Source organism: Streptomyces sp. NPDC053076, from assembly GCF_044546845.1.
Classification (GTDB): domain Bacteria; phylum Actinomycetota; class Actinomycetes; order Streptomycetales; family Streptomycetaceae; genus Streptomyces.
This window is the reverse complement of sequence record NZ_JBITZL010000009.1, coordinates 112,055-168,790: the sequence shown is the minus strand read 5'-3', so window position 1 is coordinate 168,790 and position 56,736 is coordinate 112,055. Positions and strand designations below refer to the sequence as shown.

The following is a 56,736-nucleotide window of genomic DNA, read 5'->3' as shown; positions in this document are numbered from 1 at the left end:
TCCAGTTCGGCGAAGGGCGCGATGGCCCGCCGGCAGTCGTCGGCCCGCTCGTGGTCGACTTCCAGGAGCAGGGTCTTGTCGGACTGGACGATCAGTGGACCATTCACGCGCGGCACACCCTTTCCACAAGGCCAAACGTCCAGTGTGCCTCATCGAGACGAACTGTCCGGGGCTCAGGTGGCCGCACGCCCACGACCTGCGGGAACGTGCGCTCAGTCATCCGCGAGTTCCGCGACCCCCGTGACCCGGTGCAGCGGGTACGTCCGCACCTCGTCCGCCGTGTGGTCGTACGCCGTCACGAAACCGCCCTCCACCCGGATCGGGGCGATGACCCGCTGACTGGCGGCGCCCTCGGCGTTGACGTAGCCGATCCACACGGAGTCACCGGTCAGCACGGCGGCCTGCATGGTGGCGAGGGTCTCGGCGGACGAGGTCCGCGGCAGCTCGCCGCCGGCGAGCGGCTCGCCGGCGGGCTTGCGCGGGGCGGTGGCGGCCACGTCACCGGCCCGGATCGCGCGGATCGCCGCCCCGAGCAGCGTGGCGTCGGGCGGTGGCGGCCCCTCCGGCACCGGCTCGGGCGCGGTGCGCGGCGGAGTGCGACGGGCGTGGGCTCGGCTGATCAGGACATCACCCTCCGCGGACTCGGCGGCGGGCGCGTACCCCATCGCGCGCAGCCCGTCCAGCAGCGTCGCCGGATCGGTCGGGGCGGCCAGTACGGTCGGCGCCAGCCGGCGCAGCCGCAGGGCGGCGGCCCGCTTGTCGGCGAGGATCTCGTTGAGCAGGGCGTCGTCGTCGCAGCGCACGTACGCCGAGGCCGCGCCGATCCGCAGATGGCCGTGTCTGCGGGCCACGTCGTCGATCAGATAGGCGAGCGGCTGCGGCACCGGGGTGCGGGAGTGCTCGGTGAGGAAGGCGTGCAGGTCGGCGGCGGTCCGTCCGGCGTCCAGGGCACGCCGGACGGACCCGGGCGTGAACCGGTACACGGTCGCGCCGCCCTTGGACTCCACGTCCGCCAGCACGTCCAGCATGTCCGCCAGCGGGCGTCGCAGCGGGCCGGGGGCGACCGCCGTCAGGTCGGCCTGGAGCAGGACGTGGTCCAGCGGCTCGGGCAGCAGCGGGGCGAGCAGCCGGGCCGCGGCGGCGGTGGCGACGGCCTGCTCGGCGGCGGAGAGGGGCGCGAGCCGGTCGGGCGTGCGGTGGTGGTGCACCGGGAGCTTGTCGCCGGGCCCGGCGGAGGCCGGGGCGCCGGTCCCCGCCGTGGCGGACCCCGCGGAGTCGGATCCGGCAGCGGCGGCCGGCGCCCCGAGCAGCGCGCGTCCCTGCGCCGCCAGCGCCCCCCGCCCGGTCACGCCCAGCAGTTCCGCCTCCGACAGGGTCCAGCGGGCCAGCCGGGAGCGCAGATCGTCCTCGCCGTCTCGCTGGATCCCCCGCAGCGGCCGTTCCCAGCGCAGCCGGGCCAGCACCGACTCGGCGTCCGGGGCCGCGCCCCGCGGCAGCCCGGCCAGCAGGGCCAGCACCCGGTGCCGGACCTCGGGCGCGGCGGACCGGTCGAGCCCCGGGCCGAGCGCCGACAGGGCCCGGTCCTTGGCGTCCCGGCCGCCCACCAGCCCCGGAGTACGGGTGGCGGTCAGCCAGGTGTGGGCGAGCCGGGCCCAGCGCTCGGCCGGTGGCTGCTCCAGCCACTCGTCGTAGGCGGGCGTCGCCGCGTACCGCTCGTCGACCTCCCCGTCGGAGGCGATCAGGCCGGCGGCGTACGTCAGTTCGGCCCAGAAGGCGGCGACCGGCTCGGACACGTCCAGTGCCACGGCGGTCCGCTTCAGGTCGCGCACGCTCAGTCCGCCCGCCCGCAGCACGGCCGGCCCGCCCTCGTCCCAGTCCTTCAGCAGCTCCTCCACGGTGGCCAGCGCGGTGTACGCCTGCCCCGCCGCGGTGGCGTCCACCACCTGCGGACTGTGGGCCGCGGCCGGCACCACGGCGGGCGGCTGCGGTTCGGGCGTGCGATGGGCGCGGCCCGCGCGCAGGTGCAGGGCGACCTCGCGGGGCAGCACGACCGTGCCGGGGGCGGTCGGCAGCAGCAGGCCGCGGTCCAGCAGCCAGCGCAGATGTGCCGCCGGTTCGGCGGTGACCTGCCCGTACGGCGGCCCCCACACCAGCCGGGACAGCACCTCCCGGGCGGGTTCCGGGGCCCCGGCGAGCAGCTTCGCCATCTTCTTCCGGTGCGTGAACAGCCCGGTCAGCGCGGTCACGGCGGACACCGAGTCGTGCGTCGACGGCAGCCCGGCCGTCGACACGATCTCCTGGATCCGCCCGGGCGACATGCCCGAGGTGGCTTCCTGCACGGTCGGCCCGAGCCCGGTCGGGGACGGATGCTGCGGTGAGGGCGCGAGCAGTTCGCGGGCGGTCCGCACCAGCCGCAGCCGGTCGTCGTCACCCCACACCAGCGCCTGCTCGCGCAGGGTGCCGACGGCCCTCGGCAGTGCGTCGGCCACCGTCTCGTCGCCGGCGTCCCCGGCCATCAGCCCGAGCAGGGTGTCGTACGACGCCGGGTCCGGGGCCACGGCCAGCGCCTCCGCGGTCTGCAGCGCGAACCGGTCCAGCCGCTCCAGCGCGCGCAGCACCGAGGCGCGCGTGCCGGCGCGCGTGGCGAGCTGGGTGAGATCGGTGGGTACGGGGGTGATGAGGTCCGGGCGGCTGCGCAGCAGCCCGGCCAGGGAGGCGTCGTCCCGCGCGCGGAGCGCCTCCGCGAGGGACCGAGGGGCTGAGTGGGCCTCAGGGCTCATCCGGCCAACGTTAGCGGACATCCCGCCCGCACCGGAGAGACCGGCCCCGCCCAGCCCGCCCGGCAGCCGGGGTGAGAGCCGGAAAGACACAGCCTGTCCGGCGCTCGGGTGGGGGTCGCAGGGGCACACGGCGCGTCCGGTGTTCGGGTGGAGGTCGGAGGGGTACACGGCGCGTCCGGTGTTCGGGTGGAGGTCGGAGGGGTACACGGCGCGTCCGGTACTCAGGGTGGGGGGCGCAGGGGCACACCGCGTCCGGAGTTCGGGTGGAGGTCGGAGGGGTACACGGCGCGTCCGGTACTCAGGGTGGGGGTCGCCGGGGCACACGGTGCGTCCGGTGCTCGGGAGGGGGCGGGAGGGAAGGAACACTGTCCGGTGCTCGGGTGGGGGTCGCAGCGGCACACGGCCCGTTCGGTGCTCGGGAGGGGGTCGGAGGGCGAGGCGGGGTCTTGGGGGTGGTGGGCCCGGGACGGTCGGCCCGACCCGGGCAACCGGGGAGAAGCGGTACCGTCCTCACCGGGGTTTCAGTCGGCGCACCCCGGAGGGGTTCCGTGGGGATCGAGAGCGATCAGGTCGTCTACGAGTATCTGAGTCGCGTCGGAGACATCGCCCAGCAGCGTCAGCTGCCGTCGGCGACGCGGATGCGGCTCGTGTCGGAGCTGCGGAACGAGATCGACCGGTGCCGGGCGAAGACGACGGTGGACTCACCCGCCGCCGTCCGCCGCATCCTGGACGGTCTCGGCACTCCGGACGAGGTGGTCGCGGTGGCCGGCGGCACCGGCGGTCTCCCGCAGCCGCCCCCCGCCGCCGTACCGGAACAGCCTTCCCCGGGGAAGCGGGCGCCGGAACCGGTGGAGCGGGAGCGGCCGAAGGGACTGCGCCGGGTCGTACCGCGCCCGCGGCCCGCCGAGCCCGAGCCGCCGATGCGGCGGGGCACCGCGGCCCCACCGCATCTCGCCCCCGCGCATGAACTCGGGGACAGCGTGGCAGCGCCCGACTGGTGGCGCGTGAGCACCGGTGGCGTCCTGGGGGACACCGACCCGGTGCCGGGATTCGTCGGCGGTGTGGAGATCCCGGATCTGCTCAGACGGCCCCCCACGGACGCTCCCACAGGGGCTTCCGCGAAGGTCCCCCCAGGGGCTCCCACCGACGAGGCGGCCCAGCTCACGGCCGGCCCCGCCGAGACCGCGCCCGAACCCGCCCCGCGCCGCCGCCGTTTCCTCCCCGGGCCCGCCGCCGGCTGGTCCAACCCCCTGCTGCTGCTGGCCGCAGCCGCGCTCGTCGCCGGAACCGTGCTCGGCAACTGGTTCGCGCTGCTCCTGGGCTGGGCGATCGCCTACGGCTCCCGGCGGCTGACGGCCGCGGAGACCAAGTGGGCGGTGATGGTGCTGCCGGGCACGGCGGTCACGGCCGGGCTGGTGTGGCTGTGGGGGCGCAACGACGGCCGCTGGGGGGAGCCGATCGCCCAGGGCCACATGAACGACGCCGTCGGTGAGACCTGGCCGTGGGTGGTGCGGGGCGCGGCGGTGGCGTCGGCCGTGTATCTGGTGTGGCGCTCGCAGCGGAAGAGGTAGTGGGCCGCGGTGACGGGTCGGCGCCGGGTGTATGACCGGCCGTCAGCCGTCAGCCGTCAGCCGTCAGCCGTCAGCCGTCAGCCGTCAGCCGTCAGCCGTCAGCCGTGAGCCGTGAGCCGTGAGCCGTGAGCCGTGAGCCGTGAGCCGTCAGCCGTGGGCCGTGGGCCGTGAGCCGTCGGCCCACCGCGGGTGCGCAGGGCAGGGCGGGAAGACGTCCGGTCGCCGTCCGCGATGAAGCGGCAGGGCCGTGACCGGCTGGTCGCGTGGTTCCCCGCGCCCCTTCAGGGCGCTTGCGGTGCGCCGGTGTCTGTCGAGCAGGCCCGCCCGCACCCCCCCGACGGCGGCACCCGGCACAATGTGCCCCATGGCCTCCACCCTCACCGTCGGCTTCGACCTCGACATGACCCTCATCGACTCACGGCCGGGCATCCGTGCCTGTTACCTGGCCCTGGCCGAGCGGACCGGGACGTTCATCGACGCCGATCTGGCGGTGACCCGGCTCGGACCGCCGCTCGTGGAGGAGTTGATCCAGTGGTTCCCGGCCGAGCGGGTGCCGGAGATGGCCGATCTGTACCGGGAGATGTACCCCTCCATAGCCATCGCCGCGACGCCCGCCATGGACGGCGCCCGGGAGGCGATCGACGCGGTACGCACGGCCGGCGGGCGGACGATGGTGGTGACGGCGAAGTACGAGCCGAACGCCAAGCTGCACCTGGCCCACCTCGGCATCGAGCCGGACGTGGTCGTCGGTGACCTGTGGGCCGAGCAGAAGGCGGCGGCACTGCGCGAGTACGGCGCCGGCGTGTACGTCGGCGATCACGTCGGCGACGTGCGCGGGGCCCGTGCGGCAGGTGCGTTTTCGGTCGCCGTCGCGACCGGCCCGTGCCCGGCCGAGGAGCTGAGGGCGGCCGGTGCGGACGTCGTCCTGGCCGGTCTCTCCGCCTTCCCCGCGTGGCTCTCCGGCTACCGCGAGGCGCCCGGGGCCGCACCCCGCGCCTGACGCCGGCCGGCGGTGACCGACCGCAGGACACCGGCACCGGCGAGGAGGAATCCGACGGCCATGAGCATGCTCAGACCGAACATGTAGGTCGGAAAAGGCTTCGCTCCGAAGAACAGCGGGGCCACCGTGACGAGGGTGGCCACGGCCCCGAGGAAGAAGACGACGGCACCGGCGCGGATCAGTCGGTCACCGGGCACGGCGGAATTCGCTTGGGTTTTGTCACGCACCGGACCAGGGTAGTTCCCTGCGCGAGAGAACAACCGGGGGACGTCTTGTCACCCGCCCGAAGACCATTAGCCTTGGTAGCGCTCGGTATCGGCGGGTCATGGTCGACCCGCCCCAGTGCTATCAAGAGCCGTTTCCGAAGTAGTTTTCCAACGAGTACGAGGACGAGGACAGACGTGCCTACCGGCAAGGTCAAGTGGTTCAACAGCGAGAAGGGCTTCGGCTTTCTCTCCCGCGACGACGGCGGTGACGTCTTCGTCCATTCCTCGGTTCTCCCCGCCGGAGTCGATGCGCTCAAGCCGGGACAGCGCGTGGAGTTCGGCGTCGTCGCCGGTCAGCGTGGTGACCAGGCGTTGTCGGTGACCGTGCTCGACCCGACGCCGTCGGTCGCCGCCGCCCAGCGCAAGAAGCCGGACGAGCTGGCGTCGATCGTGCAGGATTTGACGACCCTTCTCGAGAACATCACGCCGATGCTGGAGAAGGGCCGTTACCCGGAGAAGACTTCCGGCAAGAAGATCGCCGGTCTGCTCCGCGCGGTCGCCGACCAACTGGACGTCTGAGCCTCCTGCCCGGGCCCCCGGAATCGGGGAATCCGTCAGGGAAACACGAGCGCATCCGGGCCGAGGGGCGGTACGAGCCCCTCGGCCGCCGCACGTGTGAGCAGGCCGCGGATCGCCGCGTGGCCGTCCTCGCCGAGGTCGGCGGTGAACTCGTTGACGTACAGCCCGATGTGCTGGTCGGCGACGGCCGGGTCCATCTCCTGGGCGTGCGCCATGACGTACGGCCGGGAGACCTCCGGGTCGTCCCAGGCGGCCCGCACGGAAGCGCGGATCGAGTCGGCGAGCCGGCCGAGCGTCTCGGCGCCCAGCGAGCGCTTGGCGATGATCGCGCCCAGCGGGATCGGCAGCCCGGTCGTCCGCTCCCAGTGCTCGCCCATGTCGGCGAGCTTGTGCAGCCCGTAGTCCCGGTAGGTGAACCGGGCCTCGTGGATCACCAGGCCCGCGTCCACCTTGCCGTCCCGCACGGCCGGCATGATCTCGTGGAACGGCATGACCACGATCTTGCCGACCCCGTCCGGCAGGGTGTCCGCGGCCCACAGCCGGAACAGCAGGTAGGCGGTCGACCTCTCGCTCGGCACGGCGACCGTACGGCCCGTCAGGTCGGCCCCGGCCTCCCGCGTGAGCACCAGCGGCCCGCAGCCCCGCCCCAGCGCGCCCCCGCACGGCAGCAGCGCGTACTCGTCGAGCACGTACGGCAGGACGGCGTACGACACCTTCAGCACGTCGAACTCGCCGCGCTCCGCCATGCCGTTGGTGATGTCGATGTCGGCGAAGGTCACGTCCAGCGCGGGGGCGCCGGGGACGCGGCCGTGGGCGAGCGCGTCGAAGACGAAGGTGTCGTTCGGACAGGGGGAGTACGCGATCTGCAGCGGCTCATGCGTCATGTGCGTTCCAACTCTCCAGTGCGGGGGCGAGCTTCCCGAAACCCTCGGTGAGGGCGGCGAGGGCGTCGCCGATGCGCCAGGCGGCCCGGTCGCGGGGGCCGACCGGGTTGGAGACCGCGCGGATCTCCAGGACGGGCACACCGTGCGCGGCGGCGGCCTCCGCCACCCCGAAGCCCTCCATGCCCTCGGCGAGCGCGCCGGGGTGCCGGGCGCGCAGGGCGGCGGCGCGGCCGGCGGTGCCGGTCACCGTGGAGACGGTCAGGATCGTGCCGGTACGGGCGCCGGTGGCCTCGGACACGACTCGTACGAGTGATTCCGGCGGGCGGTGGGTGATGGTTCCGAAGCCGAGTTCGGTGACCGGCAGGAAGCCGTCGGCGGTCTCCGCACCCAGGTCGGCCACGGTGATGGCGTCGGCGACGACGAGCGAGCCGACGGGCGCCCCGGGGGGGAAGCCGCCGCCGATCCCGGCCGAGACGGCCAGGGCGTAGGGACGGCCGGCCAGCGCGGCGGCGGTGAGGGCGCCCGCGGTGCGGGCGGCGGCGAGCGCCGGACCCACGCCGGCGGCGAGCAGGTCCCAGCCCGCGGCCGTACGCCACAGGGTCGCGCCCGGCAGCCGTACCTCCTGGGCCGCCGCGGGCAATGCCCGGGCCACCGCGTCCCGCTCGGCGGGGACGGCGGTGGCGATCAGGACCGGGGCGGAAGACGTGATCAGGACTTCTTCAGCTTGAAGGACCAGTAGCCCTTCTTCGTCTTCTCACCCATCTGGATCGCGAGCGTGTTGGTGTCGCCCTGGGTGCCGTACTGGAGGTTGAAGAACGCGCTGCTCGGGATCGTGCGGTACGTCTCCTTGCTGGAGTCCGTGAACTGGCGGCCGTTGACCAGCACGATCCAGCCCGCGTCCGCGATCTTCGTGTCGACGCCGATGCGGACGGTCTCGTCCTGACCGACCTTGATCGACTTGGCGTCGCCGGCGTTCTTGACGCAGTCCTTCACCGAGTCGGCGTCCAGCGCCTTGCCGTCGTTGTAGCAGAGGGCCTCGGAGTTGACCGAGTCCCGGCCGACGGTGATCGTCGCCACGGGCGACGGCTTGTCGCAGGCCGACAGGACGAGCAGTCCGGCGGAAACGGCACCGGCGACAGCGACGGCGCGGCGGCGTCGCACAACGGATTGCAGCGTGGTCATGGCCGAAGGCTATCGGGCGGCCGGAGCCGTCCGCCCACGTGGGGTCCGGCGTGCCCGGTTCGTTACGCCACGCGTGCCCGCGACCGCGCCGGGAGCGGGAAAGCCGTGCCCGGATCGTTACGCCGGTCGGTGTCGTACGGCGTACGCGACCCTGTGCCGTGGCCGGTCGGCGTCCCCTGCGGCGTCACGCCCCTGGGCCGTGGCCGGTCGGCGCGCGGTGTCACGCCACCCTGTGCCGTGGCCGGTCCGCGCGCGGTGTCACGCCACCCTGGGCTGTGGCCGGCCGCTGTGCCGGGCCGAGGCGACCAGCCCCCGCATGGTGCTCAGCCAGCCGGCGGCCACGAAAGCGGCGCCGACCAGCAGCCCCACCGTGCCGTTGAGCGGCATCACGATGCCGACGGCACCGCCGAACACCCACGCCATCTGGAGCAGCGTCTCCGAGCGGGCGAACGCCGAGGTCCGCACCAGCTCCGGCACGTCCCGCTGGATCAGCGCGTCCAGCGCCAGCTTGGCCAGCGCCTGCCCGAACCCGGCCACCGCCGCCAGGCAGGCCACCAGGAACGCCCCGAAGAACAGGCCGGCGACGACCGAGGCGCCGAGCACCACCGCGACGACGGTGACGATGATGATCTCCGGAGCGCGTGACCGGAGCCATGCCCCCACGGCCGTCCCCAGGGCGTTGCCCGCGCCCGCCGCGACCCCCACTATCCCCAGCGACACCGCCGCGTTCTGCCCGGTCAGCGGATGCTCGCGCAGCAGGAAGGCGAGGAAGAAGATCAGGAAGCCGGACAGACAGCGCAGGGCGGCGTTGGCGCCGAGCGCGTGCGTGACGGCGGGCCCGACCGTGCGCAGCCCCGGCCGCTTGGCCAGCCGGCGGCACGGCCCGTGCAGATGCTGTTCGTCGGCCGCGAGCAGCGCCACGTCCTCGCCCTTGGCCGAGTCCACCGTGGGCGGCAGGGAGAACGACAGAAACGTCCCGCCGACGAAGATCAGAAAGGCGCCGTAGAGCGGCCACGGATCGCCGAGCGCGTGCAGCCCCGCCCCGACCGGCGCGGCGGCACCGGTGGCCAGCAGCCCCGCGAGCGTGACCCGGGAGTTGGCCTTCACGAGCGAGAACCGCGGCGGCAGCAGCCGCGGCACGACGGCACTGCGGACCACGCCGTACGCCTTGGACGCCACCAGCACGCCCAGCGCCGCCGGATACAGCTCGAGACCGCCGGTCGCCACCGCCCCCGAGATGACCAGCGCGAGCAGTGCCCGCGCCAGCATCGCCCCGGCCATCGCGGCCCGCCGCCCGTGCGGCAGCCGGTCCAGCAGCGGACCGATGACCGGGGCGAGGACCGTGAACGGCGCCATGGTGATGGCGAGATAGAGAGCGACCCGCCCGCGCGCCTCGTCGGTGGGCACGGAGAAGAACACGGTGGAGGCCAGCGCCACGGTGACCATGACGTCCCCCGCGCCGTTCACCGCGTGCAGCTCGATCAGCTTGCCCAGGCCCGACTCGCCGGCGCCATGCGCGTGCGTGGCCCTGCGGATACCCCGCGCCGTGCCGGTGAACGGAAAGTGCAGGGCACGGCCCATCGCGCGGACGGCACCACCCACCCGGCCCGAACCGCCGCCCCGATCACTCACCTTGTCCGCGGCTGCCACGACGTTCATAGTGCCCCGAGATGCGGCCGGATAGTGCGGTACGGCACGGATGGCGGCGTACGACTCCGCACGGCCGCGCCCTCCGGTCCGGTCCGGCGGGCACAGGTGGGCGGGTGGGAATATCCACGAATCCCGCCCGGTGTAGCGTGCCTATCTCAGCCATAACGCAGAATGGATGGCAGAGGTGCGCCCGGGCGCGCGGATGCAGACGTCGATGCGGTCCCCAGGTCCGCTCCGTAGGCGAAACCGCCGGAGGCAGCCGCACTCGACGAGACGGCGTAGGAGAGAAGCGATACCTGTGAGCGCGACAACGCGAAGCCGCACCCCCGACCGCCTGTGCGCCGAGGCCGTCGACCTCGCCCGCGCCGCCGCCGAGGAGGCCGCCGCACCCGGCGTGGTCGGCGAGCACACCGGCCTGGTGGCCGAGGGTGACCGTGTTGTCACGCACTTCTTCGAGTGCAAGGAGCCGGGCTACCGCGGCTGGCGCTGGGCCGCGACGGTGGCCCGCGCCTCCCGCGCCAAGCTGGTGACCCTGGACGAGGTCGTCCTCCTGCCCGGCCCCGACGCCCTCCTCGCCCCCGAGTGGGTCCCGTGGAGCGAGCGCCTGCGCCCCGGCGACCTCGGCCCCGGCGACCTGCTCCCCACCGACCAGGACGACCTGCGCCTGGAACCCGGTTACGTGGGCGAGGAGGAGCCCCCGCCGGACTCGCCCGTCTCCGAGGAGATGCGGGAACTGGCGGAGGCCGAGGACGCCGACGTCACCCCCGGCGCCCCCGCCGTCCAGCCGACGGTCCCCTCCCGCGGCTCGATCGCCTCGGTGGCCGAGGAACTCGGCATGCGGCGCGCGCGGGTGCTGTCCCGCTACGGCCTGCACAGCGCCGCCGACCGCTGGGAAGACGCCTTCGGCCCCCAGACGCCGATGGCGCAGGCGGCCCCGGCCACCTGTGTGAGCTGCGGCTTCCTTACCCCGATCGGCGGCTCCCTCGGCCAGGCGTTCGGCGTGTGCGCCAACGAGTTCTCGCCGGCGGACGGCCGTGTGGTCTCCCTCGCCTACGGCTGCGGCGGCCACTCGGAGGCCGCGGTCATGCCGAAGCCCCCGCAGCCGGCCCAGCCGGTCATCGACGAGACCCGGGTCGACCCCTTCCCGCTCCGCCCGGCCCGCGACTCGGGCTCGGTCCCCGAGACGAGCGACGAGGAGACGGCGGAACTCGGCCACTCCTGAACCCCGGCGGCGATGGACTACCCGGCGGTCAGCCCGGTCTCGTGGACGGTGTGCAGCGTCTGGTCCGTGTGCGTGCGTTCCAGGCGCAGGCGGGCCGAACGGCCTTGCAGGGTCAGGGTCATGAGCTGGTTGCCGAACCACGGCCCGCCCTGTTTGCGCCATCGCACCGGCGGCCGGGCGCAGCGTCCGTGCCGGGCCAGGAGCCGCCCCAGCAGACGGGCCGGGGCGCTCCAGCCGAAGCGGAAGCCGATCCGCATCATCAGCGGCACGGAGTTGTGCACGGGTGAGCAGGTGAGCTGGACGACGGGGACGGCGGGGCCGCCGGACGGCCAGGAGGCGCGCGCGATGTAGCCGTGGTGCACGTCCCCGGACAGGACGCACACGCTCGCCGGGGCGTCCGCCCTGGACCCTGCCTCGGCGATGAGACCGGCGAGGTCGGCGAAGGAGCGGGGGAAGGCCGCCCAGTGCTCCAGATCGGCCCCGCGCCGCAGGTACTCGCCGAAGCGGGCCCAGCGGTCCCCGCGTGCTCCGGCGCACAGGGCCGCGTCCCACGCCTCGGTGTCGTGCACCAGGTGCGGCAGCAGCCAGGGCAGCGAAGTGCCTATCAGAAGGTGGTCGTAGGAGCCCTGCTCGGGCAGCACCTGCTCGCGCAGCCAGGCGGCCTCGCCCGGGTCGAGCATGGCGCGGCGGTCCTCGTCCAGGACGCGTGCGGCCCGGGAGTCCACCATCACCACCCGGACCCGGCCGAAGTCGCGCCGGTAGCTGAAGCGGACCGAGGCGGGGTCGGCGTCGGCCCGTTCGGCGAGGGCGCGCAACGCGTCCGTGCCGTCCGGCGTGGCGTGGACGGCGGCCCAGGTCGGGTCGGCGGCCAGTTCGGCGGGGGAGAGGTTGCCCAGGTGCTGGTGGACCCAGTAGGACATCAGGCCGCTCAGCAGCCGCTTCTGCCACCAGTCGGTGGCGCGCATGTCGGTGAGCCAGGAGGCGGAGGTGTTCCAGTCGTCCACGATGTCGTGGTCGTCGAAGATCATGAAGCTGGGCACGGTGGACAGCAGCCAGCGGACCTCGGGGTCGAGCCAGGATTCGTAGTAGAGGTGGCAGTACTCCTCGTAGTCGGTGACCTGGGCGCCGGGCGGCTCGTCGAGGTCACGGCGCCCGGCCAGCCAGCGCCGGGTCTCCTCGGAGGTCTCGTCCGCGTAGACCTGGTCGCCCAGCAGGAGCAGGACGTCGGGGCGGTCGGCGTCGGGATCGGCCGCCAGCCGGACGGCGAGGGTGTCGAGGGCGTCCGGGCCGACCGGGTCCTTGCCGTCGGCCGGGGGCGCGGCCCAGCGGCACGATCCGAAGGTGACCCGGACGGCGTCGCCGGCGCCGGGTGCCCGGATGACGCTGGGCGGGAAGCGGGAGTCGGGCAGCGGCCACACGGGGGTGTCGTCCAGGAACACCTCGTACGACGGTGCGGTGCCCGGTGCCAGTCCGGTCACCGTGACGAGCGCGTAGTGGTGCCCGGCCACCTGGAAGGTGGGGGCCGTTCCGCTCGCGCCGTCGGAGCAGCGCACCCGTGCCGTGCAGGGCCGGCTCGTCTCCACCCACACGGTGGCGCACGAGCCGTCGGTGTACCTCAGCAGCGGTCCCAGACGCAGTTCGGCCACGTGATCGCCTTCCTGTCTCGCATCGTACGGAAAGGAACGGCCGTGGAGACCGTACCGGGCGGGCGGCCGGCGGTCGCCCGCCGGTCATGTGACGCGTCTGCCTCCGTCCGGCGCGGGCATGCGGGAGAGGACAGCGCCGGGATCCGGAAGCGGGCGCCGCACGTGGGCGGATCGGTCCGCGGGTCGTCGGTCGTGGCGGGCGAGGGGAGACGGGGACGATGGGGACGGTGGTGCACGTCCCGCAGACGCGGGACATGATCGGGGACGAACTCTCCGGCGACGAGGCGTTCACCGCGCTGCGGCGCTACGGAGGGGTGCGGCTGCTGCTCGACGCCTTCTCCCGGTTCCGCTACGCCGACGGTTTCACCAACGCGCGCGCCCTCGGTTTCCAGATCGTGCTGGGCATGATGCCGTTCACCATCGCGCTGGTCGGGCTCGCGACGGCCGCGCACACGGAGAGCGTGGGACGGGTCATCGAGCTGACCTTGGGCAGGATCGTGCCGGGTACGGGCTCGGACGTGATCCAGGACGCCCTGCGCGGCACCCGCCGCACCGCCGGGTCCGATACGTGGAGCACGCTCGCGCTGTGCCTCGGACTGCTCTTCTCCGTCCTCAACCTGGCGTCGGCCATGGGCCAGGTCGAGCGGGGCGCCAACCGCATCTACGGCATCGAACGGGACCGGCCGTTCCCGCGGAAGTACGGCCGGGCGGTGCTCCTCGCGTTCGCCGCCGGGGTGCCGATGGTGCTGGGTTTCCTGGTCCTGGTCGCGGGTGAGGCCGTCGGTGCCGCGACGACCGAGGCCCTGGGCCGGCCCGGGCCCCCGGCGTGGTGGGGTGTCCTGGACGTCCCCGTGGGGACGGCCCTCGCCTGGATCGCCTCCGCCGTCATCTTCCGCTGGTCGCCGCGCCGCAGCCAGCCCGGCTACACGTGGCTGGCGTTCGGTTCCGCCGTCCACCTGGTGCTGTGGGTCGCCGCGACCTGGCTGCTGACGCTCTACGTCTCCCGCAGCGGCTCCTTCGGCAGCGTGTACGGGCCTCTCACGGCCTTCGTGGCGCTGCTGCTGTGGGCCAACCTGACGGGTGTCGCGCTGTTCCTGGGCATCGCGTTCGCCGCGCAGCTGGAGGCGGCGCGCGCCGGCCTGGGCCGGGCCGTGCAACCGGACCCGGGCCCGGGCGCCTGAGACACCGGCGCGCGGCGCCGACCGCCGCGCGCCGGGGCGGGTCAGGAGCCGACGATCCGGCGCACGTTGTCGACCGAGCCGCAGCCGGCCTTCAGCTGACGCTCCCGCTCCTCCAGGAACGCCACGCCCAGCTCCTCGCGCCGTTCCATCGCCACGTTCTCGCGCGCGCCGTTGAGGATGGTGCGTTCCTCCTCGTCGGTGTGGTGGGCGATGGCCTCCACCAGCTCCTCCAGCTTCGAGTCCCATTCCTCGGAGCCGACCTCCTCGACCTCCATGAGGTCCAGGAGGGCCTTGTTGCCCTCGTCGTGCTCGTGCTCGCCGTGCTCGACCTCTTCGTCCTCGATGTTCTTGTACCGCTTCAGGGCCGGATAGACCTTGGCCTCCTCGGCCAGGGCGTGTGCGATCAGCAGGTCCGCGAACTCCTCCAGGGCCGTCGCGCGGTCGGCTTCGACGCTGCGCATCCGGCGGAAGAGTTCCTCCATGCGCCGGTGGTCCTGAAGGATGAGCTCGACGACGTCATGTGTCTGGGCCATGGGACGGACACCACTTTCGTGCGAACGGACGGGTTTCCACCGCATACCCCCACCGTGCGCGTTGATTGCCTCCCGGCTCCGTGGCCACCACGTCCCTTCGGCCTCCGGCCCGCCCGCGCTGTACCTTCGTCCTCACGCGGATGAGGAGAGTGAACGTGAGCAAGTTCGTGCGGCCGGCGGCCGAGGGTGCCGATCCCTTCGGGACGGCCCGTCTGCGTCGCGGCGTCCTCGACGCCTGGGTGACCAGCCCCGCCCGGTTCCGGGAGGACGCCAACGCCGAGGAGGACCTCGTCCTGGGCGGCTACCGGGACCGGCTCGTCGTCGAGCTGGCCCAGAACGCCGCCGACGCCGCCGCGCGGGCCGGGGCGCCCGGCCGGTTGCGGCTCACCCTGCGTGACGGTGTGCTCGTGGCCGCGAACACCGGTGCCCCGCTGGACGCGGCCGGTGTCGAGTCGCTGGCCACGCTGCGAGCCTCCGCGAAGCGGGACGCCGAGACCACGCACGGTGCCGTCGGCCGGTTCGGGGTCGGTTTCGCCGCCGTGCTCGCCGTGACCGACGAACCGGCGATCGTGGGGCGGCACGGCGGGGTGCGCTGGTCCCTCGCCGAGGCCCGGGAGCTGGCCGCCGGGACCGCCCGGCACAGTCCGGGGCTGGGCGACGAGGTGCGGCGCCGGGACGGTCATGTGCCCCTGCTGCGGCTGCCTTTCGCCGCCGAGGGCACCGCTCCGGAGCCGTACGACACCGCCGTCATCCTGCCCCTGCGGGACGCTGCCGCCGCCGATCTCGCCGAGCGGCTGCTCGCCGGTGTCGACGAGGCCCTGCTGCTGGCCCTGCCGGGGCTGGAGGAGGTCGTCGTGGAGGTCGGCGACGAGGCGCCGCGCACTCTCAGCCGCCGTACCGACGGTCCCTTCACGGTCGTGGAGGACTCCCGGGACGGCGTCACCAACTGGCGTTCGGCCTCCGCGCACGGACCGCTCACCCCCGACCTGCTCGCCGACCGGCCGGTGGAGGAGCGGCTGCGCCCCCACTGGTCGGTGACCTGGGCCGTGCCCGTCGACGCCTACGGCGCTCCGGCCCGGCCCCGCACGAGTCCGGTCCTGCATGCTCCGACGCCCAGTGACGAGCCGCTGGGCGTGCCCGCGCTGCTCATCGCCTCCTTCCCGCTGGACACCACCCGGCGGCACGCGGCCCCGGGCCCCCTCACCGACTTCCTGGTGCAGCGCGCGGCCGACGTCTACGCCGACCTTCTCGCCGGGTGGCGGCCGGTGGGTGCGGGGATCATCGACCTGGTTCCCGGGCCGCTCGGGAAGGGCGAGCTGGACGGGGCGCTGCGGCAGGCCGTGCTGGAGCGGCTGCCGCGCGCCGCTTTCCTGCCGCCGGCCGTCGAGGCCAAGGCCGACGACGAGCTGCCGGAGGCGCTGCGGCCCCGGGACGCCGAGATCGTGGAGGGCGCCGGGGCCGACACCGTGCGGGTGCTGGCCGAGGTGCTGCCGACCCTGCTCCCGGCGGGGCTGGAGCGGCGCGTCGAGCTGCGGACCCTCGGGGTCGCCCGGCTGCCGCTCGCCGACGCCGTCGACCGGCTCGCCGGGCTGGAGAAGGAACCGGAGTGGTGGTGGCGGCTGTACGACAGCCTCGCCGGGGTGGATCCCGAGCGGCTGTCCGGGCTTCCCGTGCCGCTCGCCGGGGGCGCCTCCCAGGCTGTGGGCACCGGGGGAGGGCGGACCACCATCGGGCCCCGGCAGGTGCTGCTGCCCACCGCGGACGCGGCCCGGATCGACGCGGACGTCCTGGGGCGGCTCGGGCTGAAGGTCGTCCACAGCGATGCCGCGCACCCGCTGCTGGAGAAGCTGGGCGCGCTGCCCGCCACGCCGCGTGCGGTGCTGACCACCCCGCAGGTGCGGGCCGCCGTTGCCAACTCCCTGGAGGAGGACGGCGGTCCGATGTGGGAGGAGGACGCGCTGGACGCCGAGGAGCTGGCCGAGACCGTGCTCGCCCTGGTCCGGGACGCGGGTCTCGAACCGGGGGACGAGCCCTGGCTGGGCGCTCTCGCGCTGCCCGACGAGGACGGGGAACTGGCGCCCGCCGGAGAGCTGGTGTTCCCCGGCAGTGCCTTCGCCCGGGTGATCCGCGAGGGTGAACTGGCCGCCGTGGACGAGGAGCTGGCCGAGAAGTGGGGGGAGCAGCCGCTGGCGGCGTGCGGGGTGCTCGCCGACTTCGCGCTGGTCCGCGCCACCGACGTCGTCCTGGACCCGGACGAACTGGAGCCCCGCGAGGGCGACTTCGCCGAGCCGGACGACGTGGGGCTGCTGGACGCCGTGGACGTGTGGTGCGAGGACATCCTCGACCGGTTCCCGGACAGTCCGGTGCCGCCCGTGGCCACCGAGCTGGTCGCCGTGCGCGACCTGGACCTGGTGGACGACGACCACTGGCCCGAGGCGCTCGCCCTGCTGGCCCGGCCGCCGCTGCGGGACGCGCTGACCCAGTCCGTGCGCGTCCTGCTGCCCGACGGCACCCACGAGGTCGTACGGCCGTACACGGCCTGGTGGCTGCGCGGGCACCCGGTGCTCGACGGGCGGCGCCCGGCCGGTCTGCTCGCGGCGGGCGGGGACCCGCTGCTGCACGGGCTGTACGACGAGGCCGACGCCACCGGGTTCGAGGACGAGCAGGTGCTGCGGGCGCTCGGGGTGCGCACCTCCGTCGGCGCGCTGCTGGACGAGCCCGGCGGCGGCGCCGAGCTGCTGGACCGGCTCGCCGATCCGGATCGGCCGGTCACGTCCGGCCAACTGCACGGGCTGTACGGCGCGCTGGCGGAGCTGGATCCCGAGCGGGTGACCCTTCCGGAGGAGCTGCGGGCCGTCGTGGACGGGCGGGTGGAGGTCGTGGAGGCCGGTGCGGCCGTCGTGGTCGACTCGCCGGACCTGCTGCCGTTCACCTCCGGAGTGCCACTGCTGCCGGTCCGGCCCGCGCGCGCCGCCGAGCTGGCCGAACTGTTCCAGGTGCGCCGGCTCAGCGAGTCCGTCACCGGTGAGGTGCACTCCGAGGGGACCGAGCACGACGTACCGGACCCGGTGCGGGTGCTGCTCGGGCCGCGGACGCAGCGGACGTACGTCGAGCACGACGAACTGGTCGTGGACGGCGTGGAGATCGACTGGCGGCTGACCGGCGACGGCGTGCTGCACGCGGCGACTCTGGAGGGGGTCGCGGCGGGGCTGGCGTGGGCGGCGGGGCAGTGGCCGCGGCGCTTCGAGGTGGCCGCGCTGCTGGAGGACCCGTCACGCACGCAGGAGCTGGCACGGGACCGCTGGTTCGACTGAACCCGGCCCCTCCTTCCTCTCCCGGCAACTCCTCCACGGAATTCTCACCGGTCGTACAACCTTTCACTTTGTCCTCGCGTCACATCTGCGGAGTCATCCGGCTCCCCAGATCTCAACGTGGGGACAACTCATGCGCATCCGTGCCTCTGTCGCCGTCGTCGGCGGCGCCCTGGCCCTCTCCGCGCTCGCCGTTCCGGCCGCGCAGGCCGACGGCAGTCAGGGCGACACCAAGATCACCAAGGTGGTCGTGGACGGCGACGGCAAGGTGTCCATCGGCACCTCCGCAGCGGTGACCGTCAAGGTCAGCGTGACCGCCACGGACAACTCGGGTATCAAGGGCGCCGACGAGTTCGACCTCTACGGCCCCGACAACGGGTACGCGACGACCGGCAAGCCCACCTGCACCAAGGTCAACGCCACCACCTCCACCTGCACCGCCTCGGTGAAGATCGACCCGAAGACGGACTACCTCACCAACAAGAGCGCCGGTACCTGGTACGTGGACGCGTGGATCGACGCCGACGACGGCGACTACCTCTGGAAGGAGAAGGCCGGTTCCTTCTCCTTCCAGCGCACCTCCAAGCTCACCGCCAACGCGGCCCCGGAGCCGGTGAAGAAGGGCAGGACCATCACCGTCACGGGCGCCCTCAGCCGCGCCAACTGGGAGACGCTGAAGTTCGGCGGCTACGGCTCGCAGTCCGTGCAGCTCCAGTTCCGCAAGAAGAGCGCGAGCGCCTACACCACGCTGAAGACCGTCAAGGCGGACTCCAAGGGCAACCTGAAGACCACCACCACGGCGTCGGTGGACGGCTACTACCGCTTCTCCTTCGCGGGCAACTCCAGCGCCTCCGCGGTCAGCGCCGCCGGTGACCTCGTCGACGTGCAGTAAGCGGCCGGAACCCCAGCGCCACACCACTCAGGGACAACACATGCGCATTCGTGTCACCGTGGCCGCCGTCTCCGGCGCCCTGGCCCTCTCCGCGCTCGCGCTGCCGGCCGCGTACGCGGCGGACGGCGGCTCGTCGTACCGGGCGGACGTCGCCGCGGCCCTCGCCCAGCACACCGCGGGCAGGACGGGCCTGACCGCCACCGCCGCGCCCATCGGCGACCTGGACGTGTCCTTCTCCGACTTCCGGATCACCAAGGTGATCAAGGTCGGTACGACCGTCACGGCGTCCCCCGTGGTCACCTACAAGCTGACCCACGGCGCCGACGTCGACGTCACCGACGACATGTTCGCCACCGGACCGCTGATCTACCGGGGTCCCGCCGAGGACCCGGAGAACGTCCAGGGCGGCGACGAACCGGCCACCTGTGTGGAGACCTCGGCCACCACGGCCACCTGCAAGGGGCCGATCGACATCGACCCGCGCGAGACCGACCGCGACCTGAAGCTGTTCAACTTGCAGGCCGGCACCTGGCACGGTGCCGCCGTCGCCCTGGACTTCGGCAGCGAGAAGACGGCCGTGCAGTTCGGTCTGGGCTCCACCCTGGTCCAGCGCAACGCCCGGCTCACGGTCGACGCGGCCCCGGAGCCGGTGAGGAAGGGCAAGACCCTCACCGTCACCGGCAAGCTCGCCCGGGCCGACTGGGAGGACCACAAGTACCACGGCTACACCGGCCAGTCCGTGAAGCTCCAGTTCCGCAAGAAGGGCTCCAGCACCTACACCACGCTGAAGACCGTCAGGACGAACTCCACGGGCAGCCTGCGGACGGCGGCCAAGGCCACGGCCGACGGCTACTACCGCTTCTCCTTCGGGGGTACCAGGACCACCCCGGCGGTCAACGCCGCGGGTGACTTCGTCGACGTGAAGTGAGCGGCACCGTTCCGGTCCGGGAGGGCGTGCCTCTCCCGGACCGGAACGTTTCCTCTCAGTTGTGTCATGCGCTGGTAATCCCCGATCCAAATCTGGCCGAGAAGCGCTCTTGCCGTACAACCAGGTCGGTGCCTCGCGTATCTGATCGCGTGAGTCGACCGACTCCACGATCACTTCTCCCTCCTAGGGAACGCACATGCGCATTCGTGTCACCGTGGCCGCCGTCTCCGGCGCCCTGGCCCTCTCCGCCTTCGCCGCGCCCGCCGCCCACGCGGTCGCCGCGGCGCCGAACGTCACCTTCTCCGACATGAAGATCAACGGCGGTAAGGCGATCAGCATCGGCGCCACCTCCACGGTCAGGGTCACGGCGACCTACACCGTCACGCACCCCACCACGGTCTCCATGGCGAACGTCCTCACCGGCCCGCTGCTGTACCGCGGTACCTCGGCGAAGGACGCCGACACCCTCGTCGGCAGCGACGACCCGGGCACCTGCACCACCGTGGACTCCACCACCGTGAACTGCTCGGCCACGATCACCATCCCCGCCGACGAGCTGTACAACTCGGACGCGGGCACCTGGAAGCAGGGCGGGGTCGCGGTCGACAAGAACACCCAGGCCCAGAAGTGGCAGGACGGCCTCGGCACCCTCCCGGTCCGCCGCGCCACCAAGCTCACCACCGACGCCGCCCCCGAGCCGGTGAAGAAGGGCAGCACCCTCACCGTCACCGGCAAGCTGACCCGTGCCGACTGGGAGCACGGCACGTACGGGGTCTTCAGCAGCCAGTCCGTCAGCCTCCAGTTCCGCAAGGCGGGCAGCACCACCTACACCACCGTCAAGACCGTCACCTCGTCCTCCACGGGCACCCTGAAGACGACGGTCACGGCCGGCTACGACGGCTACTACCGCTTCAGCTACGCCGGCTCGACCACCGCGTCGGGCATCAGCGCCGCGGGTGACTACGTCGACGTGCAGTAGCACCCGGGGTCCTTCGTGTGGACCAGGCCCGCGAGCCCGGCATGATCCGAACGAGAGGCCCTAGTCCGGGAAGCGGCGGTCGACCCATCTCCACGAGCACTCCAGGACGACCGCCGCCACCACGGCCACGCCGACCGCTGTCCACGGCATCATCAGGCCGACCAGTCTCAGCGCGAAGAAGTCCTGCAGGGCGGGGACGGCGAGGACCAGCAGGAAGGCCACGCCCATCGCGGCCACCAGGGCCATCCGCCACCAGGTGTAGGGGCGGGCGATGATCGCCAGCACCCACATGGAGATCAGGAACAGGGTCAGGGTGGCGGCGCTGGTCTCCGCGTCGAGGGCGCCGGCGCCGGAGTAGTGGTGCCGGGCGAGCAGATACGTCACGAAGGTCGCCGCTGCGGCCATCACCCCGCCGGGGACCGCGTACCGCATCACCCGGCGCACGAAGTGGGGTCTGGCGCGCTCCGTGTTGGGGGCGAGCGCCAGGAAGAAGGCCGGGACGCCGATGGTGAGCGTGGACAGCAGGGTCAGGTGCCGGGGCAGGAAGGGGTACTCCACCTGCCAGCACACCACCAGCACCGCGAGCAGCACCGAGTAGACCGTCTTCACCAGGAACAGCGTCGCCACGCGCGTGATGTTGCCGATCACCCGGCGGCCCTCGCCGACCACCGAGGGCAGGCTCGCGAAGCTGTTGTCCAGCAGCACGATCTGGGCCACCGCCCGCGTGGCCTCCGAACCGGAGCCCATGGCGACCCCGATGTCCGCGTCCTTCAGGGCCAGCACGTCGTTCACGCCGTCCCCGGTCATCGCGACCGTGTGGCCGTTCGACTGGAGCGCGCCGACCATGTCCCGCTTCTGCTGCGGGGAGACCCGCCCGAAGACGGTGGCCGAGTCCAGTGCCTGCGCCATCGCCGGCCCCTCGGCGGGCAGCCGCCGCGCGTCCACCGCCGCACCCGCCAGGCCCAGCTTGGTGGCGACCGCGCCGACCGACACCGCGTTGTCCCCGGAGATGACCTTGGCGCGGACGTCCTGCTCGGCGAAGTAGCGCAGGGTGTCGGAGGCGTCGGGCCGCAGCCGCTGTTCCAGCACGACCAGCGCGGTGGGGCGGGCACCCCGGGCCGGCTCGGTGTCGTCCAGGTCGCGGCGCGCGCGGGCCAGCAGCAGCACCCGCAGGCCCTGCTCGTTGAGCCGCTCGGTCTCGGCCAGAGCCGGGTCGTCGGCGCCGAGGAGGACGTCCGGGGCGCCCAGCAGCCAGGTGCTGGTCTCGCCGTCGCCCTCGCTGAACGCGGCCCCGCTGTACTTGCGGGCGGAGGAGAAGGGGAGCGACTCGACACAGCGCCAGTCCACGCTGTCCGGATAGGCGTCGATGATCGCCTGGAGGGAGGCGTTCGGGCGGGGGTCCGACTCGCCGAGCGCGCCGAGCACCTTGCGGACGTACCCCTCGTCCGCCCCGTCCAGCGGCCGTAGCCCGGTGACGTCCATACCGCCCTCGGTGAGGGTGCCGGTCTTGTCCAGGCAGACGGTGTCGACGCGGGCCAGCCCCTCGATGGCCGGCAGCTCCTGCACCAGGCACTGCTTGCGCCCCAGCCGGATGACCCCGATCGCGAAGGCCACGGAGGTGAGCAGCACCAGCCCCTCGGGGACCATCGGCACGATCCCGCCGACCGTGCGGGCCACGGCGTCCTTGAGGTCGTCGTTCTTGACGACGAGCTGGGTGATGACGAGCCCGACGGCCGCCGGGACCATCATCCAGGTGACGTACTTCAGGATCGTGGAGATGCCGCTGCGCAGCTCTGAGTGGACGAGTGTGAAGCGGGACGCCTCCTCGGCGAGCTGGGCGGCGTATGCCTCGTGGCCGACCTTGGTGGCCTGGAACGCGCCGCCGCCCGCGACGACGAAGCTGCCGGACATGACCGGGTCGCCGGGGCGCTTGACGACGGGGTCGGCCTCACCGGTGAGCAGGGACTCGTCGATCTCCAGCCCGTCCGCCTCCGCGCACACGCCGTCCACCACGATCTTGTCGCCGGGGCCGATCTCGATCAGGTCGTCCAGGACGATCTCGTCGGTGGCCACCTCGGTCGCCACGCCGTCCCGCCGTACCGTCGGCCGGGCCTCCCCGATCACCGCGAGCGCGTCCAGGGTCTGCTTGGCCCGCCATTCCTGGACGATGCCGATGCCGGTGTTGGCGAGGATCACGAAGCCGAAGAGGCTGTCCTGGATCGGCGCGACGAACAGCATGATCAGCCAGAGCACGCCGATGATCGCGTTGAACCGGGTGAAGACGTTCGCCCGGACGATCTCCCCCAGCGACCGGCTGCCGCTCACCGGCACGTCGTTGACCTGCCCGCGGGAGCGCCGCTGCGCCACTTCGGCGGCGGTCAGCCCCGTCGGCCGGCTCCTGGGCAGGGCCACGGGGTGGACGGGGTCGAGTTCAGCGCCCGCGTCTATATGGCTCATGCATTCGACGGTACGTGCGGTTTTGCCCGCTCACCTGCCGAGCCCGGCCGATGTCCGACGGGGGGAGGACCGGGGTCCCGCCCAGGTCGTACGGCCACTTCGTACGGCTACTTCGCGCCGGCCGCCTTCAGTGCCGCGTCCCGCTTGATCGCCGCGTCCCGCTTGCGGACGTACCAGACGCCGATCAGTCCCAGCCCGCCCCCGGCCAGGCAGGTCCACAGCCACCACAGGTGATCGTGGTCGTCGAACCAGCCGTAGAAGGGCAGCTGGACGAGGAAGAGCACGAACCACACGATCGTGCCGCCGGTGATGGTGGCGACCACGGGGCCCTCCAGGGGCTCGGGCGCCTCGTGCTTGGGGGTCCACTTGGCCATGGGAGACAGCTTATGGGCCGCAGGACGCCCACCGGCCGGGTGATCAGGTCTACGCGCGGAGATAGCGATCTCTCTCTCATATCTTCATACTGAAACCGTTTGTCTTTGGCCACTTCCGTTCATACGAAACTCCAACGAGGCTCGGGGGAACCCCGTTGGTGATGAGGTCCCGCATGTCCACCTCGGCACCCGCCAAGGCCCCCACGCCCGAAAAGCCGGGCGGGGCACCCGTCTTCGGCGCGCTCGACCGCTACTTCAGGATTACCGAGCGCGGCAGCTCCGTGGCCCGTGAGATCCGTGGCGGTCTGGCCACCTTCTTCGCGATGGCGTACATCATCGTGCTGAACCCGATCATCCTCAGCAGCGCGAAGGACATGTACGGGCACCACCTGGACAACGGCCAGCTGGTGACGGCGACCGCGCTGACGGCCGCGTTCGCCACGCTGCTGATGGGCGTCATCGGCAATGTGCCGATCGCGCTCGCCGCGGGGCTCGGTGTGAACTCGGTCGTCGCGCTCCAGCTGGCGCCCCGCATGTCCTGGCCGGACGCCATGGGCATGGTCGTCCTGGCCGGCTTCGTGGTCATGCTGCTGGTCGCCACGGGTCTGCGCGAGCGCGTGATGAACGCCGTGCCGTTCGGACTGCGCAAGGCGATCTCGATCGGCATCGGCCTGTTCATCATGCTGATCGGCCTGGTCGACTCCGGCTTCGTCACCCGCATACCGGACGTCGCCCAGACCACCGTCCCGCTTCAGCTGGGCACGGGCGGTCACCTCACCGGCTGGCCGGTGCTCGTCTTCATCCTGGGCGCGCTGCTCACCTTCGCGCTGATCGTCCGCAAGGTGCCGGGCGCGATCCTCATCTCCATCGTCGGCATGACCGTGCTCGCGGTGATCATCAACGCGGTCGCCACGATCCCGTCCTGGGGCCTGACGGTGCCGAAGTGGCCGGGCAACCCGGTCGCGACCCCCGACTTCGGCCTGGTCGGCCAGGTCAGCCTGTTCGGCGGCTTCTCCAAGGTCGGCGTGCTGACCGGCATCCTCTTCGTCTTCACGGTCCTGCTGTCGTGCTTCTTCGACGCGATGGGCACGATCATGGGCGTCAGCGACGAGGCCAAGCTGACCGACGCCGAGGGCTACATGCCCGGCATCAACAAGGTCCTCCTGGTCGACGGCCTCGCGGTCGCCGCGGGCGGTGCCAGCTCCTCCTCGGCCACCACCGCCTTCGTGGAGTCCACGGCGGGCGTCGGTGAAGGTGCCCGTACCGGCCTCGCGAACGTCGTCACGGGCGGCCTGTTCGCCGTGGCGCTGTTCCTCACCCCGATCGCCACGATGGTCCCCTCCCAGGCGGCCACCCCGGCGCTGATCGCGGTCGGCTTCCTGATCCTGTCGAACTCCATCAAGGAGATCGACTGGGCGGACTACACGATCGCGATCCCGGCCTTCGTGACGATGCTGATGATGCCGTTCACGTACTCGATCACGAACGGCATCGGCATGGGCTTCATCACCTTCACGGTGCTGCGCCTGGTCGCCGGGCGGGCCCGGGAGATCCCGGTGCCGATGTACGTGGTCTCGGCCGTCTTCGCCTTCTACTACCTGATGCCGGCCCTGGGTCTCACCTGACCCCGCACGGGAGCCCTCACGTGACCCGCGGTACCTCCACGGGAGCCCTCACGTGACCCCGTAGAACTTCTCCGTCTCCTCGACGGCGGTCTGGAACCGCTCGTCGAAGTCATCCCGAATGAGCGTCCGGACGACATAGTCCTGGACGCTCATTCCTCTTCTCGCCGCGTGGTGCCGGAGCCTTTCGAGCAGCTCCCCGTCCATCCGCAGGCTGAGCACACTGGTCCCCATGCGTACGAGGGTCGCCACACCCGGCCACCCCATGCGTCACTTTCCGGAACCGGCTCACCCGTACGGGTGATCAGAGGGTTCAGTGGCGGGCGTCACGGGCGTCGTGGGCGCGTCCAAGTGGTCTTTAGTCAGAGTAATGAGTTACCCTAAAGAACATGCCGGACCTTACCCATGGCGACGACGCTGCCGCCGTGAACGCCCTCCGCTCCGCCGTGATGCGGCTGTCCCGTCGGCTCAAGCACCAGCGGGTCGACGAGTCGCTGAGCCCCACCGAGATGTCGGTGCTCGGCACCCTCTTCCGCTGCGGCTCGGCCACCCCGGGCGAACTGGCCCGCAAGGAGCACGTCCAGCCGCCGTCGATGACCCGCATCGTCGCGCTGCTGGAGGCCAAGGGGCTGGTCCGGCTGGAGCCGCACCCCGATGACCGGCGCCAGAAAGTCGTCAGCCAGACCGAACAGGCCGAGGCGATGCTCGAAGAGAGCCGCCGCAAGCGCAACGCGTTCCTGGCCGGCCTGGTCGAGGGCCTGGACGAGGACGAGTGGGCCGCCCTGCGCGCCGCCGCCCCCGTGCTGGAGAAGCTCGCCCACCTGTAAGCACGCCGTCCGAGGAGGCGAACACTGTTGAGTTCGGGATCCGGAGCACCTTCCGCCCCCGCACCGACCGCTACCACCCCCGTTTCCCCCAAGTCCTCGATGTTCAGCTCGCTGAGGATCCGGAACTACCGCCTCTTCTTCATGGGCCAGGTCGTCTCCAACACCGGCACCTGGATGCAGCGCATCGCCCAGGACTGGCTGGTCCTCAGCCTCACCGGCTCCTCCGCGGCCGTCGGCATCACGACGGCCCTGCAGTTCCTGCCGATGCTGCTGTTCGGTCTGTACGGCGGCGTCCTCGTGGACCGCCTGCCCAAGCGGCCCGCGCTGCTGGTCACCCAGTCCTCCATGGCCGTCACCGGACTCGCGCTCGCCGCGCTGACCCTGACCGGCCATGTCCAGGTCTGGCACGTCTACGTCGCCGCCTTCGCCGTCGGGCTCGCCACGGTGGTCGACAACCCGGCCCGCCAGTCCTTCGTCTCGGAGATGGTGGGCCCCGACCAGCTGCAGAACGCGGTCAGCCTGAACTCGGCGAACTTCCAGTCCGCCCGGCTCGTCGGCCCCGCCGTGGCCGGCCTGATGATCACCGGTGTGGGCACCGGCTGGGCGTTCCTCGCCAACGGCCTGTCCTTCGCCGCGCCGATCGCCGGCCTGCTGCTGATGCGCGCCCGTGAGCTGCACGTGGTCGAGCGGGCGCCGCGCGGCAAGGGCCAGCTGCGGGAGGGGTTGCGCTATGTGGCGAAGCGGCCCGAGCTGATCTGGCCGATCGTCCTGGTCGGCTTCATCGGCACCTTCGGCTTCAACTTCCCGGTGTGGCTGTCCGCCTACGCGGACGACGTCTTCCACGCCGGAGCCGGCGCCTACAGCCTCTTCAACACCCTGATGGCCGTCGGTTCCCTGGTCGGCGCCCTGCTGGCGGCCCGGCGCGGCACGGCCCGGCTGCGGGTACTGATCGCCGCCGCGGTGGCCTTCGGCACGCTGGAGACCGTGGCCGCGGTGGCACCGTCGTACTGGCTGTTCGCGCTGCTCATGGTGCCGATCGGGATCTTCGGCCTGACGGTGAACGTCACCGCGAACACCGCCGTGCAGATGGGCACCGACCCGGCCATGCGCGGCCGGGTGATGGCCCTGTTCATGATGGTGTTCATGGGCGGCACGCCGCTGGGCGCGCCGGTGGTCGGCTGGATCACCGACACCTACGGCGCCCGGATCGGCTTCGCGGCCGGCGGTGTGGTGTCGGCCGTCGCGGCCGGCGCGATCGGCCTGGTCCTGGCCCGCATCGGCGACCTGCGGCTGTCGGTGGGCTGGCACCGCGGCCACCCGCGGGTCCGCTTCGTCCCGCGCGAGCGGGAGCAGCTGGCGACGGCCGCCTGAACGTCCCGGAACGCCCCGGAGGCCGCGCCTGAACGTCCCCGACGGCCCCGGGGAGGCCGCCTGAACGCCCTGGACGGCCCCGGCGGGTGCTAGCGGACCTTCCGGGCCAGCACCTGTCCCGGCCAGTCGTCCGGGCCGTGGGTGTAGGTGTGCGTCGGAGTGAAGCCGTTGGCCTCGTAGTAGGCGACGAGCGCTCGGTCCCCGCCCGCGTAGCAGTCCACCCGCAGCAGGCCCACGCCGGCCCGCCGGGTCACCTCGGCGGCGTGCGCGAGCAGCGCGCTGTCCGCGCCGTGCCCCTTGAAGCGGCGGTCGGAGGCGAGCCAGTGGACGTACCGCTCGGGCTCGCCGGGTGGCGGAAGGTGGGACAGGTAGGAGCCGGGCCCGTCGGTGAGGGTGAGGGTGGCGGCCGGCACGCCGTCGACCTCGGCGATGTACGTGGTGCCCTCGGCCATGGCGCGCGCGACCGCCGCCACCGTCCGCTCGTGCGTCGACAGCGGCTCGGTGCCCCACTGGACGGTGCGTCCCTGTGAGACGAGCCACTCCACGCTGCTGTCGAGCATGCCGAGTATCGCGGGCAGATCGTCGGGGCCGCCTTCACGAATGGTGATCGTCATCGCCCCATCATGCCCGCCGGGGTCTGGGATCGTGAGGGTCATGAGACTCTTCGCCGCCGTACTGCCCCCGGAGGACATCGCGGACGAACTCGCCGCGGAAGTGGCCCGGTTGCGGCAGCTGCCGGGCGCCGACCGGCTGCGCTGGACCGGCCGCCCCGGCTGGCACTACACCCTCGCCTTCTACGGTGAGGTCGCCGACGACCTCGTCCCGGCCCTGTCGGACCGCCTGGCCCGCGCGGCACGGCGTGCGGCACCTTTCTCCCTCGCCGTCGCGGGCGGCGGCCAGTTCGGCCGCGGCCGCGCGCTGTGGGCGGGTGCCCGGGGAGGGGTGGAGGAGCTGCGGCTGCTGGCCGACCGGGCGGAGGCGGCGGCACGGAAGGCCGGGGTGCCGATGGGCGAACACCGCCGCTACAAGGCCCATCTGACGCTGGCCCGCAGCCGGGACGCGGTGGACGTACAGCCGTACGTCGGCCTGCTCCGCGAGTTCACCGGCCGGAGCTGGAACGTCACCGACGTGGCGCTGGTGCGGAGCGATCTGCCGCGGTCCGGAGTGCCGGGGGAGCAGCCCCGGTACGTGGTGGTCGACCGCTGGGCGTTGGCCGGGGCCGGTTAGTCTCGCATACGTGGACCCGAAAACCCGGAACCGGATCATGGCCGGTGCGCTTGTGTTGTTGTTCGTGCTGGTGGCTTTGGCCTCGGCCATGCGTTAGGAGCGGTGGGGAACCGCGGCCGTCCCCCGGCTGCGAGCCGTCCGTGGCTGGTCGCGCGGTTCCCCGCGCCCCTTGCGGGGCGTCTACCAGGCGAAGGCTTCCGGGGACGGGCCCAGGCCCGGGAAGATCTCGTCCAGGCCGGTCAGCAGTTCCTCGCTCAGCTCCAGCTCCACGGCCCTGAGTGCCGACTCCAGCTGTCCGGCGGTGCGCGGGCCGACGATCGGGCCGGTCACGCCGGGACGGCTCAGCAGCCAGGCCAGGGCCACCTCGCCGGGCTCCAGACCGTGCTTGTCGAGCAGGTCCTCGTACGCCTGGATCCGCGCGCGGGCCGTCGGATCGCCCAGGGTGTCCGCGGCCCGGCCGGAGGCGCGGCGACCGCCCTGCACCTCCTTCTTGATGATCCCGCCCAGCAGACCGCCGTGCAGCGGCGACCACGGGATGACGCCGAGGCCGTACTCCTGCGCGGCCGGGATGACCTCCATCTCGGCGCGGCGCTCGGCGAGGTTGTACAGGCACTGCTCACTGACCAGGCCGATGGTGCCGCCGCGGCGGGCGGCGGCCTCGTTGGCCTGGGCGATCTTGTAGCCGGGGAAGTTGGAGGAGCCGGCGTAGAGGATCTTGCCCTGCTGGACGAGGACGTCGATCGCCTGCCAGATCTCCTCGAACGGGGTGCTGCGGTCGATGTGATGGAACTGGTAGACGTCGATGTGGTCCGTCTGGAGCCGCTTGAGGCTGGCGTCCACCGCGCGCCGGATGTTCAGTGCGGAGAGCTTGTCGTGGTTGGGCCAGGCGGCCGTGCCGTCGGCGGCCATGTTGCCGTACACCTTGGTGGCGATGACGGTCTTGTCGCGCCGTCCGCCGCCCTTGGCGAACCAGTTGCCGATGATGGACTCGGTCCGTCCCTTGTTCTCGCCCCAGCCGTACACGTTGGCGGTGTCGAAGAAGTTGATGCCCGCGGCCAGTGCCGCGTCCATGATCGCGTGGCTGTCGGCCTCGTCGGTCTGCGGGCCGAAGTTCATCGTCCCGAGGACGAGCCGGCTGACCTTGAGTCCCGTGCGTCCGAGCTGCGTGTACTCCATGGTCCGACAGCCAACGGCCTGGAGTGCGCTCTAGGCAAGGGCCTCGGGGCCCGCGTGCCTGACGTTGCCGAACCGCTTGCCGAGCTTGGCGCCGAGTTCGCCGGCCATCAGGTCGAAACGGGGTTCCATGACGTGGTCCTCATTCGTGGATCGGGTACCGCGCGGATCCGTCGGCGCGGCGTCGTGACGACCACGAGATGCCGGCCGGGCCGCCGGTGTGACGACCGCGCCCAGGTGACCCGCGCCACTCCATCCCGGGGCCGACGGGTTGTCAGAGGGGTGCCGTAGGGTGCGCGCAGTCCCACCACCCCTGGAGATTCCCCGTGACTGTCCCTGCCCGGCTCCGTGCCACCGTCCCCGCGCTCCTGCCGGCCACGGAGGCGGACTTCCCCGAGCTGCTCGGTCCCCCGGGCCGCCGCCTGCTGGCCCAGCGGGGCGACGACGCGCTTCTGGTCCAGCCGTTGGACGACTCCTTCGTACCGGCGGGGGACCGGGTGCGGCTGCCCGCGCCGTGGCCGCGCCGGCGCGGGGAGTGGGCCCTCGCGCCGGACGGGACGCTGGCCGTGTTCGCGGGCGTGCACGCGGTGCGGGCGGTGGAGCCGTCGGGGGTGACACGGTGGGAGGTGCGGCACGGCTGCTGGTACGGCGCCTGCCGCGAGATGCACCGGTCGTACGAGGAGTACGGCGACCGCGAGGACCACCGTCACCCCGAGGGCGGTTCGGCCGCCTTCTCCGTGGACGGGAAGTTCGTCTGGGCGCACGTACGCGGGCCGTTGGCGGTGGGGGAGCTGTCCCCGGACGTCGTCGACGAGTGGCTGGTGCTGGACGCGGGGGACGGGCGGGTGCTCGCGCGGGCCGACGCCGAGGCAGCGGCGGCGGGCAGCTTCCATCTGCCGCACCCGTGCGACCCGGGGCAGATGGGGCTGAGCATCGGGGAGGGCCAGGACGGGGCGCCACTGCGCTGGGGCCGTTGGGACGGGCGGGAGTTGTCCGTCGCGTACCTGGAGGGCGATCTGGTCCTGACGGGCGTGAGCCCCTCGGGCGGGCGGCTGCTGACCGTGACCCACCAGCAGGACGGGCTGGCCGTCCGGGACGCGGGCGGTGCGGTGGTGGACGGCCAGGAGTGGGACGCCGGGACGGCCGTCCCCCGGCATCCCGCCGCCGAGCCGGAGAACGACGAGGCGCTTCCCTACTGGGACTACGAGGGCGGCTTCCTCGACGAGACCACCCTGATCGGCTCGACCGTGGAGAGCGACGAGGAGTGGGGGGAGGGCCGGCACTGGATCATCGGCACGGCGGACGCGCGCACTCCGGTGGAGGTCGCCTACCCGGTGCCTGTCGGCAGCCGGCCGCCCACGGCCCTGGGCGACGGCGGGTGGGTGACGCCGAGCGAGTCGGGGGACGCGCTGTACGTGTGGGAGCGGGACTAGACGCCGCCCGGCGGATCGTGTGACCGCTTCTGGTTCGGGTCGTCGGCATGGGCGTGGGGTGGGGAGATCCGACGAACGCGAGGCCGGGGACTGGGTGGCTGCGGGGCACGCCTTCGTCCGGGCCGCGATGGAGGGCAGTACGGAGGGTGCCGAGCCGGCGAAGGCCACGAGTGCGGGCGCACGGTACAACGACAGGCACCGCGGGGACGAGGCGCCGGAAAGCGGTCAGCTCGTTCCAGCCGCGTACGCCTGTCCGACTCCCCACGCCTGCCACATCGCTCCCGCGAACGCCTCCGCGATCAGGTGCTCACCGCGCGCGTTGGGATGCGTGCCGTCGTAGGTGTCGGTGTGGATGTCGTAGGACTCCGGCGGCGAGGCCAGCAGCAGCGGTGACCGGGGCTCGTCGAGGTCGGCGACGGCCTTGGCGAGCAGCGTGTTGAACAGGTCCACCTGCTCCGCGAAGGACGGGTCGGCCGCCGCCCGGATGTTCGGGATGACCGGGAGCAGCACCATCCGGATGCGCGGCTCCGCCTCCCGCGCGTTCGCGACGAAGGCCCGTACGTTCTGCGCCGTCTGCTCGGCGTTCGTGTAGAAACCGAGGTCGATCAGGCCCAGGGAGACCAGGAGGACGTCGGCGCGGTGGGCGCGTACCGCCTCGCCGATCAGCGGGGCCATGTGCAGCCAGCCCTCGCCCCAGCCCGCCAGGTGGGCACGCGGGAAGCCGGGTGCGGCGTAGGCGAGGGACGTCGGGGCGTCGGCCTGCTTGTCGTACAGCGCCTCCCGCGGACCGACGAAGGTGAAGGGGCCGTCGTGCGTCGCGCACAGGTGTCGCCACAGACGGTGACGCCAGGTGTGTTCGCCCGCGCTCCCGATGGTCATGGAGTCACCCACGGGCATGAACCTAAGCATTCGCTCATGATGGACGATCGCCGGAGATCTTGGGATCGGTGGGGCCTGTGAGGCGGACCACGTCACCTGAACCCCCGCGGGGAATGGCAGGCTTGGGCCATGCGCCGACCGTTCGCCGTTCTCGCCGGGTTGCTGCTCGCCGGTGCCTGCGCGTTGCCCGCCTCCGCCGCCGACACGTCCGGCGACCAGGGGTTCACCATGAAGGATCCGCGGATCACGGAGTCCAGCGGGCTCGCCGCCTCCCGGCTGCACCCCGGCATCTACTGGACGCACAACGACAGCGACGACGGGCCGTACCTGTACGCCGTGGACAGTGCCACGGGCAGCACCGTCGCCCGGATCACCCTGCGCGGCATCGGCTCCCCGCGTGACGTCGAGGCGATCTCCATCGGGCCGCACAACGAGATATACGTCGGTGACATCGGCGACAACTTCGGCGGCAAGTGGCCGTACGTGTGGATCTACCGGCTGCCCGAGCCGAAGCGGCTGACGGACCAGACGGTCACCGCCACGCAGTACGTCGTGAAGTACCGGAACGGGCCGCGCGACGCCGAGTCGCTGCTCGTCCACCCGAAGACCGGCCGCGTCTACATCATCGACAAGAAGGAGGACGGCGGGCACCTGTACGAAGGCCCGGCCACCCTCTCCACGTCCGGCGCGAACGTCTTCGAGCCCGTCGCCCCCGTCGACCTCTGGGCCACCGACGCCGCCTTCTCCCCGGACGGCGAGCAGCTCGCCGTGCGCGGCTACTTCGGCGGCGTGTACTACGACTGGAACGGCGGCCGGATCAAGGGCAAGAGCCGGCTGGAGGTGCCCTTGCAGGGGCAGGGCGAGTCCGTGTCGTACTCCGCCGACGGCACCAAGCTGATGTACGGCAGCGAGGGCGCGGACAGCGCCGTGCAGGCGGAGGACGCCCCTGGCCGGCCCGCCGCGAAGTCGCCCTCGGCGAGCGGGAGTGCGGGCGCCACCGGGGACGGGAGCGGCAGTCCGGGCCTCAAGACGGGTGCCCTGATCGTCGCGGCCGGCGTGGCGGCCTTCCTCGGGCTGCGGTGGCTGCGGCGGCGCTGAGCGGCATGACGGCCGGCCGTACCGAGGTGTGCCGCAGGTCTTGACGTGCGCATGGTGTCTCAGTTTCCTGGGACCTGCGCGGCAGGTGGGAGCGCTCCCATCGAAGGCGGGGCCGCGCCTCCCGAGAGGAAGCGACACATGTTCCGCAGCTTGCGAAGAGCGCTGTGTGCTGCTGCCGCGGTGCTCGTCCTGCCCCTGGCCGGGACGTACTCGGCACAGGCGGCCGACCCGCCGACGGCCGCGGCCCCCGGAGCCGGGTACTGGCACACCAGCGGCCGGCAGATCCTGGACGCGTCCGGGCAGCCGGTGCGCATCGCCGGGATCAACTGGTTCGGGTTCGAGACCAGCAACCAGGTGGTCCACGGCCTGTGGTCCCGCGACTACAAGAGCATGATCGACCAGGTGAGGACGCTGGGCTACAACACCCTCCGGCTCCCCTACAGCGACGACATCCTCAAAGCCGGCGCCGCTCCCAGCGGCATCGACTTCTCCACCGGCAAGAACGCCGACCTCCAGGGACTCACCTCCCTCCAGGTGCTGGACAAGATCGTCGCCTACGCGGGACAGGACGGCCTGAAGGTCATCCTGGACCGGCACCGCCCGGACTCCGCCGGCCAGTCGGCGCTCTGGTACACCGCCGCCGTGCCCGAGACGACCTGGATCACCAACCTCAAGGCCCTCGCCACCCGCTACCGGGGCCAGGACACGGTCATCGGCATCGACCTGCACAACGAGCCGCACGATCCGGCCTGCTGGGGCTGCGGCGACCAGGCCACCGACTGGCGCCTGGCCGCCCAGCGCGCCGGGAACGCGGTCCTGTCGGTCAATGCGGACCTGCTCGTCTTCGTCGAGGGCGTGCAGACGGTGGGCGGCGTGTCCGGCTGGTGGGGCGGGAACCTGATGGGCGTCGCCCAGTACCCCGTGCGGCTGAGCGTGCCCGACCGGGTCGTCTACTCCGCCCACGACTACGCCACGAGCGTCGCCCAGCAGAGCTGGTTCGACGATCCGTCCTTCCCGGCCAACATGCCGGGCGTGTGGGACAAGTACTGGGGCTACATCTTCAAGCAGGACATCGCCCCGGTGTGGGTGGGCGAGTTCGGTACGACGCTCCAGTCGGCCGTCGACCGGAAATGGCTGGCCGCGCTGGTGGACTACCTGCGGCCGACGCCGGCGAACGGCGCCGACTCCTTCCAGTGGACGTACTGGTCCCTGAACCCCAACTCCGGTGACACCGGCGGCATCCTCAAGGACGACTGGACGACCGTCGACACCGTGAAGGACGGGTACCTGGCGAGCGTCAAGGCGCCGTTGTTCCCGGGCAGTGGCGGCGGGAGCGGTGGCGGTGGCGGAGGTGGCGGTGGCACCGCCGCGTGCAGTGCCACCTACGCCGTCAGCAGCGACTGGGGCAGTGGCTTCAACGCGGACGTGAAGGTCAGCAACACCGGCACGGTAGCCCTGAAGTCCTGGAAGGTGACGTGGACCTGGGGCGGCGCGCAGAAGGTCACGTCCATGTGGAACGCGAGCTACACGCAGGCGGGCGCGGCCGTGACGGCGGTGAACGCCGCGCACAACGGCAGCGTGGCCGCGGGGGCTTCGGCGAGCTTCGGCTTCGGCGGAGCGCCGGGCGGCGCCACGGCACCCTCGCTCACCTGCACGGCGACATGAGGAGAGGGCGCCCGGTACGGCACCGGGCGCCCTCAGCCGTCCAGCGGGCAGGGCAGGGTGGGCCGCGCGCGGTTGGGGGCGCAGGTCACCAGGGCCACGGAGAGAAAGACGGGCCGTTCGAGGTAGAAGCCGAGCGAGACGTCACCGCCGTACGCCAGCCGCTCGCGGGCGCGGGTGAGGAGGGTGGCCAGACGGTCACCGTCGCGCTGCGCGGGGGACGCGAACCGGGGCGCGTACGCGGCCAGCCGCTCACCCAGCCAGGCCACCGCGGCCGCCGGGTCCGGCCAGCTGCCCCGCACCAGCGAACACGGCTTGACCAGCCAGTTTGCCGTCTCCAGCGGGGGTAGGTCGGCGGCCGGGAACTCGACGGCGGCCATCCGGTGGCGCTGGGCCGGCTCCGGGCTGCTGCCGGGCGGGGGCGGCTCGGGGTGGGGCGGGCGCCGCAGCGCCTCCTGGTCGAAGCGGGGCTTGGGGCCGGTCCAGAGGTAGGCGTGGTGGTGCACCTGGGTCCTCTTCGGGGGTGGACCCAATGCGTTCCGGCCCGCTCGGAGGCGGGCCGGAACGCATCGGACGGGGCGGGACGGTCAGCGGGCCGGACCGAACCGCGCGGGGTCGATCCCGGCGGTGCTCAGCTCCTCCGTCGTGAACCGCAGGGGCTCCTTGTCGGGCCGCTTGCTGTCACCGAGAGCCCAGGCGTCCGCGCCGATACGGGCCAGGGTCACGCACGACTCGCCGTCCGGGTGGGTGTTTCCCCCGCACGCCGTCACGAACGAGGCGCCGTCGATGTCGAGTGCGTAGAGGTCATTTCCGTTCACCATCGGTGCACCTTCCTGCTCCGCTGCGGGAGTCCATGGGGACGGGGGGAGAGGGACGGGTTGTGCACGCCCGAGGGGTGGTCCCGGATCTCGGTCGCGTGCCGCATGGCCCGCGTGACGTCACCGGCTCGCCTCCAGGCGATGAGCTGCCGCCAGTTCGCGGCGCACACGTCACAGCCGGCGGCGGGTACGCAGTCCAACAGCCACGCGTCAAAGCCGCTGGGCGGTTGCGCCGAGGGCCTCTGCTGAGCGTTCGCCATGAGTGTCACCGTGTCTCCCCGAGTGGGTGTGGCTTCGGGGGATGACCGTAGGGGGCGGGTGAGCGGCAAGAAGCCGAATATTCTCGCTTATTCTCGCGTGGTCACTCTGGATGCATGGACATTCACTCAGAGGCACCGTCATGCTTGCGGCACCGACATCACCGAGCCCAAGGGGGCGTACGTGGCACGCAGGTTACGGTTCAACGGGACGGGGAGTGGTGAGGATGGCTGCCCGTCTGTGCATGAGGACTTGGACAGCGGGGAGGTGATCGTCCACGGTCCACCGCTCACCGAACCGGAGGAGGTCGAACAGCTTCAGCACCTCTCGGACGGAGAGGTGGCGATCGTGGTCCCGAGGGAGCTGTTGGTCGACTGGACACCTAAGGAGCGGACACGGAAAGTGCGAACCATCGGCCTGGACGAGTTCAGCGCTCTGTTCGGCAAGTTCGAGCACACCGCATGGCGGTTGGAAACGCGGCGGCGCTACGCGAGCGACGAAGCCACGGACACGTACCGGCAGTTCGTGGAGACCGGTCATGTCAACTGGACGTACGACCACCCTTACTGCAAGACGATCCGCGAGCAGACCGCTCAGGGCAAGCGCGTCGAACGGGTGCGGATCGTGGATCAGCCGCCTACCACGGGTCAGCTCTACCTCCTCGACAACGCCAAGCGGAACAGCGTCATGGGAGAGGACATCCGCAACCTGGGGCGTGCCGACGCGGAGCGACTCCACCTGCCCGCCGAGGACTTCTGGCTGTTCGACAGCCGCCTCATCGCGCTCCTGCAATTCGACGACGACGATCAGCTCACGCACGTGGACCTGAGCACCGAACCCGCGGAGGTGGTGCGCTGCTGCATGGTGCGGGATGCTGCATGGCACCACGCCGTACCGTGGAAGCAGTTCACGGTGGAGATGCACAGCGACGCGTAGGAGCATGAGCGGGTATCGGTGAGCACGGACTATCAGAGGGCGCGTGCGGAACTGGGCCGCAGACTCCGAGAATTGCGCGCCGAAAGCCCCGATGGCCGGCTCACCGGTACGGAACTGGCCCAACGGCTGGGGTGGCCTCAGTCGAAGGTCAGCAAACTGGAGAACGGCAGGCAGACGCCGACGGACGATGACCTCCGGGCATGGGCCGAGGCTGTGGGGCGTCCTGCTGTCTTCGCTGAACTGCGTGCCCGACTGAGGGGTTTCGAAAGCCACATTCGCTCCTGGCGGCGCCAGCTCGCGGCGGGTCATGCCCCCGTGCAGGAGACATGGAACACCTTGGTCGGGGAGTCCCGGACCTTGCACGTGTGGGACAACTTCGTCGTCAACGGCATGCTCCAGACCGCTGACTACGCTCGGAACCTCTTTGAGCGCTACGCGGAATTCCGGCGTTCTCCAAAGGACGCGGAGGACGCGGTGCGAGCCCGTATGAAGCGGCAGGAATGGCTTTACCAGCCGGGCAGGCAGTTGAAGACGCTCATGTGGGAGGGCGCGCTGCGGGCTCAGGCGTGTCCGCCGGAGGTGCTCGCAGCGCAACTGGATCGCTTGCTGGGAGTGGTGGGCATGGACACTGTCCAGCTGGGAATCGTGCCCTGGGACGCCGCACTGCGTTTGCCGCCGGCGAATGGGTTCTGGATCCTGGACGACCGGCTGGTCACCGTCGAGGACTGGCACGCCGCACTCTGGCTGGACGACGCGGAAACGATTGCCCTCTACCGCCGCGTCTGGGACACCCTCGCCGAGTCGGCCGTCTTCGGCGCCGACGCCCAGCAGGTGATCGCTCGCGTCCGCCGGAGCATCAAGGTCTGAGGACGTACGGCCGTACCACGTCCTCGGAGGACTCCCACAGAGGTGCCCGCGCCGTGGGCGGAGCCTGCCAGCACTCCTCGTCGCGGGGGAGGGGGAGCCGGTGGCCGGCCGCGCGGGAGCGTCTGGCCCAGCGGCGCCAGCGGGCGTCGTAGGGGTCCGGCAGCCGCCACACGTAGGGGTCCGGGGCGCGCACCTCCCGCGCGAGGTCGATCGGCGCGGTGCCGGAGGAGGCCGGCCGGGTGAACAGGCGGGTCAGCGCCTCACGAAGGGTCCGGAGCACCGGGCGCCTCCGCAGGGGTGAGCGTGAAGCGGGCCCACACGGTCTTGGTGTACGGCCCCTGTCGATGCCCCCATGCGTCGGCCAGCGCCGCCACCAGGGCGAGGCCCCGGCCCCCTTCCTCGTCCGGGCCGGGGTTGCGGGGCCGGGGAAGCCTGTCCCGGTCGGGATCGGAGACCTCCAGGAGCAGGTCCCGCCCGCACAGGACGAGCGTGACACGGACGCGGGCGTGGGAAATCCAGCAGTGGCTCACCGCGTTGGTGACGAGTTCGTTCGCCGACAGGGTGATCTGGTCGGAGAGTTCACCGGTGACGCCCCAGTTGGCGAGGGCTTTGCGGACGTGCTGCCGGGCTGTCGGTACGTGCCGGCAGTGCGTGGGGATGCGGAAGGTTTCGGTTGCGGGCATGGGGGTGCCGTACCTCCTGACGAGACGTCAAGATGCGGAAATGAAAGCGCCGTGCACCCATGAGGCTAGAGCCGCATTGGAGATAGCCGCAATGCGTAGAGGTGCATACATGCTGTTAGACGTATGTTCGATGTCGGCATGCTCTACAGTTTCGTTGCGACGAGAGGGGGCGGGATGCCTGTAGGTGGACGACCGACTGTTCGCAGTAGGCGACTTGGCGCTGCACTCAAGACGTACCGGCTGGCGGCGAAGATGGATCAGGTCCAGGCCGCCGACGTGATTGCCGCCCACCAGACCAGGGTCAGCCGCATCGAGACCGGTCATGTGTCCGCCCGCCCGCTGGAAATCCGGGCCATGCTCGAGGCGTACGGTGTGACCGACTCCGAAGTCCGGCAGAAGCTTGAGGAGTTGGCCCGCCAGGCAAAGCGGCGCGGCTGGTGGCTTGAGCACGCCGCACACCTGCGGCCGGATTATGTCGATCACATCGCGTTGGAGGACGACGCGACGTACATCCGGGAATGGCAGCCGGTATTGGTGCCCGGGCTGCTACAAACTCCGGCCTACGCGGAAGCGGTTATCGCGGCCACTCCTCACTACATCGCTCCCGAACGCATCGCCCAGTTGGTGAAGGTGCGCGAGGCGCGTCAGGCGAAGATCCAGGAAGGTGGCGCGACGTACACGGCCATCCTGTGGGAAGCCGTCATCACCCAGCCGATGGTGAGCGTCGATATACACCGGGAACAGCTGTCCAAGATTCTTGAGGTGAGCGAGCGCAAGAATGTCACCGTCCAGGTACTGCCGTTCAGTGCGGGTGCGGTGGCCGGCTCGACGTACGCCTTTTCCTCCTTCAGCTTCGAGTCCGAGCCGACCGTCGAAGCCGTGACCATGGAAAACTTGCGCGGCACCTCGGTCCTTGAGGCACCTGAGGATCTTGCCGCTTACGCCAACGCGTTCGACCATCTACGATCGGCAGCACTGGCACCGGATGCCAGTGCGCGGCTCATGCGGAGCGCACTGCGAAGTAGCAAGGAAAACACATCGTGACCGAGGTCGTAAGCAGCTTCCGGAAGTCGTCGTACTCCGCTGGAGAGGGCAACTGCGTAGAGGTCGCCGACACGGCCCCCGGCGGCCGAGCCGTCCGCGACAGCAAGCAGGACAACGGCCCCCTCCTCACCGTCTCCCGCGACAGCTGGCACGCCTTCATCCAGCAGTTCGCGTAACGCATCGCACGCACGAAGGGCGCCCGGAGTTCACCGGGCGCCCTTCAGCGATGTACTGGAGAGGTCAGAGCTTCTCGATGACGTAGTCGACGCACTTCGTCAGCGCCTCGACGTCCGCCGGGTCGATCGCCGGGAACATCGCGACGCGCAGCTGGTTGCGGCCGAGCTTGCGGTACGGCTCGGTGTCCACGACACCGTTCGCGCGCAGCACCTTGGCGACGGCGGCGGCGTCGATCTCGTCGGAGAAGTCGATCGTGCCGATGACCTGGGACCGCTTGGCCGGGTCGGTGACGAACGGCGTGGCGTACTTCGACTCCTCCGCCCAGCTGTACAGGCGGGTCGAGGAGTCCTTCGTGCGGGCCGTGGACCAGGCGAGGCCGCCCTGGCCGTTGAGCCACTCCAGCTGCTCGTTCAGCAGGAAGAGGGTGGCGAGGGCCGGGGTGTTGTACGTCTGGTTCTTGCGGGAGTTGTCGATCGCCGTCGGCAGCGAGAAGAACTCCGGGACGTGGCGGCCGGAGGCGTGGATCCGCTCGGCGCGCTCGATCGCGGCCGGGGAGAACACGCCGATCCACAGGCCGCCGTCGGAGGCGAAGGACTTCTGCGGGGCGAAGTAGTAGACGTCCGTCTCGGCGATGTCGACCGGCAGGCCGCCCGCGCCGGAGGTGGCGTCCACCAGCACGAGCGCGCCCTCGTCGGCGCCGGCCACCCGCTTGATCGGCATGGCGACGCCGGTGGAGGTCTCGTTGTGGGTGAAGGCGTAGACGTCGACGCCCGCCTCGGCCCGCGCCTCCGGGTGGCTGCCCGGGTCGGCGGCGATGACGGTCGGCTCGGCGAGCCAGGGGGCGCGCTTGGCCGCCTTGGCGAACTTCGAGGAGAACTCACCGAAGTTCAGGTGCTGCGACTTGTTCTCGATCAGGCCGTGCGTGGCGATGTCCCAGAAGGCGGTGGAGCCGCCGTTGCCGAGGACCACCTCGTAGCCCTCGGGCAGGGAGAACAGCTCGGAGATGCCCTCGCGGACCTTGCCGACCAGGTTCTTGACCGGCGCCTGACGGTGGGAGGTGCCCAGCAGGGACGTACCGGTGGCGGCGAGGGCGTCCAGCGCCTCGGTCCGCACCTTGGAGGGGCCCGCGCCGAAGCGTCCGTCGGCGGGCTTGATGTCAGCGGGAATCTGGATGTCGGCCACGAAAGGAGGTTAGCCGCTGACGGAAAGCGAGGTGGAGACGTGTCCGTTCGATGAGACGAGATCACCGGGACGTGGACTTGTGATGTTGTACGACGATCAGCGTGGGGCTGTGGATAACATGCGGTGACTGTCCGTGATCGGATGCATCCTGGACCCATGACGGATCGTGCGGATGTGGATCGGGCGGATGCCGCGGATGCCGCGGATGTCGCCGAACTCGCGGGAGCGCTGCGCAAGGCCGTCCGGGGCGAGGTCGGCTTCGACGTCACCGCCCGGGCGCTGGTCACCATGGACGCGTCCAACTACCGGCGGGTCCCGCTGGGGGTCGTGGCGCCCGCAGACGCCGACGACGTGGCCGCCGTGCTGGAGGTGTGCCGGGCGCGCGGGGTCCCGGTGGTGGCGCGCGGTGGCGGCACGTCGATCGCCGGGCAGGCGACCGGCACCGGTGTGGTGCTGGACTTCACCCGGCACATGACCGCCCTGCTGGAGCTGGACCCGGGCAGCCGTACGGCCGTCGTGCAGCCCGGGCTCGTCCTCGACCGGCTCCAGGAGGCCGCCGCCCCGCACGGACTGCGGTTCGGTCCCGATCCCGCCACGCACAGCAGGTGCACGCTCGGCGGGATGATCGGCAACAACTCGTGCGGCTCCCACTCGGTCGCCTGGGGCACGACCGCGGACAGCGTGCGGGAGCTGTCCGTCGTCACCGCGCGCGGACAGCGGCTGCGGCTCGGCCCCGGCTGGGCGGGCGCCCCGGACGGCCTGCGGGAGCTCGCGGACGGGGAACTTGCCCGGCTGCGCACGGGCTTCCCGGAGCTGCCCCGCCGGATCTCCGGCTACGCGCTGGACGCGCTGCTGCCCGAGAAGGGCGCGGACGTCGCCCGTTCCTTCTGCGGCTCCGAGGGCACGCTCGGCATCCTCACCGAAGCCGTGACCCGGCTGGTGGCGGACCCGCCCGCGCGTGCCCTGGCCGTACTGGCGTACGCCGACGAGAGTGCCGCGGCCGAAGCCGCCGTGGGCCTGCTGCCGTTGCGGCCGCTCACGGTGGAGGGCATGGCCGCCGACCTGGTGCCGGCCGGGGCCGGGCTGCCCGCGGGAGGTGCCTGGCTGTTCGTGGAGACCGGCGGGGAGACGGCGGCCGGGGCGCGGGCGCGGGCGGCGCAGATCGTGCGCGCGGCCGATGTCGTGGACGCGCTGGTCGTGACCGACACGGCGGACCGGCGCGCGCTGTGGCGTATCCGGGAGGACGCGAGCGGCACGGCGACACGTATGCCGGACGGCACGGAGGCGTGGCCCGGCTGGGAGGACTGCGCGGTGCCCCCGGCCCGGCTCGGCGGCTACCTCCGCGACTTCCGGGCCCTGCTGTCGGCCCACGGCCTGCGCGGCGCGCCGTACGGCCACTTCGGCGACGGGTGCATCCACGTCCGCATCGACTTCGACCTGCTCACCGAGGCCGGCGTCGGCCGCTTCCGCCGCTTCTCCGAGGAGCTGGCCGACCTGGTGGTGGCCCATGGCGGCTCGCTGTCGGGGGAACACGGCGACGGTCAGGCCCGCGCGGAACTGCTGCCCCGCATGTACGGCGCGCGGACGGTGGCGCTGTTCGAGCGGGCCAAGGCGGTCTGGGACCCCGACGACCTGCTCAACCCCGGCATGCTGGTCCGCCCGGCGCGGTTGGACGAGAACCTCCGCTTCTCCGTCCTGCCCCGCCGCCCGGTCGACGTGGCCTTCGGCTACCCGGCGGACGGCGGTGATTTCGGCGCGGCCGTCCGCCGCTGCGTCGGCGTCGCCAAGTGCCGGACGACCACGGCGGCCGGGCCCGCCGTGATGTGTCCCTCCTTCCGGGCGACGGGCGAGGAGGAGCACTCCACGCGCGGCCGGGCGCGGCTGCTGCACGAGATGCTGGCGGGCGAGGTGGTCACCGACGGCTGGCGGTCCACGGAGGTCCGGGACGCCCTCGATCTCTGCCTGTCCTGCAAGGGCTGCCGCTCGGACTGCCCGGTCGGCGTGGACATGGCCACCTACAAGGCCGAGTTCCTGCACCACCACTACGCGGGCCGCCGCCGCCCCGCCGCCCACCACAGCATGGGCCGGCTGCCGGAGTGGCTCCGCTGGACCACCCGCACACGCCTGGCCCCGGTGGTCAACGCGCTCACCGCAGTGGGGCCGCTGGCCCGCCTCGGCAAACGGTTGGGCGGGATAGCGCCGGAGCGGAAGATCCCGCGCCTGGCCACGCGGACGTTCAGCGGGTGGTGGAGCGGGCGGGGGCCTGCGCGGACGGACGGAGACGCGCCGGCTCAAGGAGCCGGGAGCCGGCCGGGCCGGGGCGGCTCCGGTGATCTGGTCGTCCTGTGGCCGGACACCTTCACCGAGCATCTCTCCCCTTCCGTCGGCCGGGCCGCCGTCCGTGTGCTGGAAGCGGCCGGCCTCCGGGTGGCCCTCCCGCCCACGCTGCTGCCCGGCCGTCCGGTGCTGAGCCGCCTGCTGCCGGGTCGCCCCCTGCTGGGCCGTCTGCTGTCGGGCCGTCCGATGCCGGGCCGCCTGCTGCCGGATCGCCCGCTGCCGGGCCGTCCCCTGCCGGGCCGTCCCCTGCCGGGCCGCCCGCTGCCGGGCCGTGGGGCGATCGGCGACGGCAGGACACGGGCGGTGACCGCACTGCTCACGGTGCGCCGAGCCCGGGTCTGCTGCGGCCTGACCTACATCTCCACCGGCCAGCTCGACCGCGCCCGTGCGGTGCTGCGCCGCACCCTGGACCTGATGGAACCGGTGCTGCGGGCCGGCGTCCCCGTCGTCGTCCTGGAACCGAGCTGCGCCGCCGCCCTCCGCACCGACCTGCCGGAGCTCCTGTCCGACGACCCGCGGGCCGCCCAGCTGGCCGCCGCGGTCCGCACGTTCGCCGAAGCCCTGGAGCGGCACGCCCCGCACTGGAGCCCGCCCACCGTCGGCCGCCCGGTCGCCGGCCAGACCCACTGCCATCAGCACGCGGTGCTCGGCGACACCCCCGACCGCCGACTGCGCACCGCGGCCGGCCTCACCGGCGAACTGAGCGGAGGCTGCTGCGGCCTGGCGGGCAACTTCGGATTCGAGAAAGGCCACTTCGACGTCTCCCGGGCCTGCGCGGAGGAACAACTCCTGCCCTCGGTACGGCAGGCACCCGAGGGCGCGGTGATCCTGGCGGACGGCTTCTCCTGCCGCACCCAGCTGGAACAGCTCGCCGGGATCCGGGGCCGGCACCTGGCGGAGGTGCTGGCGGAGGCGCTGGAGGAGGGCGGTACGGCGAAGTGACCGGGAAATACGCGCGCGTGGCGGTTCCGTCCGGCCTCCACGGCGCACTGTCCGCCCTGGAAGCGGTGATCCCACCATCCGGGACAGTTGCTTAAAGGGTTCACGCACCTGTCGAAGTCCATTACCCTGGACTTGACAGTACATCTCGATGAACGAATTTGACCAAGGACCAGGACCGCCCGTGACCGCCACACCCAGCACCACCACGCAGAGCCCGGTCACCCCCGCCGGAGGACAACAGCGCCTCGGCCCGCTCGGCCCCGTCGGGCTGGTGCTGGCCGGGTGTGTCTCGGTGCAGTTCGGCGGTGCCCTGGCGGTGACCCTGATGCCCCGGGCGGGTGCGCCGGGCGTGGTGGCCCTGCGCCTCCTCGCGGCGGCGGTCGTCCTCCTTCTGGTCTGCCGGCCCCGTCTGCGCGGGCACTCGCGCGCGGACTGGGGCACGGTGGTCGTCTTCGGCATCGCCATGGGCGCGATGAACGGCCTGTTCTACGAGGCGGTCTCCCGCATCCCGCTGGGCCCGGCGGTCACCCTCGAAGTCCTCGGGCCGCTGGCCCTGTCCGTCCTGGCCTCCCGGCGCGCGATCAACGCGCTCTGGGCCGGCCTGGCCCTCGCGGGCGTCTTCCTGCTCGGCGGCGGAGGCTTCGGCGACCTGGATCCCACAGGTGTCGCCTTCGCCCTGGGAGCGGGCGCCATGTGGGCGGCCTACATCATCTTCAGCGCCCGTACCGGCCGCCGCTTCCCCCAGGCGGACGGCCTGGCCCTGGCCATGGCGGTGGCGGCCCTCCTCTTCCTCCCGATCGGCATAGCCTCGGCGGGCACCCGCCTGCTGAACCCCACCACCATCGCCCTGGGCTCGGCGGTGGCCCTGCTCTCCTCGGTCCTTCCCTACACCCTCGAACTCCTGGCCCTGCGCCGCCTGCCCGCCTCCACGTTCGCGATCCTGATGAGCCTCGAACCGGCCATCGCGGCGACGGCCGGCTTCCTGATCCTCGGCCAGTCCCTGTCGGCGACGGAAGCAGCCGCCATCGCCCTGGTCATCGCGGCCAGCATCGGCGCGGTCCGCAGCCAGGTGGGCCGTGGCAAGGCCCGGGTGGAACCGGCCCCGGAAGCCTGACGCCCCACCCCACCCGCCCCGGGAAGACCCCGGTGGGCCGGAAACCCCTCCGGCGCCCCACCCGGGAAGACCCCGGTGGGCCGGAAGCCCTCCCGGCGCCCCACCCGGGATCCCCCCCCGGTGGGCCGGGGACCTCTCCGGCGCTCCGCCTGCGGATGCCGTACCGCTCCGGCACACTCCTGATGGGGGCGAAGCCGGACCGGGAAGGCGGTTCTCATGGCCGATGCGCGTGACGCGACCCACCGTCCCCCGAGTCCTGTGAGGATCACCGCCCGTGGCCGGGCCGTCCTCGCCGATCCCCGGATCAATCGCGGTACGGCGTTCACCGAGACGGAACGCCGCGCCCTGGACCTCGTCGGTCTGATCCCGCCCCACGTGCTCAGCCAGGACGAGCAGGCCGAGCGCGCCTACGCGCAGTACCGGGAACAGCCCAGCGACCTGGCCAAGAGCGTCAACCTGACCAATCTGCACGACCGCAACGAGGCGCTGTTCTACCGGCTCGTCGGCGACCACCTCGAGGAGATGCTGCCCATCGTCTACACACCCACCGTGGGCACGGCCATCGAGCGCTACAGCTACGAGTACCGCCGCCCGCGCGGCATCTACCTCTCCGTGGACGCCCCCGGGGACATCGAGCGCTCCCTGCGCGCGAGCGGCCTCGGCGCGGACGACGTCGACCTGATCGTGGCCACCGACGGCGAGGGCATCCTCGGCATCGGCGACTGGGGCGTCGGCGGCATCGACATCGCCGTCGGCAAGCTCGCCGTCTACACCGCCGCCGCCGGCATCGACCCCCGCCGCACCCTCCCCGTGATGCTCGACGTCGGCACCAACCGCCAGGACCTCCTCGACAACCCCCTCTACCTCGGCAACCGGCACCCCCGCGCCGGCCGCGACACCTACGACGCCTTCATCGACGCCTACGTCACCACCGCGGCCAAGCTCTTCCCGGGCGCCCTGCTGCACTGGGAGGACTTCGGCACGGCCAACGCCCGCCGCATCCTCGACCGCTACCGCGACCAGGTCTGCACCTTCAACGACGACATCCAGGGCACGGGTGCCGTCAACCTCGCCGCCGTCCTGTCGGGCGTGCGCGCCGCCGGGGTGCCCCTGCGCGAACACCGGATCGTCGTCTTCGGTGCCGGCACGGCGGGCATCGGCGTCGCCGACCAGCTCCGGGACGCGCTCGTCGCCGAGGGGATGTCCGGCGACGAGGCCACCGCCCGCTTCTGGTGCGTCGACCGGTACGGCCTGCTCACCGACGACCAGGGCGACAGGCTCCGCGACTTCCAGGCGCCCTACGCCCGCCGGGCGGACGAGGCCGACGACTGGCGGCGGGACGACAGCCTGCCCGGCATCCCCCTCGGCGAAGTGGTCCGCCGCGTCCGCCCGACCATCCTGATCGGCACCTCCGGCCAGGGCGGCGCCTTCACCGAGGAGATCGTCCGCGAGATGGCCGGCCACACCGAGCGGCCGATCATCCTGCCCATGTCCAACCCCACCGACCTCGCCGAGGCCACCCCCGCCGACCTGCTCGACTGGACCGACGGCAAGGCCCTGGTGGCCACCGGCAGCCCGTTCGAGCCCGTCGAGCGGGACGGGACGACGTACGAGATCGGCCAGGCCAACAACGCCCTGGTCTTCCCCGGCCTCGGCCTCGGCGCGATCGTCGCCCGCGCTTCCCGGATCACCGACCGCATGCTCCGCGCGGCGGCCGACGCCGTGGCCCGCCGGACGGACGACACGGACGTCGCCCGGCTGAACGCGCCGGTCCTGCCGCCCATCCGCGACCTGCGCGGCACCTCGGAAGCGGTCGCCGTCGCGGTCGCCCGCACGGCGATGGAGGAGGGCGTCGCCCGCGCCGACGTCGGCGACGCCGAGTCGGCGGTGCGCGCGGCGCGCTGGGAGCCGGTGTACCCGCCGGTGGAAGCGGTCTGACCGGCCAGATCGAGCCACACGTTCCGGCCGGTCAGGGGGCGGCCCGCCCCCTGACCGGCATTGCTGTGTACGTTGGCGGTGATGGTCCGCGCCACACGTCGAGGCGCCGGAGACAGCTAGGGGACAAACGAGCACATGGCACGCGTCGCCGTCATCACCGCACCCAACATCGGCTACCGCAACACGGGAATGCTGACAGTCGACCTGGCCTTCGAGTCCCTGCGACGGCGTACGGGCAGTGAGATCGACGCGAGCTGGTACACCCTCCACCTGCCGGAGACCGTGCCCCTGCGCGCGGGTGTGCGGACCACCGACCTCCCCTTCCGCTTCCAGCCGCTGACCGAGCACCTCGACACCCTCCGCGACCACGACGCGGTCGTCTTCTGGGGCGACTTCCTCCACACCCGGCACTATCTGGCCCAGGACGCGACGAACCGCCTGCTCGACTTCGGCATCGCCGCGGACCGCGACGCCGCCCGCGCCCTGCTCAACCGCACCCTGCTGCTGGCGGACCAGCCGGACGAACTCCTCGCCCGCACCCTCAGCTACGGCGGCACGATCCTGCACAACACGCAGTCCGACTACGAGGACAAGGAGTACGGCCCCCTGTTCTCGCGCCTGATGACACGCGGGCACCGGGTCTGGGTGCGCGACCCGCTCTCGGCGGCCAAGCTCGCGCACCTGCGCGGGGACCGTACGACGGACCACTTCGGTTCGGACGCGGCACTGCTGTCCCGCCCGGGCGACCTCGACCACCTCCCGAGCACACGGTGGTCCGAGGACGTCCCGGAGGGCGGAGCGATCGGCGTGTTCCTCGGCGCCCGCACCCCGATCCCCGAGTGGCTGCCCGCGTTCTGCCAGCGCCTGTCCGACCGTTTCGGCGCGCCCCTGGAGTGGCTGCCGTGGTTCGACCGGGACGTCCCGGCGCGGGTCGGCCACATCCCGACCCGCCCGGGTGACCGCACCGTCGGCGACCTGGTGAAGGTCCTGCCCCGCTACCGCCTGGTCATCACGGACACCTACCACCTGTGTGTCAACGCCTGGGGCGCCGGCACCCCGGTGGTCTGCGTCGGCGCGCCGGAACCGAGGCCGACGACCGACGACGACTACCTGACACTGAGCGACGTCAAGAAGCACGTGTTCCACATGGCGTACGACGCGACGGACTTCTACCTGTCCACCCTGACGGACACCCCGCAGGCGTACGAACGCCGGGCCGATCTCTTCGCCCACCTGGTGGAAGGCGGCGGAGCGGACGCCGTCGCGGCACGCATCCGCGACCACGCCGACTACTCGGCGACCGCCTTCACCCAGACCCTGACGTCGCTGCTGCGTTAGCCCTTCCCCGCCGCCTCGAAGACCGACCACGCCCCGACCGCCCCGACCGCCCCGACCGCGCCGACCGCGTCCCGGCCACGCCCCGGCCACGCCCCGGCCGCGGCAGCGGGGCGGGGCGAGGCGGCGGGGCGAGGCGGCGGGGCAGCAGTGAGACGGGCGTCGGGGGTGGCGGCGGGGCGGGCGTCGGGGGCTTGAAAGGCATGGGCCTGTCACCCGGAGCGAGAGAGCGCGCCCACACCCGGAACAAATTCATGCAAGCGTGCTTGATTGTTTCCGCCCTCGCTGACATGCTCCCCTCATGGCCGACCCGACGCCCGTCATCGACGACCTGCGTGCCGAGAGCGACGAACTCGACCGGCTGGTGGCCGAGTTGAGCCCGGAGCAGTGGACGCTCCGGACTCCCGCCCCCGGCTGGACCCTCGCCCACCAGATCGCACACCTCGCCTGGACCGACCGCTCGGCGCTGCTGGCGGTCACCGACGCGGACGCCTTCCACACGCTGGTCGAGAAGGCGCTCACCGCCCCCGGCTCTTTCGTGGACGAGGGTGCGCACGAAGGCGCTCGACTCCCGCCCGCCGAACTGCTCTCGACCTGGCGAACGGGACGCGCCGCTCTCGAACAGGCACTGCGCACCGCACCGGCCGGTGCCCGCTTCCCCTGGTACGGCCCGCCCATGTCCGCCGCCTCGATGGCCACGGCCCGACTGATGGAGACCTGGGCCCACGGCCTGGACATCGCCGACGCGCTGGGTGTGGTGCGCCCACCCACCGACCGGCTGGGGCATGTGGTCCGCCTGGGCTTCCGTACCCGTGACTTCGCCTACACCGTCCACGGACTCACCCCGCCCGGCGAAGAGTTCCGGCTGGAGCTGACCGCGCCGTCAGGCGCGTTGTGGGTCCACGGACCCGCGGAGGCCACGCAGCGCGTCACCGGCCCCGCCCTCGACTTCTGCCTCCTGGTGACCCGGCGGGCCCACCGCGCCGACCTCGCCCTCACCGCCCTCGGCCCGGACGCCGACCGCTGGCTGGACATCGCCCAGGCTTTCGCGGGGCCGCCCGGCGCGGGCCGCGCGCCGAACGGAACCGGCCGGTGAAGCCGCTCCGCACAGGCAACTTCTCCGGCTTCTACGGCGACCGCTTCGACGCCCTGCGCGAGATGCTCACCGGCGGCGAGGTCGACGTCCTCACCGGCGACTATCTCGCCGAACTGACCATGCTGATCCTCGGCCGGGACCGGCTGAAGGACCCCTCCGCCGGATACGCCCGCACCTTCCTGCGCCAGCTGGAGGACTGCCTCGGCCTCGCCCATGAGCGCGGGGTGAAGATCGTCACCAACGCGGGCGGGCTCAATCCGGCCGGACTGGCGGCAGCCGTGCGGGACTTGGCCGGCCGGCTCGGACTGCCCGTCCGGGTCGCCCATGTCGAGGGCGACGACCTCGCCGGCCGCCACCCCGGCACCCTCGCCGCCCACGCCTACCTCGGCGGCTTCGGCATCGCCGAGTGCCTGCGGGCCGGCGCGGACATCGTCGTCACCGGGCGCGTGACGGACGCGGCCCTCGTCACCGGGCCAGCCGCCGCCCACTTCGGCTGGCGGCCGGGGGAGCACGACCGGCTGGCGGGCGCCGTCGTCGCCGGGCACGTGCTGGAGTGCGGCGCGCAGGCCACCGGCGGGAACTACGCGTTCTTCGGTGAGGGCGACGTACGCCGGCCCGGCTTCCCGCTCGCCGAGATCCACGCCGACGGCAGCAGCGTCATCACCAAGCACCCCGGTACCGGCGGCCTGGTCGACGTCGGCACGGTCACCGCCCAGCTGCTCTACGAGACCGGAGGCGGCCGGTACGCCGGGCCCGACGTCACCGCCCGGTTGGACACCGTACGGCTGAGCCAGGACGGGCCGGACCGGGTGCGGATCGACGGGGTGCGGGGCGAGGCGCCGCCGCCGGCCCTGAAAGTCGGCCTCAACCGGCTCGGGGGGTTCCGCAACGAGGTCGTCTTCGTCCTCACCGGACTCGACATCGAGGCCAAGGCCCGCCTCGTGCGGGCGCAGCTCACCGACTCCCTCGCCAAGACGCCGCCCGCCGAGGTGCGGTGGGATCTCGTCCGCACCGACCGGGCCGACGCCGACACCGAGGAGACGGCCAGCGCCCTGCTGCGGCTCGTCGTACGGGACGCGGACGAGCGGGTCGTCGGGCGGGCGCTGAGCGGGGCGGCCGTCGAGCTGGCGCTGGCCAGTTACCCGGGCTTCCATGTGCTGTCCCCGCCGGGGAAGGGCGCCCCCTACGGGGTCTTCGAGGAGGTGTACGTCTCCCAGGGCGCCGTGGACCAGGTGGCCGTCCTCCACGACGGACGCCGGATCCCGGTGCCGCCACCCGAGGACACGCAGCCGTTGAGCGAGGTGCGGCACCCGTCCCTGCCCGAGCCCCTGCCGCCCGGCACGACCCGTCGCGCGCCGCTCGGCCTGGTCGCCGGGGCGCGCAGCGGGGACAAGGGCGGGAACGCCAATGTGGGGGTGTGGGCCCGTACCGACGACGCGTGGCGCTGGCTCGCGCACGAGCTGACCACCGAAGCATTCCGGCAGCTGATACCGGAGAGCCGGGACCTGCCGGTCACCCGGCACCTCCTGCCGAACCTGCGGGCCCTGAACTTCGTCGTCGAGGGCATCCTCGGCGCCGGCGTCGCCGCCCAGCACCGCTTCGACCCGCAGGCCAAGGCCCTCGGCGAATGGCTGCGCTCCCGCCACCTGGACATCCCGGAGACCCTGCTGTGACGGTTCTGCAGACCGCTCTCGATCCCACCGGCCCCGACTACCGGACCCACCGCGAGGCCATGCTCGCCAAGCTCGCCGATCTGGAGGCCGAGCACGCCAAGGCGCTCGCGGGCGGCGGCGAGAAGTACGTCGCCCGGCACCGGGGGCGCGGCAAGCTGCTCGCCCGCGAGCGCATCGAGCTGCTCCTCGACCCCGACACGCCCTTCCTGGAACTGTCCCCGCTGGCCGCCTGGGGCAGCGACTACCCCGTCGGCGCCTCCCTGGTCACCGGCATCGGTGTGGTCGAGGGCGTGGAGTGCCTGATCACCGCCAACGACCCGACCGTGCGCGGCGGCGCCAGCAACCCGTGGAGCCTGAAGAAGGCCCTGCGCGCGAACGACATCGCTCTGGCCAACCGGCTGCCCTGCATCAGCCTGGTGGAGTCGGGGGGCGCCGACCTGCCGTCCCAGAAGGAGATCTTCATCCCGGGCGGCGCCATCTTCCGGGACATCACCCGGCTGTCCGCCGCCGGCATCCCGACCATCGCCGTCGTCTTCGGCAACTCCACCGCCGGCGGCGCCTACGTCCCCGGCATGTCCGACCACGTGATCATGGTCAAGGAGCGGGCGAAGGTGTTCCTCGGCGGCCCGCCGCTGGTGAAGATGGCGACCGGCGAGGAGAGCGACGACGAGTCCCTCGGCGGCGCCGAGATGCACGCGCGCGTGTCCGGCCTCGCCGACCACTTCGCGCTGGACGAGCCGGACGCGCTGCGCCAGGCCCGCCGGGTCGTCGCCCGCCTGGGCCACCGCAAGGCCCACCCCGACCCCGGCCCGGCCGAGCCGCCCAGGTACGACCCCGAGGAGCTGCTGGGCATCGTCCCGGGCGACCTGAAGATCCCGTTCGACCCGCGCGAGGTGATCGCCCGGATCGTGGACGGCTCCGACTTCGACGAGTTCAAGCCGCTGTACGGCACCAGCCTGGTCACCGGCTGGGCAGCCCTCCACGGCTGGCCGGTCGGCATCCTGGCCAACGCCCAGGGCGTGCTGTTCAGCCCCGAGTCCCAGAAGGCCGCCCAGTTCATCCAGCTCGCCAACCAGCGCGACATCCCGCTGCTCTTCCTGCACAACACCACCGGCTACATGGTCGGCAAGGAGTACGAGCAGGGCGGCATCATCAAGCACGGCGCGATGATGATCAACGCGGTCAGCAACAGCCGGGTCCCGCACCTGTCGGTCCTCATGGGCGCGTCGTACGGCGCCGGGCACTACGGCATGTGCGGGCGGGCCTACGACCCGCGCTTCCTGTTCACCTGGCCCAGCGCCAAGTCCGCCGTCATGGGCCCGCAGCAGCTCGCCGGCGTGCTGTCGATCGTCGCCCGGCAGTCGGCGGCGGCGAAGGGGCAGCCGTACGACGAGGACGCGGACGCGGCCCTGCGCACCATGGTGGAGCAGCAGATCGAGTCCGAGTCGCTGCCCATGTTCCTGTCCGGGCGGCTGTACGACGACGGCGTCATCGACCCGCGCGACACCCGCACCGTGCTCGGCCTGTGCCTGTCCGCCCTGCACACCGCGCCCTACGAGGGCGCGCGCGGCGGCTTCGGCGTCTTCCGGATGTGAGGGATCACGTGATTTCCAGTGTGCTCGTCGCCAACCGCGGTGAGATCGCCTGCCGTGTCTTCCGCACCTGCCGTGAGTTGGGGATCCGGACGGTCGCGGTGCACTCCGACGCCGACGCGGACGCGCTCCACGCGCGCGTGGCCGACACGGCGGTACGGCTGCCGGGCGCGGCACCCGCCGAGACGTATCTGCGCGGCGACCTGATCGTGACGGCGGCCCTGGCGGCCGGCGCCGACGCCGTACACCCCGGCTACGGCTTCCTCTCCGAGAACGCCGACTTCGCCCGCGCGGTCGTGGACGCCGGCCTGATCTGGATCGGCCCGCCCCCTCAGGCCATCGAAGCCATGGCGTCCAAGACCCGCGCCAAGCGGCTGATGGGCCTCGCACCCCTGGACGCGGCCGAGGTCACCGAGGCCGTCCTGCCGGTCCTGGTGAAGGCGGCGGCGGGCGGCGGGGGCCGCGGCATGCGGATCGTGCGCCGCCTGGAGGAGTTGCCGGCCGCGCTGGAGAGCGCACGCGCCGAGGCCGCGAGCGCCTTCGGCGACGGCGAGGTCTTCGTGGAGCCGTACCTCGAGCACGGCCGCCACGTGGAGGTGCAGATCCTCGCCGACACCCACGGCACCGTCTGGCCGCTCGGCACCCGCGACTGCTCCCTCCAGCGCCGCCACCAGAAGGTCATCGAGGAGGCACCGGCGCCCGGCCTCGGCGAGGGACTCGCCAAGGAGCTGCGGGCGCTGTCCGTGCGTGCCGCCCGCGCCGTCTCCTACGTCGGCGCCGGCACGGTCGAGTTCCTGGTCGCCGACGGCCGCGCCCACTTCCTGGAGATGAACACCCGGCTCCAGGTCGAACACCCCGTCACGGAGGCGGTGTTCGGCCTCGACCTCGTCGCCGAACAGATCCGCGTCGCGGAGGGCCACGCCCTGGCGAGCGAACCGCCGTGCGCGCGTGGCCACGCGATCGAGGCCCGCCTCTACGCCGAGGACCCCGCCCGCGACTGGGCCCCCCAGGCCGGCACCCTGCACCGCCTCGCCGTACCGTCCGGCGTCCGCCTGGACACCGGCTACACCGACGGCGACACCATCGGCGTCCACTACGACGCGATGCTCGCCAAGGTCGTCGCCCACGCCCCCACGCGCGCGGAGGCGATCCGCAAGCTCGCGGGCGCGCTGGAGGCCGCCGCGATCCACGGCCCCGCCACCAACCGGGACCTGCTCGTGCGCTCCCTGCGGCACGCAGAGTTCACGGCCGCCCGCATGGACACCGGTTTCTACGACAGCCACCTCACCGAACTCACCGAGCCCGCCGCCGACCCCCTCGCCCCCCTGGCCGCGGCCCTCGCCGACGCCCACGGCCGCTCCCGCTTCGGCGGCTGGCGCAACGTCCCGTCCCAGCCGCAGGTCAAGCGGTACGCGACGGGCGGCGAGGAGCACGAGGTGCGCTACCGGCACACCCGGCAGGGACTGACAGCGGACGGGGTACGGGTCGTCCACGCCGACGCGCACCTGGTCGTCCTCGAAGCCGACGGAGTGCGCCGGAGGTTCACCGTCTCCCGCCACGGCGATCAGGTCTTCGTCAACCGCACCACCCTCACCGCCCTGCCCCGCTTCCCCGACCCGACGGCCCAGGCCGCTCCGGGTTCCCTGCTAGCGCCGATGCCCGGGACGGTCGTACGCGTCGCCGAGGGCCTCACGGAGGGCGCGACCGTCGAGGCCGGCCAGCCCCTGATCTGGCTGGAGGCGATGAAGATGCAGCACCGGATCTCGGCGCCCGCCGCGGGCACGCTCACCGCCCTGCACGCCAGGCCGGGGCAGCAGGTGGAGCCGGGCCTTCTGCTGGCGGTGGTGCAACCGACCTGAGGGGCGCGGGGAACTGCGCGAGCAACCACACACAAGCCGCACTCGGAGGACTCGCATGACCACGCACATCGAATCCGAAGAACACCAGGCCCTGCGGTCCGCTGTCGCCGCCCTCGGCAGACGCTACGGCCGCGACTACCTCGTCCGCACCGTCGCCGAGGGCAAGCCGCCCGCCGAACTCTGGTCCGAGGCGGGCAAGCTCGGCTACCTCGGCGTGAACCTCCCGGAGGAACACGGCGGCGGAGGCGGCGGCATCACCGAACTCTCCATCGTCCTGGAGGAACTGGGCGCGGCAGGCTCACCCCTGCTCATGCTGGTGGTCTCCCCGGCCATCTGCGGCACGGTGATCTCCCGCTTCGGCACGGACGCCCAGAAACGGGCCTGGCTCCCCGGGATCGCCGACGGCACCCGCCTCATGGCCTTCGGCATCACCGAACCTGACGCCGGATCCAACAGCCACCGCATCACCACCACGGCCCGCCGGGACGGCACCGACTGGCTCCTCACCGGCCGCAAGGTGTTCATCTCCGGTGTCGACATAGCCGACGCCGTCCTGATCGTCGGCCGCACGGAGGACGCCCGCACCGGCAACCTCAAGCCCTGCCTGTTCATCGTCCCGACGGACGCCGAGGGCTTCCAGAAGCGTCCCATCGACATGGAACTCAAAGCCGCCGAGAAGCAGTTCGAGCTGACCCTGGACGACGTACGGCTGCCCGCCGACGCGCTCGTCGGTGACGAGGACGCCGGTCTGCTCCAGCTGTTCGCCGGACTGAACCCCGAACGGATCATGACGGCCGCGTTCGCCATCGGCATGGGCCGCTACGCGCTCGCCAAAGCCATCGAGTACGCCCGCGACCGCACCGTCTGGAAGACCCCCATCGGCGCCCACCAGGCCATCGCACACCCCCTGGCACAGGCCCACATCGACCTGGAACTGGCCCGGCTGATGATGCAGAAGGCGGCCCACCTCTACGACCGCGGCGACGACATCGGCGCGGGCGAGGCCGCCAACATGGCCAAGTACGCGGCGGGCGAAGCCTGCGTGCAGGCCGTCGACCAGGCCGTGCACACCCTCGGCGGCAACGGGCTCACGCGCGAATTCGGACTCGCCTCGCTGATAACGGCCGCACGCGTGGCCCGTATAGCACCGGTGAGCCGGGAGATGATTCTCAACTACGTCTCCCACCAGACCCTGGGTCTGCCCAAGTCGTACTGAGGCGACCGTCATGGAGGAACCGTGTTCCGCAGCGAGTACGCAGACGTCCCGCCCGTAGAACTCCCCATCCACGAGGCCGTCCTCGGCCGCGCCGCCGCCTTCGGCGACCAGCCGGCCCTCATCGACGGCACGGACGGCACCACCCTCACGTACGAGCAGGTGGACCGGTTCCACCGGCGCATCGCCGCCGCCCTCGCCGCCGCGGGCGTCCGCAAGGGCGACGTCCTCGCCCTGCACAGCCCCAACACGATCGTCTTCCCGACCGCCTTCTACGCGGCCACGCGCGCGGGTGCCGCCGTCACCACCGTGCACCCGCTCGCCACCGCCGAGGAGTTCGCGGGGCAGCTCCGCGACAGCGCGGCCCGCTGGATCATCACCGTGTCCCCGCTGCTGGGAACCGCCCGCCGGGCCGCCGAAATCGCCGGCGGCATACGGGAGATACTCCTGTGCGACAGCGCGCCCGGGCACCGCTCGCTGATCGACCTGCTCGCCTCCGGCGGCCCCGAACCGGTGATCGACATCGACCCCGCCCAGGACATCGCCGCACTGCCGTACTCCTCCGGCACCACCGGCCTCCCCAAGGGCGTCATGCTCACCCACCGGCAGATCGCCACCAACCTCGCCCAGCTGGAACCCGCCGTCCCGGCCGGCCCCGGCGACCGCATCCTCGCCGTCCTGCCGTTCTTCCACATCTACGGCCTCACCGCCCTGATGAACGCGCCCCTGAGACACGGCGCCACCGTCGTCGTCCTGCCGCGCTTCGAGCTGGAGACCTTCCTCGCCGCCATCGAGAACCACCGCATCACCGGCCTGTACGTCGCCCCGCCGATCGTCCTCGCCCTCGCCAAGCACCCGGCCGTGACCCGCTACGACCTCTCCTCCCTCACGTACGTCATCAGCGCCGCCGCCCCGCTGGACGCCCAACTCGCCCGCGCCTGCTCCCAGCGGCTCGGCCTGCCCCCGATCGGTCAGGCGTACGGCATGACGGAACTCTCCCCCGGC

At 72.3% G+C, this 56,736-nt stretch carries 50 protein-coding genes (2 of these 50 only partly in view); 30 read left to right on the top strand and 20 right to left on the bottom strand.

What is annotated here, in order from left to right; translation table 11 throughout:
• Positions 1–107 carry the start of a DNA repair helicase XPB gene (locus ACIGYR_RS31590; protein ID WP_399606043.1) on the bottom strand. It extends 1,537 nt beyond the left edge of the window, so 107 of the gene's 1,644 nt are visible here — the first part of the coding sequence; the start codon lies at positions 105–107; its stop codon lies off the left edge, out of view.
• Between the two features lie 105 nt (positions 108–212).
• Entirely contained in the window at positions 213–2,780 is a 2,568-nt protein-coding gene (locus ACIGYR_RS31585; RefSeq protein WP_399606045.1) for a helicase-associated domain-containing protein, read from the bottom strand.
• A gap of 548 nt (positions 2,781–3,328) precedes the next feature.
• On the opposite strand from ACIGYR_RS31585, the gene ACIGYR_RS31580 reads away from it, so the two are divergent.
• Both ACIGYR_RS31580 and ACIGYR_RS31575 read left to right on the top strand, forming a co-directional pair.
• Positions 3,329–4,351 carry a hypothetical protein gene (locus ACIGYR_RS31580; protein WP_399606047.1) on the top strand — a complete coding sequence of 341 codons (1,023 nt, stop codon included), beginning with the start codon at positions 3,329–3,331 and terminating at the stop codon, positions 4,349–4,351.
• A gap of 355 nt (positions 4,352–4,706) precedes the next feature.
• Positions 4,707–5,351, top strand: a complete 645-nt coding sequence (locus tag ACIGYR_RS31575) for an HAD family hydrolase (RefSeq protein ID WP_399606049.1) — start codon at positions 4,707–4,709, stop codon at positions 5,349–5,351.
• On the opposite strand, the gene ACIGYR_RS31570 is transcribed toward ACIGYR_RS31575, so the two are convergent.
• A complete protein-coding gene (locus tag ACIGYR_RS31570) occupies positions 5,315–5,578 on the bottom strand; it encodes a hypothetical protein (RefSeq protein WP_391846596.1) in 264 nt (87 codons plus the stop codon). The genes ACIGYR_RS31575 and ACIGYR_RS31570 overlap by 37 nt on opposite strands.
• A gap of 174 nt (positions 5,579–5,752) precedes the next feature.
• Here ACIGYR_RS31570 and ACIGYR_RS31565 point away from each other — a divergent pair, with 174 nt between their 5' ends.
• Positions 5,753–6,136 (top strand): cold-shock protein, encoded by a 384-nt coding sequence (locus tag ACIGYR_RS31565; RefSeq protein ID WP_067009872.1) that lies wholly within the window; start codon positions 5,753–5,755, stop codon positions 6,134–6,136.
• 35 nt (positions 6,137–6,171) lie between these two features.
• Here the strand turns inward: ACIGYR_RS31565 and ACIGYR_RS31560 are convergent, their stop codons facing one another.
• From ACIGYR_RS31560 to ACIGYR_RS31545, 4 genes are all read right to left on the bottom strand, one after another.
• A complete protein-coding gene (locus ACIGYR_RS31560) occupies positions 6,172–7,020 on the bottom strand; it encodes a 1,4-dihydroxy-6-naphthoate synthase (RefSeq protein WP_399606053.1) in 849 nt (282 codons plus the stop codon).
• Positions 7,010–7,729, bottom strand: coding sequence for a futalosine hydrolase (locus tag ACIGYR_RS31555; RefSeq protein WP_399606367.1), 720 nt, complete (start codon positions 7,727–7,729; stop codon positions 7,010–7,012). The genes ACIGYR_RS31560 and ACIGYR_RS31555 overlap by 11 nt, the downstream gene beginning before the upstream one ends.
• Entirely contained in the window at positions 7,729–8,202 is a 474-nt protein-coding gene (locus ACIGYR_RS31550; protein ID WP_399606056.1) for a DUF2771 domain-containing protein, read from the bottom strand. Before ACIGYR_RS31550 ends, ACIGYR_RS31555 begins: the two co-directional genes overlap by 1 nt.
• A 258-nt stretch (positions 8,203–8,460) precedes the next feature.
• Positions 8,461–9,861 (bottom strand): MFS transporter, encoded by a 1,401-nt coding sequence (locus ACIGYR_RS31545; protein WP_399606058.1) that lies wholly within the window; start codon positions 9,859–9,861, stop codon positions 8,461–8,463.
• Positions 9,862–10,150: 289 nt separating this feature from the next.
• Here ACIGYR_RS31545 and ACIGYR_RS31540 point away from each other — a divergent pair, with 289 nt between their 5' ends.
• Positions 10,151–11,074, top strand: a complete 924-nt coding sequence (locus ACIGYR_RS31540; protein WP_391846604.1) for a DUF3027 domain-containing protein — start codon at positions 10,151–10,153, stop codon at positions 11,072–11,074.
• Between the two features lie 17 nt (positions 11,075–11,091).
• Here ACIGYR_RS31540 and ACIGYR_RS31535 read toward each other — a convergent pair whose 3' ends face one another.
• Positions 11,092–12,720 carry an alkaline phosphatase D family protein gene (locus ACIGYR_RS31535; RefSeq protein WP_399606062.1) on the bottom strand — a complete coding sequence of 543 codons (1,629 nt, stop codon included), beginning with the start codon at positions 12,718–12,720 and terminating at the stop codon, positions 11,092–11,094.
• Between the two features lie 218 nt (positions 12,721–12,938).
• On the opposite strand from ACIGYR_RS31535, the gene ACIGYR_RS31530 reads away from it, so the two are divergent.
• Entirely contained in the window at positions 12,939–13,901 is a 963-nt protein-coding gene (locus tag ACIGYR_RS31530; RefSeq protein ID WP_399606065.1) for a YihY/virulence factor BrkB family protein, read from the top strand.
• A gap of 41 nt (positions 13,902–13,942) precedes the next feature.
• Here the strand turns inward: ACIGYR_RS31530 and ACIGYR_RS31525 are convergent, their stop codons facing one another.
• A complete protein-coding gene (locus tag ACIGYR_RS31525; RefSeq protein WP_391846610.1) occupies positions 13,943–14,434 on the bottom strand; it encodes a hemerythrin domain-containing protein in 492 nt (163 codons plus the stop codon).
• Between the two features lie 155 nt (positions 14,435–14,589).
• Here ACIGYR_RS31525 and ACIGYR_RS31520 point away from each other — a divergent pair, with 155 nt between their 5' ends.
• The 4 genes from ACIGYR_RS31520 (at position 14,590) to ACIGYR_RS31505 (ending at position 20,544) form a co-directional block, all read left to right on the top strand.
• Positions 14,590–17,748 (top strand): sacsin N-terminal ATP-binding-like domain-containing protein, encoded by a 3,159-nt coding sequence (locus ACIGYR_RS31520; protein ID WP_399606069.1) that lies wholly within the window; start codon positions 14,590–14,592, stop codon positions 17,746–17,748.
• Between the two features lie 130 nt (positions 17,749–17,878).
• Positions 17,879–18,637 (top strand): calcium-binding protein, encoded by a 759-nt coding sequence (locus tag ACIGYR_RS31515; RefSeq protein WP_399606072.1) that lies wholly within the window; start codon positions 17,879–17,881, stop codon positions 18,635–18,637.
• Positions 18,638–18,677: 40 nt separating this feature from the next.
• Entirely contained in the window at positions 18,678–19,565 is an 888-nt protein-coding gene (locus tag ACIGYR_RS31510; RefSeq protein WP_399606075.1) for a hypothetical protein, read from the top strand.
• Between the two features lie 196 nt (positions 19,566–19,761).
• Positions 19,762–20,544: a hypothetical protein gene (locus tag ACIGYR_RS31505; protein WP_399606078.1), complete on the top strand. Its 783-nt coding sequence runs from the start codon at positions 19,762–19,764 to the stop codon at positions 20,542–20,544.
• A gap of 60 nt (positions 20,545–20,604) precedes the next feature.
• Here ACIGYR_RS31505 and ACIGYR_RS31500 read toward each other — a convergent pair whose 3' ends face one another.
• Positions 20,605–23,001 (bottom strand): HAD-IC family P-type ATPase, encoded by a 2,397-nt coding sequence (locus tag ACIGYR_RS31500; RefSeq protein WP_399606081.1) that lies wholly within the window; start codon positions 22,999–23,001, stop codon positions 20,605–20,607.
• A gap of 107 nt (positions 23,002–23,108) precedes the next feature.
• The gene (locus ACIGYR_RS31495; protein ID WP_391846622.1) at positions 23,109–23,375 is read right to left on the bottom strand and encodes a DUF2530 domain-containing protein; all 267 of its coding nucleotides are present in this window, start codon (positions 23,373–23,375) and stop codon (positions 23,109–23,111) included.
• Positions 23,376–23,548: 173 nt separating this feature from the next.
• Here ACIGYR_RS31495 and ACIGYR_RS31490 point away from each other — a divergent pair, with 173 nt between their 5' ends.
• Positions 23,549–25,000 (top strand): NCS2 family permease, encoded by a 1,452-nt coding sequence (locus ACIGYR_RS31490; protein WP_391846624.1) that lies wholly within the window; start codon positions 23,549–23,551, stop codon positions 24,998–25,000.
• A 48-nt stretch (positions 25,001–25,048) separates the two neighbouring features.
• Here the strand turns inward: ACIGYR_RS31490 and ACIGYR_RS31485 are convergent, their stop codons facing one another.
• On the bottom strand, positions 25,049–25,231 hold the full coding sequence (locus ACIGYR_RS31485; RefSeq protein WP_391846626.1) for a ribbon-helix-helix protein, CopG family: 183 nt from the start codon (positions 25,229–25,231) through the stop codon (positions 25,049–25,051).
• Positions 25,232–25,386: 155 nt separating this feature from the next.
• Here ACIGYR_RS31485 and ACIGYR_RS31480 point away from each other — a divergent pair, with 155 nt between their 5' ends.
• Together ACIGYR_RS31480 and ACIGYR_RS31475 are read left to right on the top strand one after the other, a co-directional pair.
• Positions 25,387–25,824, top strand: coding sequence for a MarR family winged helix-turn-helix transcriptional regulator (locus tag ACIGYR_RS31480; protein ID WP_399606086.1), 438 nt, complete (start codon positions 25,387–25,389; stop codon positions 25,822–25,824).
• Positions 25,825–25,851: 27 nt separating this feature from the next.
• A complete protein-coding gene (locus ACIGYR_RS31475) occupies positions 25,852–27,195 on the top strand; it encodes an MFS transporter (RefSeq protein WP_399606089.1) in 1,344 nt (447 codons plus the stop codon).
• An 89-nt stretch (positions 27,196–27,284) separates the two neighbouring features.
• On the opposite strand, the gene ACIGYR_RS31470 is transcribed toward ACIGYR_RS31475, so the two are convergent.
• Positions 27,285–27,809 carry a GNAT family N-acetyltransferase gene (locus tag ACIGYR_RS31470; protein WP_399606092.1) on the bottom strand — a complete coding sequence of 175 codons (525 nt, stop codon included), beginning with the start codon at positions 27,807–27,809 and terminating at the stop codon, positions 27,285–27,287.
• Positions 27,810–27,849: 40 nt separating this feature from the next.
• On the opposite strand from ACIGYR_RS31470, the gene thpR reads away from it, so the two are divergent.
• Entirely contained in the window at positions 27,850–28,422 is a 573-nt protein-coding gene (thpR, locus tag ACIGYR_RS31465) for an RNA 2',3'-cyclic phosphodiesterase (protein WP_399606094.1), read from the top strand.
• Positions 28,423–28,602: 180 nt separating this feature from the next.
• On the opposite strand, the gene ACIGYR_RS31460 is transcribed toward thpR, so the two are convergent.
• Positions 28,603–29,598 carry an aldo/keto reductase gene (locus ACIGYR_RS31460; protein ID WP_399606097.1) on the bottom strand — a complete coding sequence of 332 codons (996 nt, stop codon included), beginning with the start codon at positions 29,596–29,598 and terminating at the stop codon, positions 28,603–28,605.
• 323 nt (positions 29,599–29,921) lie between these two features.
• Between ACIGYR_RS31460 and ACIGYR_RS31455 the strand changes: the two genes are divergently transcribed.
• Positions 29,922–31,028: a hypothetical protein gene (locus ACIGYR_RS31455; RefSeq protein WP_399606100.1), complete on the top strand. Its 1,107-nt coding sequence runs from the start codon at positions 29,922–29,924 to the stop codon at positions 31,026–31,028.
• A gap of 225 nt (positions 31,029–31,253) precedes the next feature.
• Here the strand turns inward: ACIGYR_RS31455 and ACIGYR_RS31450 are convergent, their stop codons facing one another.
• The gene (locus tag ACIGYR_RS31450; protein WP_399606103.1) at positions 31,254–31,937 is read right to left on the bottom strand and encodes a GDSL-type esterase/lipase family protein; all 684 of its coding nucleotides are present in this window, start codon (positions 31,935–31,937) and stop codon (positions 31,254–31,256) included.
• A gap of 99 nt (positions 31,938–32,036) precedes the next feature.
• Here ACIGYR_RS31450 and ACIGYR_RS31445 point away from each other — a divergent pair, with 99 nt between their 5' ends.
• Together ACIGYR_RS31445 and ACIGYR_RS31440 are read left to right on the top strand one after the other, a co-directional pair.
• Positions 32,037–33,005 carry a WD40 repeat domain-containing protein gene (locus tag ACIGYR_RS31445; protein WP_399606106.1) on the top strand — a complete coding sequence of 323 codons (969 nt, stop codon included), beginning with the start codon at positions 32,037–32,039 and terminating at the stop codon, positions 33,003–33,005.
• Positions 33,006–33,143: 138 nt separating this feature from the next.
• Entirely contained in the window at positions 33,144–34,670 is a 1,527-nt protein-coding gene (locus tag ACIGYR_RS31440) for a cellulase family glycosylhydrolase (RefSeq protein ID WP_399606108.1), read from the top strand.
• Between the two features lie 32 nt (positions 34,671–34,702).
• Here the strand turns inward: ACIGYR_RS31440 and ACIGYR_RS31435 are convergent, their stop codons facing one another.
• Positions 34,703–35,173 (bottom strand): hypothetical protein, encoded by a 471-nt coding sequence (locus ACIGYR_RS31435; protein WP_399606110.1) that lies wholly within the window; start codon positions 35,171–35,173, stop codon positions 34,703–34,705.
• Between the two features lie 81 nt (positions 35,174–35,254).
• Complete coding sequence (locus ACIGYR_RS31430; RefSeq protein ID WP_399606112.1) at positions 35,255–35,488, bottom strand: DUF397 domain-containing protein; 234 nt, start codon at positions 35,486–35,488, stop codon at positions 35,255–35,257.
• Between the two features lie 438 nt (positions 35,489–35,926).
• Here ACIGYR_RS31430 and ACIGYR_RS31425 point away from each other — a divergent pair, with 438 nt between their 5' ends.
• Together ACIGYR_RS31425 and ACIGYR_RS31420 are read left to right on the top strand one after the other, a co-directional pair.
• A complete protein-coding gene (locus ACIGYR_RS31425) occupies positions 35,927–36,679 on the top strand; it encodes a DUF6879 family protein (protein ID WP_399606115.1) in 753 nt (250 codons plus the stop codon).
• A gap of 18 nt (positions 36,680–36,697) precedes the next feature.
• Positions 36,698–37,546 (top strand): helix-turn-helix domain-containing protein, encoded by an 849-nt coding sequence (locus ACIGYR_RS31420; RefSeq protein WP_399606117.1) that lies wholly within the window; start codon positions 36,698–36,700, stop codon positions 37,544–37,546.
• On the opposite strand, the gene ACIGYR_RS31415 is transcribed toward ACIGYR_RS31420, so the two are convergent.
• Together ACIGYR_RS31415 and ACIGYR_RS31410 are read right to left on the bottom strand one after the other, a co-directional pair.
• On the bottom strand, positions 37,536–37,826 hold the full coding sequence (locus ACIGYR_RS31415) for a hypothetical protein (protein ID WP_399606120.1): 291 nt from the start codon (positions 37,824–37,826) through the stop codon (positions 37,536–37,538). The genes ACIGYR_RS31420 and ACIGYR_RS31415 overlap by 11 nt on opposite strands.
• On the bottom strand, positions 37,807–38,229 hold the full coding sequence (locus ACIGYR_RS31410) for an ATP-binding protein (protein WP_399606122.1): 423 nt from the start codon (positions 38,227–38,229) through the stop codon (positions 37,807–37,809). Before ACIGYR_RS31410 ends, ACIGYR_RS31415 begins: the two co-directional genes overlap by 20 nt.
• A gap of 174 nt (positions 38,230–38,403) precedes the next feature.
• Here ACIGYR_RS31410 and ACIGYR_RS31405 point away from each other — a divergent pair, with 174 nt between their 5' ends.
• Both ACIGYR_RS31405 and ACIGYR_RS31400 read left to right on the top strand, forming a co-directional pair.
• Entirely contained in the window at positions 38,404–39,273 is an 870-nt protein-coding gene (locus ACIGYR_RS31405) for a helix-turn-helix domain-containing protein (protein WP_399606370.1), read from the top strand.
• Positions 39,270–39,449, top strand: coding sequence for a DUF397 domain-containing protein (locus tag ACIGYR_RS31400; RefSeq protein ID WP_391846650.1), 180 nt, complete (start codon positions 39,270–39,272; stop codon positions 39,447–39,449). The genes ACIGYR_RS31405 and ACIGYR_RS31400 overlap by 4 nt, the downstream gene beginning before the upstream one ends.
• A gap of 64 nt (positions 39,450–39,513) precedes the next feature.
• On the opposite strand, the gene serC is transcribed toward ACIGYR_RS31400, so the two are convergent.
• Complete coding sequence (gene serC / locus ACIGYR_RS31395; protein WP_399606126.1) at positions 39,514–40,632, bottom strand: phosphoserine transaminase; 1,119 nt, start codon at positions 40,630–40,632, stop codon at positions 39,514–39,516.
• A gap of 156 nt (positions 40,633–40,788) precedes the next feature.
• Between serC and ACIGYR_RS31390 the strand changes: the two genes are divergently transcribed.
• From ACIGYR_RS31390 to ACIGYR_RS31345, 10 genes are all read left to right on the top strand, one after another.
• Entirely contained in the window at positions 40,789–43,911 is a 3,123-nt protein-coding gene (locus ACIGYR_RS31390) for an FAD-binding and (Fe-S)-binding domain-containing protein (protein WP_399606129.1), read from the top strand.
• Between the two features lie 148 nt (positions 43,912–44,059).
• Positions 44,060–45,025, top strand: a complete 966-nt coding sequence (locus ACIGYR_RS31385) for an EamA family transporter (RefSeq protein ID WP_399606131.1) — start codon at positions 44,060–44,062, stop codon at positions 45,023–45,025.
• A gap of 216 nt (positions 45,026–45,241) precedes the next feature.
• The gene (locus ACIGYR_RS31380; RefSeq protein WP_399606134.1) at positions 45,242–46,963 is read left to right on the top strand and encodes an NAD-dependent malic enzyme; all 1,722 of its coding nucleotides are present in this window, start codon (positions 45,242–45,244) and stop codon (positions 46,961–46,963) included.
• A gap of 135 nt (positions 46,964–47,098) precedes the next feature.
• A complete protein-coding gene (locus tag ACIGYR_RS31375; RefSeq protein ID WP_399606137.1) occupies positions 47,099–48,301 on the top strand; it encodes a polysaccharide pyruvyl transferase family protein in 1,203 nt (400 codons plus the stop codon).
• A gap of 298 nt (positions 48,302–48,599) precedes the next feature.
• Positions 48,600–49,394: a TIGR03084 family metal-binding protein gene (locus ACIGYR_RS31370; protein WP_399606140.1), complete on the top strand. Its 795-nt coding sequence runs from the start codon at positions 48,600–48,602 to the stop codon at positions 49,392–49,394.
• Positions 49,391–51,067, top strand: a complete 1,677-nt coding sequence (locus ACIGYR_RS31365; RefSeq protein WP_399606143.1) for an acyclic terpene utilization AtuA family protein — start codon at positions 49,391–49,393, stop codon at positions 51,065–51,067. Before ACIGYR_RS31370 ends, ACIGYR_RS31365 begins: the two co-directional genes overlap by 4 nt.
• Complete coding sequence (locus tag ACIGYR_RS31360; protein WP_399606145.1) at positions 51,064–52,662, top strand: acyl-CoA carboxylase subunit beta; 1,599 nt, start codon at positions 51,064–51,066, stop codon at positions 52,660–52,662. Before ACIGYR_RS31365 ends, ACIGYR_RS31360 begins: the two co-directional genes overlap by 4 nt.
• 8 nt (positions 52,663–52,670) lie before the next feature.
• Positions 52,671–54,518, top strand: a complete 1,848-nt coding sequence (locus ACIGYR_RS31355) for a biotin carboxylase N-terminal domain-containing protein (RefSeq protein ID WP_399606149.1) — start codon at positions 52,671–52,673, stop codon at positions 54,516–54,518.
• A gap of 55 nt (positions 54,519–54,573) precedes the next feature.
• Positions 54,574–55,734, top strand: coding sequence for an acyl-CoA dehydrogenase family protein (locus ACIGYR_RS31350; protein ID WP_399606152.1), 1,161 nt, complete (start codon positions 54,574–54,576; stop codon positions 55,732–55,734).
• A gap of 21 nt (positions 55,735–55,755) precedes the next feature.
• On the top strand, positions 55,756–56,736 hold the 5' portion of the coding sequence (locus tag ACIGYR_RS31345) for a 4-coumarate--CoA ligase family protein (protein ID WP_399606154.1). The gene runs 588 nt beyond the window's last position; 981 of the gene's 1,569 nt are visible here — the first part of the coding sequence; it begins with the start codon at positions 55,756–55,758; the stop codon falls past the right edge of the window.

What these genes read in the sequence shown, in the direction of transcription:
- ACIGYR_RS31495 (WP_391846622.1), bottom strand. Translation starts at nt 23,375, where the DNA reads ATGGCCAAGTGGACCCCCAAGCACGAGGCGCCCGAGCCCCTGGAGGGC.
- ACIGYR_RS31445 (WP_399606106.1), top strand. Translation starts at nt 32,037, where the DNA reads ATGCGCCGACCGTTCGCCGTTCTCGCCGGGTTGCTGCTCGCCGGTGCC.
- ACIGYR_RS31515 (WP_399606072.1), top strand. Translation starts at nt 17,879, where the DNA reads ATGCGCATCCGTGCCTCTGTCGCCGTCGTCGGCGGCGCCCTGGCCCTC.
- ACIGYR_RS31500 (WP_399606081.1), bottom strand. Translation starts at nt 23,001, where the DNA reads ATGAGCCATATAGACGCGGGCGCTGAACTCGACCCCGTCCACCCCGTG.
- ACIGYR_RS31485 (WP_391846626.1), bottom strand. Translation starts at nt 25,231, where the DNA reads ATGGGGACCAGTGTGCTCAGCCTGCGGATGGACGGGGAGCTGCTCGAA.
- ACIGYR_RS31490 (WP_391846624.1), top strand. Translation starts at nt 23,549, where the DNA reads ATGTCCACCTCGGCACCCGCCAAGGCCCCCACGCCCGAAAAGCCGGGC.
- ACIGYR_RS31440 (WP_399606108.1), top strand. Translation starts at nt 33,144, where the DNA reads ATGTTCCGCAGCTTGCGAAGAGCGCTGTGTGCTGCTGCCGCGGTGCTC.
- ACIGYR_RS31350 (WP_399606152.1), top strand. Translation starts at nt 54,574, where the DNA reads ATGACCACGCACATCGAATCCGAAGAACACCAGGCCCTGCGGTCCGCT.
- ACIGYR_RS31480 (WP_399606086.1), top strand. Translation starts at nt 25,387, where the DNA reads ATGCCGGACCTTACCCATGGCGACGACGCTGCCGCCGTGAACGCCCTC.
- ACIGYR_RS31530 (WP_399606065.1), top strand. Translation starts at nt 12,939, where the DNA reads ATGGGGACGGTGGTGCACGTCCCGCAGACGCGGGACATGATCGGGGAC.
- ACIGYR_RS31375 (WP_399606137.1), top strand. Translation starts at nt 47,099, where the DNA reads ATGGCACGCGTCGCCGTCATCACCGCACCCAACATCGGCTACCGCAAC.
- ACIGYR_RS31370 (WP_399606140.1), top strand. Translation starts at nt 48,600, where the DNA reads ATGGCCGACCCGACGCCCGTCATCGACGACCTGCGTGCCGAGAGCGAC.
- ACIGYR_RS31505 (WP_399606078.1), top strand. Translation starts at nt 19,762, where the DNA reads ATGCGCATTCGTGTCACCGTGGCCGCCGTCTCCGGCGCCCTGGCCCTC.
- ACIGYR_RS31510 (WP_399606075.1), top strand. Translation starts at nt 18,678, where the DNA reads ATGCGCATTCGTGTCACCGTGGCCGCCGTCTCCGGCGCCCTGGCCCTC.
- ACIGYR_RS31390 (WP_399606129.1), top strand. Translation starts at nt 40,789, where the DNA reads ATGACGGATCGTGCGGATGTGGATCGGGCGGATGCCGCGGATGCCGCG.
- ACIGYR_RS31470 (WP_399606092.1), bottom strand. Translation starts at nt 27,809, where the DNA reads ATGACGATCACCATTCGTGAAGGCGGCCCCGACGATCTGCCCGCGATA.
- ACIGYR_RS31460 (WP_399606097.1), bottom strand. Translation starts at nt 29,598, where the DNA reads ATGGAGTACACGCAGCTCGGACGCACGGGACTCAAGGTCAGCCGGCTC.
- ACIGYR_RS31405 (WP_399606370.1), top strand. Translation starts at nt 38,404, where the DNA reads ATGCCTGTAGGTGGACGACCGACTGTTCGCAGTAGGCGACTTGGCGCT.
- ACIGYR_RS31550 (WP_399606056.1), bottom strand. Translation starts at nt 8,202, where the DNA reads ATGACCACGCTGCAATCCGTTGTGCGACGCCGCCGCGCCGTCGCTGTC.
- ACIGYR_RS31545 (WP_399606058.1), bottom strand. Translation starts at nt 9,861, where the DNA reads ATGAACGTCGTGGCAGCCGCGGACAAGGTGAGTGATCGGGGCGGCGGT.
- ACIGYR_RS31410 (WP_399606122.1), bottom strand. Translation starts at nt 38,229, where the DNA reads ATGCCCGCAACCGAAACCTTCCGCATCCCCACGCACTGCCGGCACGTA.
- ACIGYR_RS31430 (WP_399606112.1), bottom strand. Translation starts at nt 35,488, where the DNA reads ATGGTGAACGGAAATGACCTCTACGCACTCGACATCGACGGCGCCTCG.
- ACIGYR_RS31380 (WP_399606134.1), top strand. Translation starts at nt 45,242, where the DNA reads ATGGCCGATGCGCGTGACGCGACCCACCGTCCCCCGAGTCCTGTGAGG.
- thpR (WP_399606094.1), top strand. Translation starts at nt 27,850, where the DNA reads ATGAGACTCTTCGCCGCCGTACTGCCCCCGGAGGACATCGCGGACGAA.
- ACIGYR_RS31525 (WP_391846610.1), bottom strand. Translation starts at nt 14,434, where the DNA reads ATGGCCCAGACACATGACGTCGTCGAGCTCATCCTTCAGGACCACCGG.
- ACIGYR_RS31575 (WP_399606049.1), top strand. Translation starts at nt 4,707, where the DNA reads ATGTGCCCCATGGCCTCCACCCTCACCGTCGGCTTCGACCTCGACATG.
- ACIGYR_RS31560 (WP_399606053.1), bottom strand. Translation starts at nt 7,020, where the DNA reads ATGACGCATGAGCCGCTGCAGATCGCGTACTCCCCCTGTCCGAACGAC.
- ACIGYR_RS31450 (WP_399606103.1), bottom strand. Translation starts at nt 31,937, where the DNA reads ATGCTTAGGTTCATGCCCGTGGGTGACTCCATGACCATCGGGAGCGCG.
- ACIGYR_RS31585 (WP_399606045.1), bottom strand. Translation starts at nt 2,780, where the DNA reads ATGAGCCCTGAGGCCCACTCAGCCCCTCGGTCCCTCGCGGAGGCGCTC.
- ACIGYR_RS31385 (WP_399606131.1), top strand. Translation starts at nt 44,060, where the DNA reads ATGAACGAATTTGACCAAGGACCAGGACCGCCCGTGACCGCCACACCC.